We start from the raw sequence: 57671 nt of genomic DNA, 5'->3' as shown, positions 1-57671 counted from the left end.
GGTAATGGCAACGGATCTCCACTAACTTCTATTTTTCTGACAAATGTTAAATCATTTTCATTTATTTGTGGAACAAATGTATTTGCATTTGAAAGAAGTGCCATTATATATTCTGATAATTGGTAATCACCTGATTTATCAAATTCATTCGCAATTTGATATGCTTCATTTCTGAATCCCGAGTCATTACTTTCGGCATAATATTTTATTAAATTAATGATATTTGCTTTTTTCATTTTCATCGCCTTCCATGCAAAGTTTTTTCATTTATAGTTTATCACATCGGGGACAAATTTTCAAGTTTTGGGACAATATTTATATAATTGTTTCTTCTAAAATTTTAAAGTTTACATTTTTACCAAACTTCCCAGCAGGACTTACTGTTATTTGAGTAGTAACCAGACCATATTCACCTTTATATTCATATCCCTGCCCGTAAACAATAAATACAAGCTTGTCATCATCAAGAAAAACATCTATACCATTTTTAAAATCCATTCCCTCTAAAACTTCTTTAACGTTATGAAGTTCGCTATAATCATATCTTGGCTCAATTTTCTTACTGTGATATTTATCTATATATTTAATGCCGTAAATGCAAACTGAATTTGGAAAGCCGTAAATTTTAGCAAATATATTTTCAACTTCCTTATGATGAATTTTTCCCTTTTCTTCATCTATTTCCATAATGCTATATGTTGTTAATCTTCTCATTTTTAATCTCCTCTAAAATTTCTTTTAATACTACTTTTAACACGTTCACGACAATGCTATTTCCAGCTTGTTTATATAGTATTGACGATAATTTACCTTTTCTTCCTGGATATATAGCTTTGAGTTTGTTAAAGTCTTCATCAGCAAAACCCATAAGTCTAATGCATTCTCGCTCAGTTAAATATCTATATTTGCCATTACATAAATCAATAATTCCTGAATTAGGAATACGCACTTGCTTGGCGGAAATTGTGTAGGCAAACTTATCTATCACTTTAAGTCTTCCTCTAAAATTATTATTCTTAAGTTCTCCTCTTATATGTCTAAGCATTGACTTTTGCCTTACTTCATAAAGATTTGAAGCGTCTTTCTCAAGAAATTCAGATATACTCCTTGTTTGTATTTTTTCGAGTTTGCCAAAATTAAAATGATTAGTTCCCAAGATGCTCACAACAAAGATACGCTCTCTTTTCTGTGGCATTCCAAATTCTATAGCATTTAGAATTTCATATTTGTTCTCATATCCCAGTCTCTCCATTTCTTTTAAGTAATGAAAAAAGGAAGCTCTCAAATTTCTATCGAGAACTCCCTTTACATTTTCCCAAAGCACAACCTTGGGCTTGATATTCATTTCTTCTATTATTCGTATAGTTTCAAAAAGAAGACTACTTCTTGTACCGCTACCTTTTGTGCCACCTTTCTTTAAGCCACTTCTACTAAAATCTTGACATGAACTACCATGCATTAATAAATCTATTCTTTCATCTGGTGGATGATAATCTACTATACTTTTAGGCTTAAATTCTTCACCATAAAGTGCATTATAGCTTTTAACACAGTTCTTATCTATTTCTACATAATCAACCGTCTTATGAGGGATTTTGTGCATTCATAAAGCCTAAACAAATACCACCTACACCGGCAAACAAACTTTCGACTTTATACTGTTTTTTCATAATAATATCCTTTCAATTCTTATTTATTTTCATCTTCACCAACCCTAAGAATAAGTTGAACATTAAGTTGGTCATAATAAACTTTGAATTTACTTTTCCCTTTTTCTAAATTTAGATTTTCCAAAATGCTCTTGGGCATTCGTATTCTCATATCTTTTTGTAGTACATAAGTGTCAAGATATATTAATTTTTCATCTTTCATATAGCTTCCTCCTCAACCTGATTTTAGACTAATTATAGCCTGTCTTTAGTCTAAAGTCAACTATGTGTGAGCTATAATGAACTATTTCAAAATTAATAAATCAAATAGATTATCATATTCTTATACCTATGTGTTACAAAAATACATTTTAAATTTAAAATTAATTCTTTATAAATATAGTAAACATATGGAATAAAAGATTTATAAAAGCTATCTTTCCATTTCCATACTCATATATTTTTCATATTTTTTTCTGATTTGATACAGTTCTTTCATATCGGATTTTGAAGAAGAATACTCTTGCATTAGTGTATTCTTTTTTTCGTTTAAGTTCTCATAGTTATGCCTTTCAAAAATTGTACAGCCCTAAAATAAAAATCTAATGAATTATTGGAAGGTGAATGTTATAGTTTACTCAAATATTGTACAGCCCTAAAATCGGCGACAATATCAGGTTTTTGACGCATATGTTATAGTTTACTCAAATATTGTACAGCCCTAAAATAGCTCCGATAATTGATTCCGCTTTAAACCTGTTATAGTTTACTCAAATATTGTACAGCCCTAAAATGACTATTATATATTAGTTGACACCTTTTTAGTTATAGTTTACTCAAATATTGTACAGCCCTAAAATATCTTTGAATGAGTTAACCGAGTAATCCTTGTTATAGTTTACTCAAATATTGTACAGCCCTAAAATAAATATAACCCTCGCCTATTTTTTCATATTCGTTATAGTTTACTCAAATATTGTACAGCCCTAAAATCTTAGTTTTTAATTGCTCAATTTCTTTTTTGTTATAGTTTACTCAAATATTGTACAGCCCTAAAATAACCCAAAAGCTTAACATTAGTACGGTCATGTTATAGTTTACTCAAATATTGTACAGCCCTAAAATGCAATTATAACGCTTATAACGGTTATATTTGTTATAGTTTACTCAAATATTGTACAGCCCTAAAATGTCAAATTAAGTAAAAATCTTATTTTTAATTATAATTTGCAATTTTTTTAATTCTTTTTTAGATTTTCTTTGATAATTTTTGAATAAATTTTTTTTACAATCAAAATTAATTTGGTCTTCCAAAATTTCAAAATCTATTATGTTTTTGAAATTATATTCTTCTTGAAAAAAACAAATTTCTAATTGTTTACATTCATCACACACAAAAAGAGGATTATTGCTTAATACAATGAAATTGTAAAAATCAACATATTTAACCAATTCACTTATTTTAATTCAATCTATATTTTTGATAATTATAGTTTTTTTATTTGAACTTAAATCTTTACTTTTTTTAAGTCAATTAAAAAATATCTCATTATCAATAAACGATAATTCGTTTACATCAAATAGGTCTTTGATTAATTTGGTAAAATCAAGATTTACATTCAAAAAATTTTCGAGACCAATAGACAAATTCACTTGTTGTGCAACATTTTCCAACACACTATTATTAATAAAGGCTCGTTCATTTATTTTTTCGTTTTCTAATATTGATTTGTATAATCAATTTTTTACTGTTAGGTTAAATAAATCACACACCCTAGTTAAATTACTAATTTGAATAATATCTTTGATGGATAAATCATTATTATTTACGATAATAGATTTTTCATCATTCTTTCATTCTCATTCATATATTTTTCTAATGAATTCATCTTCATTATTTGTTTCAATACAAATAATTCCATCAAATTCATCTATTTCTAATTCTTCAAACCCTTTTATTTTAAACATTATAATCTTATGAATCTCCCTTGATTTTGTAGATATTCATCTTCGCTTATTTTTCCTGATAATAATTCAATGTCTTGATATTGATTTTCAGTTATTAACATCACCCTTACATTCGAATCTACTGGAACATGTTGTAAAAGTTTTATTTTTTCTGATTTATACATTGTATGAGCATTAATGCACTTACAATATACTGAATATTGAATTCTGAAATAACCACTCTTGTTTAAGAAATTTAAAAATTTATTATATTTTTTAATATTGTCTTCATTGCTCATATTAATGTCATACATAACAATTAATCGCATATATCTATTGTAATTCCCATTCAATTTTTAATTCCTTTATTTTCGAGTCAGATTTTAATAAAAAATTAATATAATTTTCGATATATTCATCTAGTGTCATGAATCTACCGTTTACTTTATATTGTTTAAAAAAAGCATTAAATACTATTTCTTTAAATTCATTTAATTGTACAATTTCGTTTGAGTGCATATATTTATAAACTTCTAACTCAATAAAGCATCTAAACGGTTCCATAATATCGCAAGATAAGCCAAAATTATTGTTATAACTTTTGTGAAAAAAAGATAATCTGGGGTCATACCCTTTGGCGCATAAGCTTCGTGTAACATAACTTAATAAAATTGTGTATCCATAATTTAGTAATGAATTAATTAAGTCATCTGAATTTCTTTCTCTAACAAAGCTGTTACCAAATAAAATTTTGAAATTTAGCTTTGCTGCGTGACCTTCGCGATTTGTAATATCACCCTCTAAAGTCTCGCTTTCATATAATGTAAATTTATCAATTTGATCTAATGATATGATACCTAAACTTATAAGCATATTCCGTGTATTGACAATTTTAGATTTTATAATATTTTGTCATACAATGTTTTTAAATTTATTATTTCATTTGATTTGTTCTTGCAACGCTTTAGTAGAATAATAAGCATGATATGGGATAAGTAAAGCCGCAGGTAGATGATAATAATTGCAGATAATCACGCCAACATTTTTGTCCATTAATTCATTTAATAATTGCACCGAAATAGTTGTTTTCACATTATCAAATATAATATATTCTATTTCAGATATTGGATATCTAATTTTTAATTCATCTCTTTTAACAATTAAATTATGCAAAAATAAATGTGCATAAGAACTGCTGGAAATTTCTATTATTCTTTTCATTAATTCCTTTCTTTTGTTATAATAATTATGTACAGTACATAAATATTATAGTTTACTCAAATATTGTACGTCCTAAAACAAGGGGCATTATGCTCCCGAAATAGCCTGATAGTTTATCTATCGGGTTTTTTATTTATCTATAGGAGAGTATAATATAAAGTGATATATTATATCTATTAATTAGGAGCGACATGACAAAGGAAGAAATTACAATTGGCTTTGACCTTGGGGTTGGTTCTGTAGGTTGGGCTATTATAAATAATGATAATAAGATTATAAATTGAGGTTCTAGGTTATTTAGTGAACCACAACTAGCTGAAGATCGTAGAATTCAACGTTCAATTAGACGAATGCACCGAAGAAAACAATATAAAAATGAAAAATTTTATAATATTGTTTTAAGGTATAAAGAAGAATTTGGATTTTCTAGCAAGGAAGAAATAAAGAATGCTTTTATAAAACTTACAAAAAAATATCCAAATATTATTTTTTTAAAAAAGAAAATTTTTGAGAATGAATCATTAATTACAAAAAATGAACTTTTATGGCTACTTCATGACTATTTTCAAAATCGAGGATATTTTTATGAAATCATTGAAACCGCTGAAAAGGAAAAACCTAAAAAATCAGAAAAATCTATTGATGCAAAATATAAAAATGACTATTCAGGAGAATTGCCAACTCAAAAACAAATAGATTTTTTCAGTAAAAACGGTTTTTTCAAAAATTCGCAAGCATATGGTACCGACGACTATTCTAGTGCGTTTTCAAATAAAAAATTCGCCGAAGAATTAAAACTACTTTTTAAGAAAACAAATGTTTCTAGTGAATTTCAAGACTCAATAATTACTTTATTTACATTTTGTAGAAGTTATGCCGATGGACCTGGAAGTAAAAATAGTGTTAGTCCTTATGGAAGATTTTATTATGATGAAAACAATAATTTATGTTCATATGAAAATATATGATCCAAACTGATAGGAAAATGTTCATATTTTCCAGATCAACTAAGAGCGCCAAAATCGTCATGTTATGGCGAATTGTTTAATTTACTTGAAGATTTGGTAAACTTTAGATTTTTTGAAAATTTATACTCAAAAAATAAATTAAAAATTACAGAAGTTATCTCGAAAGCTAATTTTTATGATCTCTTAGATAAAATGTTTAACAATAATAAAATTCAAAATCTTACGATCTCGAAATTGTTAGGGAAAATTAACAAAAAAACTGAAATTAATTATGAAGTTTACAAGAAAAATTCAGATGGAACAAAATTCACTGAATTAAATTCAATCTCAAAATTATTCAAAATTATTTCTAAATATTATGCCGATGTTATAAATAAACATTTAAATTTCAAAAATATAATTGAATTATTAAACGAAGATAAAGATACTATATTAGACGAATTTGATCAAATTATTGAAATATTATCTAATTGCAAAACCAAAGAAGATAGGTATGAAAAAATTAGCTTAATTTTCGAAAATTTTAAAATTTTAAGAAAAAAATTAACTAACGATGATATTTTTCACAATTTATTGATAGAACTTAGTGAGATACCTGGAATAAGTTCGAAAAGAGCATCATTGTCAATAAAAGCTTATAAAAAATTTATTCCCAAAATTTATTATTCACTTGAAAATTACGAATCATTAAAATGAAATGAAATTAAAGAAAGAAACATTACTACCGAAAACAGAGTTTTACAGAATGCAAAATATATGAGCGACAAATTTTTAGATAATGCGATTTTGCCGCCATCAGTTAGAACCACGATATGTGAATCTGTAAGAGTTTTGAATAAAATAATAAAACTTTATTCTAAAAAATACACAATTAAAAATGTTGTTATTGAACTAGCAAGGGAAAAAAATAGCGAAGATGAAAGGAAATATATAAAGAAAATTCAAAAATTGCAAGAAAATAGAAAAAATAAAATTATTGAACAAATGAAATCTTTAGATATACCTGGTTTTTCAATTGATGATATAACAACCACCAAATTGCTTAAACTAATTTTATTTTTTCAACAAGACCAAATTGATATATATAGTGGTGAAAAATTAGATATTGAAAAAGTCTGAAGAGATTCTTCTTATTGCGAAATCGATCATATAATTCCTTATTCTTTATCCGCTGATGATTCGTTTTCTAATAAAGTTTTGGTAAAAAGAACTTCAAATCAACGAAAGGGCCAACAATTACCTATTCAATATATTAGAAAACATGAAACAGAAAATTGAAATATTGCAAAATTTAAAAAATATGTGAATGAACAGTTCGGGAAGCAAATGTGTGAGTTATTATCTTTTGAAGAAAAATTTTCGAAAAAACAATTAGATAAAAAGAAACACATTTTGTTATTAGAAGAATATGAACCCAGCGAATTTTTATCTCGACACATAAACGATACTCGATACGCTACTAAATTGTTTAAAAATAATTTGCTCGAATTTGCAAACAAAAGGTTTGGCGTACAAAATCTCAATGGAAATGTAACATCTTTTTTTAGAAAAAAGGCAAGAGAATACTGAGAAATTGAATTGGCTAAAAATAGTGTAAAAAATTTGGATTATGAAAAAAAATATGAATTATTAAACGACGAAAAATATCAAGTATTCAAAAAAGATCGAAATAAATTTTTACATCATGCAGTTGATGCCGCAATAATTGCATTAATATCGAAGAATAACCCTTCATTAAAATCGCTAACAATAGAAGAAGAACAATATGCTATTTACAATGAAAAAACTCTAATAAATGTTGAAACAGGCGAGTTAAAAAATATATCTAGTTCAAAAATAGAATCCAAATACTGAAATATTGAAAAAACAGCTGAAATAATTTTTAAGAGTATTTTTGACAGTATTTGGTCGGAAAATATGCCCAAATTTTCGCGAAAAGTTTTAATGGATTCAAACACATCCCTATTTAATTCAACAATTTATGCTTTAAAAGAGATTAACAATAATGAATTTTATAAAATAGAAAAATTAAATTTATTTGATGAAACAACGGAAACTTTAGATAAATTTTTTGCTAGCGCCGGAAATGAAAATGACAAAGTTCCAAATTTATTAATTTGTAGATCACATAATTCGGAATATGTCAATTTAAAAGAAATTTATGATGAATGAAAAACGAAAATAGATAAGAAGCAAAATCCTTTTATAGCTTATATGAAAAACCTTTGTGAAAATTGTGAAGATATAGATCCTGCTTATATTAAAACTCTTTATGCTGCAAAAAAAGTTTTTGTAACTAAAAATGCTTCTATATTTAGGAGTCTGAAATATATTTCAAATAAAATAGATAAAAATAATTTAATTTTAAACAAAAAACAGCAAGAAAAATCCTTCAATGACACTCTTAACTCACTTGGATGTTTAATATACAAAAATAAAGAAGATAAATATTCTAAGATTCCATTAAATGCAAAACTAATGCATTTTAATTCCAATATTCCAAAAAATTTATTAGATGAAAATATCTATTTTGCAAACGAGTTGGAACTACAAAAAAGATTAAATAACATCCCAATAAGTAACAAACCAATAAAATATATAAACAAAACAATGTGTATAAAAAATAATCTTGATGATTCTTTATGGTATATTTCTGGAATTCCGACAGCCGGAGATAAACTTGAAATAAAGCGAATTGATCGCAGAGTTTTGGACCTGAAAGAAGATGCCACAGATTTATTAGAAAAACAAAAAGACAAAAGATTTATAAAATCAATCAAAATAATAATGACAGAATTTTCATTTGTAGATATTGACGAATTAGGAAATTTCTAATATCATGCAAGCGAAATTAATTTGTTTTGCCGAAAAAATAGAAGCTAGTTTTTTTCTAAAATATATTCAGATATTAAAAACAAAGAAAATTTTTGCAAATGATTATCAAACATTTATGCATTGCAAATATAAAAATCAATTATTTTATTTACTTTTTACAGGCGTTGGAAAAGTAAATGCGGCCAGTTCCTTGTCACATACTTTACTAAAAAACAATAATATAGATTTAGTTATAAATTGTGGGCCCGCGGGATCTGTTTTTGATTCCAAAATTGGTGAACAATATTTGATTGAAAAATGCAATTATTATGATATTGATTTAACCGGTTTACCTAATTATAAATTAGGCCAACTCCCAGATAAAAATGTATATTTTGATGTATATAATTTACATAAAAAATTAGAAAAATTAAATCTTAAAAAAGCTAATTGTGCGACAGCTGATAGATTTGCGAAAAAGTGTGATGCAAAAATAATTGAAAATAATTTTGAAAATAAGCCATATCTAGTCGATATGGAATGTGCTGCACTTGCACATGTTGCTTCATTATTTTCTAAACCCTTTTTAGCAATTAAAATAATTTCAGATGTTATCACTAATGAAAATCACCTTGAATATATTGAATCAAAAAAAATATGGGAAAAATCGTGTGCGGATGCCTTGCTAAAAATTTTGGAGGTTTTATAAATGAAATATATCGATATTCATACTCATCCATTTAAAGAATATTATGAAAATCCTTTTAAAGTTGTAGAAGATTGACATACAAACGGAAATATGGAAAAGTTATTTATTTGTGGGACTAGCCGCGAAGATTCAATCGAATTAATGCAATTATGTCAAAAGGGAAAATATATGCATCCAATAATCGGCATTCACCCAACACTAGCAATAGGCAAAGAAGATGGCAACTTTCTTGAAAAAATAATTGACGAAACTGTTATCGGCATTGGTGAAATAGGTCTTGATTATCATTATGATGATTCGCCATCAAAGGAAATTCAAAAAGAAAGTTTTATCGCTCAATTAGATATAGCTAAAAAACACAATATTGTAGCGGTTTTACACATTCGCGATGCACTTGATGATGCATTTGAAATTGTTACACAACCGCAATGAAAAAATCTTAAAATTGTATTTCATTCATTTAGTGGAGATGCTGATTTTGTAAAAAAATGCTTGCCTTTTAAAAATTTGTATTTTTCAATAAGCGGAGTTGTTACTTTTAAAAATGCTAGAGCAACTCAAGAAGCAGTTAAAGAAATTCCACTTGATAGAATTTTTTGTGAAACTGATACACCATATCTTGCACCAACACCAATGCGAGGTAAACCTAACATAAGCCCATATGTTATGTACACTTATAAATATATAGCTACATTAAAAAACATTTCAGAAAATGAATTTGTTAATCAGGTTAGAAATAATATAAAGAAAGTATTTGGTGTCTAAAATGATTAAAGCACTAAAATCTTTTGGGCAAAATTTTTTAATAAATAAAAATATTAGATTTCAAATCGTTGAAAGTGCCAATATTGCTAATAAAAATGTAATTGAAATAGGACCAGGCTTAGGTGCAATTACCGAAATTTTAGCGGGCAAGGTTAAAAGCTTGGTTGCTTATGAAATTGATGAAAGACTTTATTCATATTTAAGAGAAAAAAACTTTGATTCAAATGTAACTATAATTAATGGAGATTTTTTAGAATCTTCAATTGATTTTATTGAAGGCAAAAAAGTAAATATCATCGGTAATATCCCATACAATATTACATCGCCAATTATTTTTAAATTGTTAGACAATATAGAAAAAATCGAGAGTGCTACACTTATGGTACAAAAAGAAGTTGCTGATCGTATTGTAGCAAGCCCTAACAACAAAGCATTTAGCAAATTGTCAGTGATCATGCAACTTTTTAGCAATGTTAAAAAACTTTTTAACGTAAAAGCCAAAGAATTTAGTCCTGCTCCAAAAGTGGATTCCGCAGTTATAAAAATTGATTTTATTGAAAATAAGTTTTTAATTGAAAATAAAAGGGAAATTTTAGAATTTGTAAAATTTTGTTTTCAATTTAAAAGAAAAATGTTATTCAATAACCTATTAACAAAATACGCAAAGGAAACAATTCTTAATATTTTTGCTAAATTAAATATTAGCAAAAATGCACGCGCAGAAAGTATTGAAGCCCAAACATTTTTAAAACTTTTTTTAGAATTTAATAAGCAAAAAGATCACTTGTAATACGAAAGTGATCTTTTATTAATTTGTGAATAAATATTTAAGCAACTAATCCGTATTTTTTCAAAGTTCTTGCATTTTTAGCGGTTACACGAACTGTTTTTTTGCTACCATTGTCAGTTAAAACGGTAACTTTTTGCAAGTTTAAATCAAATGTTCTTTTAGTTGTATTTAAAGCATGTGATCTTTTGTTTCCACTTAATGCTTTTTGGTTTGTTAATTGATCTCTTCCTGGCATAATTTTCTCCTTTACGATTTATTGTGAGCATTTATCAAATTAGTATGATTAATATTTTATATTATTTTTATTTTTTGGCAACGATTTTGTAAATATTATCGTCCACTCATACGATATCGCCAACTTTAATTTTTGCGTTTCTACCGCCAACTTCGCGTTCGTTAATAATTATTTTATGCGCTTTAACAAAATATTTTGCCATACCACCGGTGGGACAAACATCAATCAATTTTAAGAATTGGCTTAATTTAATGGATTCTTCTTTTATTTCTATATTCATGTTAAAAACCTTTTTGTGGTGTAATTAATTGCAAAATATTTGGTTTTTCATCAGATTTAACAACAATTCTTAATTTATCTCTGGTTAGCAAAATTCTGAGATTTTCATCAAAAACAGAAATTGCATCTTTTAAAAATTTGCTGTTAAGAGCTAATTTTAATTCGCCACCATCATAACTAAAGTTTTGTGTTTTTACTTCGGCGTTAGCTATTTCATCACGTGTAGATCAAATTGTTAAAACACCATCATTGATATGTAACTTAATTTTATTATAATTTTCGGTAATAATAACAGATGCCTTATTTAAAATATTATTTAGTTCACGTTTAGAAATCTTTAATTCAGTTTCAAATTCTGTTGGAACAATTCTTGATACATCTTGGTAAACTTGGTCAACAATTTTTGATTGAATAATTGTGCCTTCAATTTCAAAAATGATTTTTTGATCAGATACATATAATAAAACTTCTTCGTTGCATTCAAAGTTAAGCATATCGCGAATATTTTTAGCTAAAATTGAAACATTAAATTCTACATCTTCGTTTATTTCTTTAACTTCTTCGGCATAACGATATCTATCGGTTGTTATAAATTTTAATTTATGATTTTGTGCAGAAATATTTACACAACATAAAATTAAATTTAATTCGTTGCTTGATGCTGCAAAAATAACATCTTTTGCAAGAGATTTTAAATCTTCTCATTTTATTTTTATTTGGTCCCCGTAAACACTAAAATCGATTTCCGGATAATCAGAAATTGAATATAAATTCAAACGATAATTATCATTTTCAGTTTTAATTTCAAGTGATTTATCATCAGATTTTAAAATCAAATCGCCTTCCAATTTTTTAATAATATTTCTAAATAAACTTAATTCAACTAAAATACGACCTGGAGTAATAATTTCAGCATCCATGCTAGCTTTAATTTCATGTTTAATACTAATTTCACCGTTTGAACCTATTAAGGTAATTAAATTATCTTGAGCTTCAATTATCATCCCCTTCATTGCTGGTATAAATGGATTGGGATCGACTGCTTTTGCAACTCTATCGGTTATATAATCTAGTAGTAATTTATTAATTTTTAATTCCATATTTTTCTCCTCACTTTAAATAATCATCCGTAAATTTTCTTTAATTTTTTCAATTGCCAATTTTAGTGTTGGGTTAGATTTAATGTTCTTGTCAATTCAATTGATTGAGACAATAACTGTTGAGTGTGATTGATTTCCAACCATTTTGCCTATATCTTGAAGTGTATAATCAAAATTATTTTTTATTAGATAAATCGAAATACGACGAGCAATAACAATTTCTTCGGTTCGCGAATTACTGGTAATTTTTTTTCTATCAATTTTATAATATTTGCTTACTGCGTCAATTATTCTTTCTGGCGTAATGTTTTCTTTGATTTGAGTTGCATTTTTAAATATTCGATGCATAGTTCGCAAATCATAAGTAAAGTAATCATCATTTTCAGAAAATAGTTTAATGCGATTAATTGCACCTTCAATGCTACGAATTGAATTTGAGAAATTTCTAGCAATAAATCTTAAACTTTCGTCTTCTCATAATTTGGGATTAATATCATTTTCAATTAACTTAAATTTTAAAATTTCAATAATATCCTCAATGCCTGGTTGATTTATTTCAAGTGTGAGCCCGCCATTAAAACGCGTAATAAATCTTTGCTCAAAACCGCCCAAATCATTTGGTTTTTTATCACCACAAATAATGATCTGCTTTTCGTTATTAATCATTGTGTTAATAATAGTAAATAAAACACTTAAGGTACCTTCACGATTGCCATATTGTTGAACGTCATCAAACATTAAACAATCATACGTGGTTAATTCATCAATTATCTTATTTATTTTTTCTTGGTTTTTTGCTTTTAGTTGTTCTACTAATTTACGTGTTAGCGAGTCAGGATTAATATATAAACAGGTTTTATTTTGCTTTGTTAATTCATTTCCAATGGCATGCAATAAGTGGGTTTTTCCCAATCCACTATTTGAGTGGATAAATAAAGGCGAATAAATCATCTTATCTTCCGCGCAAATAATTTTTGCTGCCTTAATTACAACTTCATTAAATTTACCAGATGCGTAATTTTCAAAAGTTAAGTTTTGTTTAATGTTATTTGATTTAGTTTCAATTGGCTTGACTGTGTTTAAAGATTCTAGTTCATTCACATTAGTTATAAAAATAACATTAACATCGCGCTCGTATACATTTTTAATTGTTCGATTAATGTTTTCACCTTGAGTTGATTTAATAAATGAAATAATTGCTTCTGGACAAAAAACATAAATATCATCATTTTGTTCGTGTACAATGTATAAATTTTTTAAAAATTGGTCATATGTAAAATTGTCACTAGCGTTATTTTTAAGTTCATTTTGTAGCGCTATATTATGCACTTTTAAATCAGCTTGTAGCTCTTTTATATCCTTCATAGTAATAAAATTATATTTTAAATATTCTGTGAAATAAATTTTCACCAAATAAATCACATTATTTAAATTTTATTGACAAAGTTATTAACATTGTGAATTTTTGTTTTTCTCTTATTGTAAGAATATTTTTTTAGAAAAAACGGTAATTAACATTAAAAAAATAATGCTTATAATTTTGTTTATAAGTTTTTAGATTTTCCAAGAAAAGACAAATTAATTTAGAAAATAATGTAGCGTCACATTAGATTAAAAAATGCCTTTATTTATTAATATAAATATCCTAAAACCGCCACAATTAATTTTTAGAAAAAATTTAAAGATAAAAACGATACATTTTTTCTATAATATATTTGCCTAATTTTGGTTATTTTGGTAAAATAAATAAAGTTATTTTGTATTTATAAGATTAATTTTAATTTTTTAAAGGAGCGATATTATGAAGAGAACATATCAACCTAAAAAACGCAAACACATTAAAGTGCATGGTTTTATGGCTAGAATGCAAACTAAAAACGGTCGAAAAGTTTTAGCAGCAAGAAGAGCAAAAGGAAGACATAAATTAACAGTATCAGACGAAAAATAGTTTGATATTATTTTTATTTTTTAATAACTATGAATAAAGATAACGTTGTTAAAAAAAATTGAGAATTTCAGAAAATTCTTGACACAAAAAATCAAGTTGTTTCTAAAAATTTAATTATTTATTTTAGCAAATCAAAATTTTTTAGAGCAGGAATTTCAATACCTAAGCAATTTGCAAATGCAGTTGAAAGAAACCACTATAGAAATCAAATTAGAGCAATATTAAGAAAAATGGACATTAGCAATATTAACTTTGACACAGTTATCATTGCCCGTAAAACTTTTTTTAATTTGAGTTGAGATCAAAAAATAAAAGAAGTTAATAAATTATATGAAAGGATAACAAATGGCAAATAATGATTTTAGTAAACATTATAGTGATTTTAGAGCTAATCGCCCTGAAGATAAATCACCTAAAATGATTTGAAAAAAAGTTTGAAAATGAGTAAAAATTGTTTTAGTTATTGTGTTTATGACGATTGGTCTTGTTGGTTGTATTCAATCCACAGCGATCAAATCTAGTCCAAAGGTTGGCTCGGGGCAAGAACTTTACACTAAAAAAGAGAAAATTTCGCCTAATATTGTTTCACTAAGATACAACGAAATTAGTAAAAGTTTTGTCTTAGCTAATCAAGGCAAAACCGTTGTTGCCAATACTTATTTGAGCTTAAAAGAACCCGAAATTATTAAAAAATTGCAAGCACAAGATAAAAACTATGGCAAATATAATGGTCGCTCTTTTGCATTGCAATTGCAAAAGGAATTAAGTCAAAAAGTAAATAATGACAAAAATGACGAAAAAAATTGAGGCAATATTAATGGCGACAACGGCAAAGTGGTAGCCGATAAAAATTTTGTGTACAGTCGAGGCGATAACTATGCCTATTTAAATTTAGGTGATGCAAATGGTAATGGTGCCACCACAAATTACAAACCATTGACAGTCTTTAGCGAAATTTTAATTCCTGATTCAATCAAATTTAAAAATAACGCTCAAAAGAAGCATGATTATACTGCACTTTTAAATGTAGGATATGAAAAAATTCTTGGCCGTATATCAGCAAGCAAAACTCCATATGAAGCGATGCTTAGAGATTTACTACAAATTTTAATTGAAGAAACTCTTTTGATTTGAAATAAAGAATTAAGATTTGGCAACAAAGCTTTTCATGAAATTATTGGTGCTTCTGCAAATTCTAGTGCTCAAGAATTAATCGAAAAATGAAATGCCTATTTAAAAAGCTTCCTAACCAAAGTTGGAACGCCAATCAACGAAAAAGACGGACAACTATTTTTAACAATCACAACAATTTTTACAACAACTATTAAACAATATCTTTTAATTACTAATTACGAAAAAACAGGATATAAAATTACTGAAAATGGCGGCGAAAGATCAGTTTATTTTTTCAGCAGTATTACCCCTGGCGGAAATTATGACCGTAATAGTTGAATTGGAAAAATATTTAGTGAAAATGAACTAGTTCCGCAAAAACCAATTACAACCTATAAAGAATTTTGACAACAAGGCCCATTTTATGGCATGTTTGTGTTCCCTATTCACAGATTTATGACTGCGATAATGAGTGGATTAGGTGCAACTGGTTGAGCTGTAATATTAGCATTAATTGTCACAGTTATTATTGTTAGATTAATCACATTTGCTATTTCATTTAAATCGCTATTTAGTCAAGCGAAAATGGATGAATTTAATCAAAAGAAAGCCAAAATTGAAGCTAAGTATGCCGCATATAAAGGCGACAAGCAAATGATGCAACGTAAGCAAATGGAGATTCAAGAACTTTACAAAAAAGAGAAAATTTCGCCGTGAGGCCAGATGGTGAGCTTATTTATTACGTTACCAATTTTGATTGTTGTGTTTAGGATCATTTCGACTTCGCCGGAAATTAAACAAGCTACTTGATATGGAATTCAACTTTCAGCAACTTCTATGACAAGAGTCTTCTCTAATAAAGAATACATATACTTACCAATAATAATTTTCTCATTGGGCATGCAAGCGCTCGCGCAATACATGCCTAAAATATTGAAATATAAGCGTAAAAAATCATTGCGCGCTGATGCATATCAACAAGAAGCAATGAAAAAGGAGCGTCGCAAATTTAACATTATTTCACTAGTATTTATTGGCTTTGGCGTTCTATTTAGTGCTGGTCTTCAAATTTATTGAATTTTTGGTGCAATATGAACGATACTACAACATGTATTTGTTCATTACTTCCAAAAAACAAAATTCTTCAAAACTAAAGTTGAGCCAAAACTAGCATAATAAAATTAATACTTAAACGAGGATTAGTTTCCTCGTTTTTTTTTTTTTTTTTTTAATAAAAAAAGCGCAACCTTAGTTACGCATTTAAAATTATTTTTTAAAGATTTTTTTACCTAATTGAATGTAATAAGAAACTTTCTCATTTAAGATTTTAAAAGCCTTATTATAAATATCTTTTGAATATATATCAACACCAGCTTCCTTTAGAATTTCAGTAGGCCAATTTTTATCACCAGCGCTTAAAAATTTGTTCAAATAATTTTCTAAGGCAACTTTTCCTTCGGTTTTGTATTTTTGAAAAAAAACGTTTGCCACTATATATCCAAGCGCATATTTATATACATAGAAATAATAATAAAAGTGTGGAACCATAACAGAATATACGTTTAGCGGGTTTCCAATCTTTTCTGAGGCAGATTTAAATGAATATTTTTTAGCATTATTGACATATATTTCTTCAATCGCTTCATATGTATTAACAGGTAAGTTTTTATCAATCGCTTCATATAGTTCAAATTCGAAATTTGATCATTGTGTTTGACGTAAAACTGTGCCAATAAAATCATTGATACTTTCATTAATTAAATAAAATTTTTCTTTATCAGATTTAGCATTAGTTATTAAATAATCATTTAATAATAGTTCATTAAATATTGACGCAATTTCAGCAAGAAAAATTGGATATTGGCTTCTCTCAATCGGTTGGGTTTTATTTGAAAAATATGAATGCATTGAATGTCCCATTTCATGACATAATGTGTTAACAGAATTTAATGTTCCGTCAAAATTCATTAATATATATATTTTATTTAACCCGTATGACTCTCCAATTGAATATGCACCACTTCGTTTTGAAGGAACGTTAATATAATCAACTCAACGCTCTTTTATTGCTTGGGTAACTATATCATGATATTCGCCTGGCATAACTTTTGTTATTTCAGATAAAATTTTTTGTGCGTCTTCAATAGAATAATTAGATTTAATTTTTACTAAATCAACCGCCGCATCTCATTTTTGCATTTTTTTATTAAATTTTGCTTTATAGAAGCGAGATTTTGCTTGAAAATATCTACGAAAAATAGGCATATTTTCTTGTACAGAATTGTAAATTACTTCAAGCAATTTTTTATCAACGTGATCAGCTGATAGTATTGAATCTAATGAAGAAGGATATTTTCGATATAGAGCTTGAACAGAAATTTCCTTAATGTGTTGATATAACAATTTTGCAAGCGATTGCTTATGTACCACAAAGGCATTTGGATAATTAAAATAAGTTGATTTTCTGATAGATTCGTCAGCGCTTTTAAGCAACGAAATTCTAGTTGCTTCTGTTATTTTATGTTTTGTACCTTTTTTAGAAATTGCATAACCAAAATCGATTTCACTATCTGTTAAAATTGAGAAAATCTCTTCAGGATTTGGATCTCCATTAGCGGTAGCATTTATAAAAGTTTCGACCGAATCATCTAATTTATGATCTAGGTTTTCTAAAATTGCAATTAAATCTTTTCGCACATTTTTTAAAGCGGGTTCGTCTAATCATTTTTCAATTAATTTACGATTTTTAGCGATACGATTGCTTTCGGAACCGTTTCGTTTGGTATATTCGGCCGCTCTAGATTCAAAAACAGCAATTTTTTTATTTATTTCAGTATCTACAATGTTGGTATTCAAAGTGTTTGATAAATAATTACTAATTTTATTGCTTAAAATTTGCATTTGATTGGCTAACTTTAGGTAGTTTTGATAATTTTGCAAGGATTCGTATTTACTATCCTTTATTTCAATTATTTTGTCAAATAACTTAAAATATTCATCTTCAAGTTTTTCATAACTTTTACCATTTAAAATATCTTCTAAATCGAAGCGATATTTTTCTTCTATTTCTTGATATGAGTTATATTTTTTCAATTTTGTCATAGTTATTCGCTTTCATTTTCATTAACGTAAATTAAACTTTTAATATCAAATGGTAAACGTTTACGAGCATCAAAACCATCTAATTCCATTAATACAATAATTCGCAAAATTTCTACGCCTTGATCTTTTAGCAATTCGGTTATAGCTTCAAGAGTTCCACCGGTTGCCAAAACATCATCAATAATTACTGCCTTTTGCCCCGGTTTAACTAAACCCTTTTGAATTTCTAAAATATTTCTACCATATTCAAGTCCATAATCACAGCTAATAACTTCCCCGGGTAATTTGCCCTTTTTTCTTACCATAATAAATGGTTTAGATAATTTGGCTGCAACGGGCGTGCCAAATAAAAATCCGCGAGCATCGGGGCCTACAATAATATCCGCGTTTTGGGCTAATTTAGCCATTTGTTCAATGGCTTCATGCAGGGCCTCACCATTTGCCAAGAGCAACGAAATGTCTTTAAACTTAACGCCTTCAATTGGAAAATTTTCAATCGTTCTAATATATTTTTTTAGTTCCATAACATTAAAATTATATAGTTTTTAATTTTTTAAATATATTAGTAGAAGTTTTTTGCTAAATTACCTTTTTTTGTAACTTTATTGATAAAATAAAACATATTTAAAACTTTAATTTTCAAGAAAATAATGGAGGATTATGAATAAAATCAACTTTTTTGCATTGGGCGGATTGGATGAAAACGGTAAAAATGCCTATGTTCTAGAAATAAAAAATAAGATTTTTATAATAAACTCAGGAACAAAAGTTCCTATTAATTCACATAATGGAATTGATACTTTAATTTGCAACTATGAATATCTTGAAAAGAGACAAAAAGATATTGTTGGTCTTTTTGTTACTGATGTGCATAACGCAACCTTTTCGGCAATTCCTTGATTACTAATGAAAATCAAAAACCTTAAAATTTACACTAGCGCATTTAATAAAATTGTTTTACTAGATAGAATTTCAAAATATAATATTGAAAATAGTCATTACGAAATTAAAACCATTAATTCAACAATTGACTTTGAATTTGCTAAGGTTACACCTTTTGATTTAGCCGGGGGTTTACCCGGGCAATTAGGTTTTAATTTTGAATACGAAAAAGGCAATATTTTGTTTATGGTTAACTTTGTTGATGGGGATTTGGGCCCATATGGTAAAACAGATTTTGAAAATATCAAAAAAATAATCAATAATGGAAAACCTTTAGAGACATTAATAATGGATTCAGGACTTAGCGCATATAGCGGCAAAAGTATTGAAAAACTTTGAATTTCAAAGAAAATTGAATATAAATTTAAGGAAACAACTGAAGATAGTCGAATTATTGTTGGTTTATATGATGAAGACATGATAACTGCACATGAAATTTTAATTTTGGCAAAACGTTATCATCGGCCAGTTATTACCTATGGCCGCACTTATTCGCAATTAATAAATCTAGTTGCCAAAATTAATCCGGAACTGCAATGACCAGAATTTATTGATTATCGTTTAGCTAATGATGTTAAAAACGCGGTTATATTAGTAACAGGCGCTATTGAGCGTTTATATTTAAGATTTATTAGAATAGCATCAAATAATGATGTTTATTTGAAGTTAAAAAATAATGATGCAGTGATTGTCGTAGCCCCTCCAGTGAATGGGTTAGAAGTAAATTATGCTTTAACACTGGATGAAATTGCCAGAAACACTTCGAATTTAATTGAATTAGGATCGGATCAATACTATCCATGTAATCCTGCAAAGGAAGATATTCGCAATATTATTAAAATGTTAAAGCCTAAATATTACATTCCAATTCAAGGTCTATATCGCTATTTAGTTGTCGCAACACACGTAGCTAGAGAAGCAGGCATGAATTTAAATAATTGTTTAGTTTTGCAAAACGGAAAAATTGCCGAATTTGAAAATGGTGAATTAATTAGCCAAAAACATAGTATTAGAACGGTTGGCGATGTTGTTATTGACGGGCTTGGCATCGGCGATATCTCGCATGAAGTAATAAATGAACGTGAAAGTCTTGCAAGAGATGGTATTATTACGATTAGCTCTTTAGTGGATTATAAGAAAAAAACTCCAATTAATGAATTACAAATTTCATCTTATGGGATAATTACAAAAGAAAATAAAGAAACAATATATAAAATTATTAACGATTTGTTTTACAAAGAATTTGACGATAAGAAACCAAACGAAATTGATTTAAAAGAAATTAAAGAAAAATTAAGAAAATCAATTAAACGGAAAATTGCAAAAGCAATTGATAAAGAACCAATGACTGTTATTACCCTATATGAAATTTAATTGGAGGGAGACAAAATGAATGAAACTAGCCAAACAATTTTGTTAAAAGAAAAAAGAATAAAAAAGCAAAAAAATTATTTTTTTACTAGAGATTATGTAACTTTATGAACTATTATTCTTTTAGTAACAATATTTTTTGCCACAATTTCTTTTATTAACGTACGTGGAATAACAACAATTCACGCTTATACAACAAACATATTGTTTGGGCTTTTTTCAATTTTATTTTATGGGTTTGTTTTTACGCTATCGCTTTTTAAATTATTTAAATTAGAAAGTGGATTTTCAGTCGGAATTTTTCACTTTCACTTAATCAAACTAGCACTATGATATATCGCTTGAATTATTTTGGGGAGTATGATATTTTATACTATTTCGCTTTATGGCACTTCTTTTAATTCGAAAAATTCATTTTCAGTAATTTATAAAAATTGATTTGATCATTTTAGTAGTAATGGAATTCAAAACAAAAATTATTTACTCCCTAATCTAAACACACCAGGAATAATTGGCACTTTCTTTTTTGGAATATTTTCATTTATTGGTGGCAAGGCAGGCCTAGCAATTGGTTTTATTATTTCAATAATTATTTTTGCTTTGATAAGTTCACTATTTTTTGTAAAAAATAAAGCATTTTTAAAATTAGTCTTTTGAAAAAAACAATTTTCTAACCCAAAAATAGAAAATTCAACTAATAAATCAAATAACGTAATGTTCGAACAAACGTCATTTAAAAAGCCAAATAAAACCGCAAATTTAAGTGGCCAAATAATTAACAAAATAAACGAATTAAATTCAAAAAAGACTTCGATTAATAATGAATCAATTTACGCGAAACCTTTAGTAAATGATTTAGATGATTTTAATGAATTAACTATTAATAAAACACAAAATATATCAGTCACAAATAAGGAAGAAAATTTAGAAAATATAAAAAATATTGAAATTGATACCAATCCTTTTGGCGACACCGGTACATTTGATTTAAAACAACCCTTAGAAAATAATAATACCCAAAAGATAGAAGCTAACGACGAAAGCTTTGATCCTTTTGGCGAAAATGAATTTGAAGAAAATAGCAAAAAAGAAGACAAAAACTCAAAATTTTCAATCGCAGAAAACGAAAATGATTTCTTTTAGAATACTGGTAACAGTATTTTTTATTTATTGAACTATAATTAAAACATGAACAATAAAAAACAACCCGTAAAAAAAGATGTTAAAAATGATAGCGCCGCTAAGTTGAATATGAACAATATTTTTCGTGACCCCATCAAATACTTTTATGAATCAATTACGCAACAATTGCCAAGTAAATTTAAAAAAATAATTGATGAAAAATTTTTTACTGAAAAAGAAAAGAAAAAACTTAAAACCATAGAGGTTAACAAAGATACAATTAATGATCTTAATTTTGCAATTAGAGAAAGAAAAAAACAAGATAAAATTTCTAGAAAAAAAGCAGCAAACGGATTAATTATTTTTGGCTGTTTTTTTATCATAGGGTTATTTTTGCTAGGTCGATACAAAAAGAACCGAAAAGTAATAAAGGAATTTAATTCTTTTCACAATCACAATAAAAACTTAATTGCCGAAAAAATAAGAGAAAACAATAAAATTCTTTTATCAATTTATTCAAAATATTCACTAAGTGAAATAATTAATTTTTTGCTTTCAGATTTCGAGTTAAATTCTGTTAATAATTTTGATTTTAATGAATTGTCCCTATTTTGAAATGCCGAAAATTTTGCATGTTTTAATTCAATAAACAAATATGATATTCGTAATTCTTATTTTTACATTGTTTTATATTCAACTTTAACAATTAAAAATATTATTACATACGGAAGTATTTCAATTGATCATAAAGTTGGTGATTCATATGTAACTGAAACAATCACCGCCGAACACTCGGAGCCCACGCCTTTTATTGATGAAAAAAATGCAATGTTAATATTAACGAATTATCTAGCAAATTTTTCTTTTAAAGAAGACGGCAAAACCATGTCTGAAAAAGCTTATCAAAAAGCACTTAAAACTGGAGCAATTGTTTTAGAAAACCCAGAATTTCATAAATATTATGGAATAAGCTATACCGATAAATATAAATTCTTTGTTTACTTTCAACCGTTAGTTCAAGAAAACTACATTAAATATGCAAAATATGCGCAAGAAAATAAATTGCAAAATAATCGATTGCATAAAATTTGCCATCAAATGTACAGTTATTGGAATTTAGACTATAGTGATTTAATTTTTTCAACAATACATAACTGACTTTCTTCATTTATTGATTTTGACAAAACTAATGAAATTAATGATATAAATAATGCGATATTTGCACAGATCAAATGTGCAATTGAACCAACAATTTTTAGTATTACTAAAGCATATTTAAATAAATATATTGCTTCGGAAAAATATGAAGAATATGGTACAGGTTATATTTCAGAATATAAGGATTTAAAAATTGTTTCAAAAAAATATAATAATAACATTTTGTATTGATGAAATAAAGTAACCGCTAATCAATACTTTTCTTTGATAACTAGAATCCCAGACAAACCACCAGTATTAACATATGATAAGGAAATAAAGGGCCAATATATTAATCAAATCAATTTTACATTATCTTCATATTATGGCGTTAATGAAGTTGATGAAGTATTTACTCAAGGTCATTTTGTGCCGGTTTCGTATGTCCGCTACTATCCTTTCAAAGAAGCAAAAATGACTATTTATACAACTGACATAAAATTGAATAGTGACAAGTCTGAGATTTATGCACACGATTACAAAAACTTGTGCTACTCTAGTGAAACCATTAAAGATGAGGCATTAGTTAAATTGATGCAAGAAAATATGATTTCAGTTAATATTTATGCAACAGAAAATTTAAATGAAGCCAAAAAAATAATTCTCAAAATTGTCAAATTATACGAATTATTACCAATTTTAAAAACGCGGGCATCAATTTTAGTAAATAACTTGGGTTTTTCAATCCATTTTAATACTCCGGATTCACCAGAATTATTTGATATTTTTGACAAGCTTAATCAAGCATTACAAACTTTAATTTAGCAAGAAATAGTATAATTTAATAAATAAGGAGGAATAAAAATGTTATTTGACACAAGAACACAACAAGAAAAAGAAGGCTTTAAACCAAATGTTGATAATTCCATAAAACATCCTGAACCAACTAAAGGTGAGAAATTTCTATATATTTTGCTTTACATAATCACATTAGGGATTTTCTATTTTGCATATTTATCAAGGAAAAATATGCTAATGCGCAAAATGAATGAAATTCAACAAGCGTCATCTGTCATTCAAGCTGCCGAAAAGAAAAGACGCGCAACCCTATTAAAACAACTTGATACAGTTAAGGGTTATGCAAATTTTGAAAATAAAACCTTAACCGAGGTTGCTAAATTGCGTTCGCAATTAGTTAAATTAGAAAACGAAGAAGATACCGCAACTTTACGCAATAAATTAGATGTAATACAAAGAGGTATTAATGTTCAATTTGAACAATATCCAGATTTAAAAGCAAGTAGCTTGTTTTTACAATTTAATACTGAAATCGCAATGCAAGAAGATGAAATTTATGCAACTATTAGAATTTACAACATGAAAGTTAACTCATTCAACAGTGAAATTTATAGTTTTTGAACTAACTGTGTGGCAAAAAAAATCGGTGCATACAACCAACCATTATTTATTGCTAGCGAAAAAGAACGCGAAGATGTTGACACCTCTTCATTAAGTAATATGAACTTCTAATAATATTAACCGATAGAGCCAAAAGCTCTTGGTTTTTATTTTAGTAAGAAAAACAAATCAAGAAAATCGTTTTTGTTATTAATATTGATTTATTAAATATGCAAATTTCTAGGCTTTTATTGTAACAAGATCTATATAAAAAAGCAATTAGACGATTTACTAAAAACAAGTAATATCATATAAGGAAAGGTCTATAAATGAAGAAAAAAGTTTAAACTATGGAATTTTTGTGGGTGTCCCTGTTGTTGCAATTGGTTTTACATTAGCTATTGCAGGTTCCATCGCGGCGATTGTGGCTACACAATTCCCAAGAAAACCAAAAAGGAAAATATTTGAAACAGAAGACTTTATTTTTAATAGCATAATAACAAAATTAAGTAACTACGCAAAAAAATATTTTAATTTAGGGGGGGATGTATTTAAATCTGTAAATAATAGACAAATATCAGATGATGATGAACTACTAATTTTCAACTCTTTTTGACCGGATAAAACTCGAAAATTTAGATACTTATTTGTGATTAAAAGAAAATACTCGATGATTTTAATTCATATTTAAGCAAGTTTATTCAAGTAAAATCTTGTTTTTTGTTTTCTCATTCTGAAATGAAAACAAATAATAGTCTTTATAATGAATTAACAAAAGAGTTTAGAGTGAAAAAAGAAATTTTTTCTGAAAATAAGCCAAATACAAAAAATTATATTTTCCTTTCATTAAATTATGTTTTCAAAAAAGGTTATTTTATTTTGGATGAGTATGAAGAAGAAAATAAAATTAATAATATAGAAGTGAATTTTGAAATGACTAACATTATTATTTAATTTACTTTTGGAAAATTAACAACTTTACAAAATATATAACATTTTAGTATAATTATTAATATATTTATATATTAATACATTGAATAGAGGTAACTATGGATAAAGTAGATGAAACCAAAAAATACGAAGCAAGTAATATCCAAGTCTTAGAAGGGCTGGAAGCAGTTAGAAAAAGACCAGGAATGTACATTGGTTCTATTGGATTTAGAGGGCTTCACCATTTAATATGAGAAATAGTTGATAATTCCGTTGATGAGGCAATGGCGGGCTATGCTTCTAAAATCGATATTATTTTACATTCTGATAACGTAATTGAGATTGTCGATAATGGAAGAGGAATGCCAGTGGATATACACCCCAAAACACATAAATCTGCTGTTGAAACAATTTTAACTGTTTTACATGCCGGCGGTAAATTTGATGGTAGTAACTATAAAGTCTCTGGTGGGCTTCATGGCGTTGGCGCATCGGTTGTGAATGCTTTAAGCGATAAATTTGAAGTTTGAGTAAAACGTGATGGCAAACTATATTATCAAAAATTTTTAAATGGTGGTCATAGCGAAAAACCTTTAGAAGTGATTGGCGAAGTTAAAAATGGCGAAACCGGAACAAAAATTAAATTCCATCCTGATTTCACAATTATGGATAAGCTAGATTTCGATTATGGAACAATTCTTGATCACTCAAAACAAATTGCCTATTTAAATAAGGGTTTAATTTTAAATATTAAAAATAACATAAATAACACAAGCAAAACTTTCCATTTTGATGGTGGATTAATTGATTATGTTAATGAACTTAATAAGGGCAAAAAATTAATTAATCCTGAAGTTATATATGCTGAAGGCGATTTTAAAGATAAAATAGAAGGCGCAAATGATGTTATTGTGGAAATTGCAATGCAATACAATGAAACATTTACCTCTAACGTTGTATCATATGCAAACAATATTCAAACTGGTGACGGTGGAACACATGAACAAGGTTTTTATGATGCGCTAACAAGAATTTATCATAAATATGCAGAAGAAAATAAACTATACAAAAATAACACTGAAAAAATTTCTCGTGAGGATGTTAAAGACGGACTTGTTGCGATTATTTCAATAAAGCATACTGACCCAATTTTTGAAGGACAAACAAAAGGAAAACTTGAAAATAAGGATGCGCGAATTGCAACCAATAAAGTTATTTCAATTCAATTAGAAAAATACATGGGCGAAAACCCCGAAGTTGCTAAAGCAATTATCGAAAAATGTTTATTAACACAACGTTCAAGATTAGCTGCTAATGCAGCTCGAGAAGCTTCTAGAAAAAAAGATGGCCTTGATATAGGTAATTTACCTGGAAAACTTGCTGATTGTTCTTCTAAAAACGCTGAGGTAAGAGAACTATTCATTGTCGAAGGTAATTCAGCCGGTGGCTCAGCAAAGATGGGTCGTAATCGTGCTATTCAAGCAATTTTGCCATTACGTGGTAAAGTAATTAATGCTGAAAAAAATGCGTTTACTACAGTCTTAGCAAATAAAGAAATTGCAACAATGATTCATGCTTTAGGAACAGGTATTAGCGAAGAATTTAATATTAATAAATTAAAATATCACAAGATAATTATTATGACTGATGCCGACGTTGATGGCGCGCACATTACAACGCTTTTATTAACATTCTTCTATCGTTACATGAGGCCTTTAATCGAATATGGTTTTGTATACATTGCACAACCTCCACTTTATAAAATTACTAGCGGCAAAACGGTAAATTATGCTTATAATGACGCACAAAAAGAAGAAATTTTATCTAGATTAGATGACAAAAAAAACGTTGGTATCCAACGTTATAAAGGTCTTGGAGAAATGGATCCAGAACAATTATGAGAAACAACTATGGACCCAGAAACACGAAAAATGCTTCAAGTTCAAATTGATGATATAGCTATTTGCGATACTGTATTTTCAACATTAATGGGTGAAGAAATCGAACCTCGCCATGATTTTATTCAGGAAAACGCAAAATATGCTTCTAATATTGATTTTTAGTTAAAAAAATGAAAAAATTAGAAAATCAAGGTTTTACAAACGAGACTTTTTTTGATGATAATGATAATTCATTTGTCAAAGTAAAACATTTTGATTCGTTTAATCATAAAACGCCATATGAAATTGTAAATAAGCTAAATTTTGTGCCCAAATTAATATATGAAGATAATAACACATTAAAAACAGATTGAATTTCCGGCAAAGCCATTTTGCCTAATTTGATTACTGAAAATCAACTGAAAGAAATTGGCAGGATGCTAATTACTTTGCATAATTCAAAATTAAAATTTGCAAAAGAAAATCAAATTGCGCGAAGATTTAAAATTTACCGCGAAAAAATGTCGTCACTAAATAGAAAAATTCCAGTTTTAGATAAATACTATAAAAAGTTAAATCTATTTATTAAAAATATTGATACTTCTGCCCCTGTACACAATGATTTATGATTGTTTAATTTTATTCAAACTGACAAGAAAATTATTTTGACAGATTGAGAATACGCAACAATGGGTGATGTGCACTTTGACTTAGCTTACTTTATTGAATCAAGCAATTTAAACGCTAACCAAGAAAAAATTTTTCTTGAAGCCTATGGCGACGACTTTGAAGAAAAATATTTACTAGTGCATAAAATAATAGTTAATGCTTTATTTATTTTATGAAATGAGGCACATGAAATAATGCCAATTGATGACAAAATGTATGTGGGGAGGGTGGATAAATACATGAAATTATATTTAGACAAATATAAAATATAGTCATTTATTTATTGAAATTAATATGCCAAATAAAAAAAATTTCTCTGTACAACAAAGTAACCAGCGTAAAAAAAACACCGAAATTTTTGAAGTTTATGAATTAATAAAAAATAATTTTGGTATGAATGTGTTTGAAAAATTTTCGCACATTCGCTTTTATTATGAAGATTTTCACAATAAAAGTTATATTGGTAAATTAGAAAGTACTTGAGTGCAAATTAGAGTCCCTAAAAACATTATCAAAATTGACCATAGTAATGAAACTAAAGTAGTTAGCACCTTTAAAGACTATTTATATGTTAAAGATGGCATAATTGTTAAAAAGTGATTCCCAGGAGTAGATTTATTTAAAATTAAAATAGACGCGAAAATTTCAAACGCTATATTAAACTGTATTCGAAATTTTCAAAATATTTTAGTTAATGTAACAAAGTTTAATTGGCTTAAATATGATATAAAAGACAAAAAATATTTACATCTAGTAAAAAAATATGAAAACGACGAATTGGTTTTAAGTCACAATAATTTAAAACGACAAAATATACTAGTTAATAAATACGGCTTTATTAAACTAGTCGATTTTGAATTTGCGGCGTTAAACTCTCGATATGTTGATCCTGTTTCATTATATTTGTTTTTAGGTGTTGAAAAAAAACTTATTATTGATTTTTTTAATTTAGATGAAGAGAAATTTGATGACTTTGCTTATATGCTTCGTATTTTTAATGAAACCTCATATAAACAAACTTATGCAAATATAAAAGCACCAAATAATATGTTAAGCGAATCGCTTAGCCAATATAATAATAAAGATTTTTCAATTCCTAATCGTTTTATTGTTCAAAAATTTCATAATCAATTCGATAATCGTTTAGATACAAAGATTGTGCAAGATTTCTACTTTGTCCCTATTTGCGTATATGAAGACAATGATCGAATTATTTGACGTTGATTAAATTGCAAACCTACAACCGAAATAAATGCACGCCAAATTAAAGTTTTGGCTAAAGCTATGCGTACTTATCACGATTCAGATAAAAAATTTCCAAGTTATATTTTGCGAACTAAAATTGATTGATATTTGCAAACTATTGATAAAAAAATTTTATATGAAGATATTCAAGATAAAAAAATGATTGATGAAATATATCAATGAATTAAAGAAATTAAACCTGATGCTAATTGCCATAATAATTTAAATCTTGATAATATTTTCTTTACAGACAAATTAAATCTTTATATCATTGACTGAGCTATCGCATATCGTAATTGTCGCTTTTTAGATATTGCATTTATGTTTGAAAATACTCATATAGCTAAAAATATTGAAAATGTTTTTTGAAAGGCGTATGATATTCCTCAACCTAAAGATTTTTATAAGTATCGCATTATTATTCATTTTACGAGTTATTTATACAATCGCATATTAAATGGTGATTATGTTGAAGCAGGTATAAATATTACACGTATTATGGAATTATGGAAAGAATATAAGGAGTAAAAATGAGCGAAAAATCACAAAAAATCAAAAAGATTCTTAAGACTATTGGTATGTTTCTCGGTGTCGGCATTCCTTTGGTTTGTGCAGTTGCTATTCCATTAGCTTTAAATAAAAAGGCAAACATCAAACGAAAAAAATATTTCACTGACGAAAAGTCTAACTTCGAAATTAAAGAAGAAACTGATTCTATAACTAAAAATAAGAAGCTAATAATTAAACAAACAAATGCCTCAGGCAAAGAAATAATGGCTGAAAACCCACGGGAAATTCGCGAAAAGAACGAGAATGTTGCCAATAATGGAATTAAAAGCACAATCGACCTTAAGTTTTTTGACGATGGTCACGATTTTCAAAAATTTGTTGAAAACACCTTAAAATTAAAGGAACAAAAAACAAAAAGTATTGCACAAAATCTTAACGAAGAAGTCTATCGCTTAGATTTGCTTTCTGTTTTTGATAAATTTAACGAAGGAAAAACTAGAAAAGATAAAAAAACTATTGACTCATTTATTAAATCTATTGACAAATTAAATATTTCGTTAACTTATTTTTACAAAAAAGATTCAAACATATACTACTACGATATAAAGGAAAATTATTTTGGTTATTCAACTTTATATTTTTTTAAGAAGATAAATGAACAAATTAAAGCAAAAAATATTAGTAATTATGAAATTAAAAAAGCGCAGATGAATGCCTTTATAAAAATAAATCAAGAAAATCAAATTGAATCACTTACTTTTGATAATATTATCGAAATTGAATATAAATAAAAGGAGCTATAAACATATAGTTCCTTTTATTATTTGACTTAAAATAATTTATTATTTTAAATTAAAAGCTTTTTCAACAACTTTTTCTAAAGCTCCCATTGGTAATCCACCGTTCTTTAGAAGAATGTCAAAGAATTCTTTGATGTAGCCGTGTTGAGCATTTTCGGTTGTAGTACCATCAATTCTCTTAATATTTTTTGTGGCTTCAACAAATTCTTTACGTGATAAACCAAAGTGATTACGTACTCTGTCATATAGTCTTAGCATAATTTCTTTACCAGCGTTATATGATGTTGCTTGTCCTACACAATTTAAGTAACGTCTTGATTCAGATTCGATATCGCCAATACCTAAAGCTGAATTTGCTTTCATGAATTGTCTTACTTGGTTAATTGATGCACCTGATTTAAGATCATCATTTCCTTCAACACCTGAACCGTGGTAGGCGGTATCTACTGCTCTACGCATGTTACGTAATTGTGCTTCGTTTAATGCACCAAAGTATTGTAGCATGTTTGCCAATTTGGTTGCTCTTAATGTATGTTCTTTATCATCTTTTGAAGCAATTTTTGAATCTACTAATTTTCAATATACTCCGCCGTGTAATTCTTTCATTTTTGCAACCATTTCATCTGTTACTTTGTCCGCTTCTTTAACATTTACAAAACTGGTAATACCTTTTGAATTTGAGAAATCGGTTGGTGCAGCGTAGTAATCATCATTTTCATAATCTGGATTTCCGTATCATCCTGATTCGATTCCAAATCATTCCATAAATAGAGCTCATCCTTCAGCGTATGAAGTATAGTCAAAAATATTGCCTAATGTTCTACCGTCTTGTTTTGCTAAGAATTGTTTTGCATAGTAAATTTGGTTATGGTGTCCCATAATTCCTTCATGGTTAGCAAATGATGTTACTGATCATTTTGGCAATGAGAAGTAAGGATCACAGTTAAAGATAAATGCTGCTGCACTGCCACTGTATGCTCCAACTCCCTCATCATATCTGTCAGCATATTCATATGTTTGTGGACCGTAAGGTAATACTTTTTCAGCAAAGAAAGAAAGTCCATGGTCTCTTGTTTGGTCCATAAATTGTTGATAATTTTTAAATGCTTCTAAAGCACCATAGTAAAATTGATTGTCAGTTATTGAACCATATTTTGCATTCGAGCCTTTTAAACTTGAATATCCTTTTTCATTTAAATGTTTAACTACAGTAGTTAATTTGTCAAGTTCAGCAGTTTTTTCACTTGTGTAATATGATTTATCTTCACGACCGAAGAAAAATTCTTCTTGATTTAATCATTTGAAGAAGTTTTTTAAATTAATATCGCCTTTTTCATCACGAATAACCACTTCAATTTCTGTTGCTTCTTTCGAACCAATTCCATCTTCATCATATTTAAATTTAGGTTTTCATTCGCCTTCTGGTCCAGCAATTAATTCTGCTGTCATTTCAGCAACAATTTTCATATTTTTTGCTGCTGTTTTAGAAGTTTCATATCCTGATTTATATACTTCGTTAGGAGTATCGTTGCTTGTAGTTGCCATTTTTAAAATAGCATCATAAATTTTTGAACCAGGGTTTTCTTCATCACCTTTAATTCCAACAAGACCAACATTTTCAGCGTCTAAATCTTTTTGGGTAAAACCTAATCCATAAATTGTTTTAGTTCCAACGGTAATAGTATTTTCCACTTCTTTTAATTTATTGCTTTTAAATAATTTTAACTCATCTAGATTTTCACCAAATCCGTGATCAGATGCTTTATAGTATTCATTTGCATAGTATAAGTGGAATTCTCTCATAGCGCTTTCAGGTGCTTTATTGATTAAATCAACAACAGATATTTCTTGATCAGTGCCATTAGCAAATTCATTTAAGTATTTTGAATAATGATTTTGTAAAATATTCTTAACATTATTTTTAATAACAACTTTAGAAAGAGTAATTTTGTGTTCAACTGCTTCTTTTAAATTTTTTAATGCATTTACAGAATCACTTGCAGCAAGTTTTAAAGTGTTATAGAATGAGTTAGCTGGATAAGCATATCCTGTTCCTCAAGCATATGAACTTAATAAGAAACGTCCTCCTGAAGTATAGTTACTTTTAATAATTTGTCAATCGTATGCTAATCCTTCTGCTCATGCAAGAGTCACATCTGTTAAGTTTTCTCTTTTGATTGAGTTTAAAGCTGTGATATATTTGTCATAGTAAGCGGAAATTTTCTTTGTATCTTCTGCACTAGGGTAATTTTCATTAACACCTGCAAGTTCTTCAGCTTTATTGTCTTCAGATTCTTTTTTAATACGAGCAATATAATCAGCTACTATAGCAAAAATTTTTGAATTCTTTTTTCCATTGCCGTGTGTTGCAGCAAATTCTTGTGATTCATTAATTTTTTCAGTTAATTCAGCTGTTTTCTTTTTGGTTTCTTCGTATTTTTTTGTATATTCTGCTTCTTTTGCTCTAGCATCTTTTAAATTTTCGTTAGCATCTTCGAAAGCTTTCTTTGCTTTTTCTTTATCTTCAGCTGTTGCTGCAGGATCAGCTTCAACTCTTTTTTGTTCAGCTTTAGCTTGGTCTCATAATTTTTTAGCACCGTCAACAGTTTTTGAATATGCAACATCTTCAGCTTTTTGTGCTTCATTTAATTTTGCTAGTTCATCATTATAATTTTTAGCAATTTGAGAAACACGACCTTGGTAAGCACCTTGTTGAATTCCATATGCAACAAGTGGAATTCCGGCAGCAAGAAGCGCTCCACCACCAAATGCACCTAAAATAATTTTTGATTTTTTAGTCACTTTATTTTCCTTTCAATAAAAATAATAAATATTGATAAATATGTCTAAATTTGATTAGATAAGTAAAAATTATCTAAACTAGACAATATAATTTTAATATTTTCTAAACTAATATTTTTTAAATAGTTGTTAATGTTAGCGATTTTTTATAAATTATTGCTCTTAGTTATAAAAATTTACGTTTAAAGTAATTATTTAATAAGCTTGTGCGAAAGATTTTAATTTACCAAAGTTACCTGTTGAAAATTTAGCGATTTGTAAACCTTAAATTCTATATAATTATAAATATGAATTTAAATAGTGTTTATATTGATTTTGAAGCAATAACTAACCCTTTTGCTCGTTTAATAAACATTCCTAGTGGAACACCCTATGCTTATACGCTAGGACTTTTAAACACTAAAAATCAATTTGAATCAGCAACTTTTATAATGGATTTTAAAAAGCATAATAATTTGGGATCAATGTGAAATACAATCAAAAAATGTATTTTAAGAGACATTAGTAGAATCAATCCTAAACTCAGTTTAAAAGATATTGTTTTTGTGGGTCATAATCCCGTTTTGGAACACAAATGTATTAAAAAATTATTCCCTAATAATGACGTAAAAGCTTTAATAACCAATGAAACTGTTTCACTTTCAAAATTAACGGGAAAATTTTTCGAAAAGCCTTATTTTTCTAAAATTAAGCGTATGTTAGATAAAAGTAATGATGAGTATTTGAAAAATGCGCTTCAAGACCGTAATGGTGCAATTGCATCATTTGCCGGTTATTGGCTTTATACAAATTCCCTCAAAGATTTACGAGCAAATGATAAGCGTAAAAAATTTTTAATCGAACTTGATGCTAAAACGCTTTTACGAGAATTACAAAAATATTCGCGAGATGATGTTCACAAAATGCTATATATAGTAAATCATCCCGATGAAACTAATACTTTGCTAAAAGAACTTTCATATAAACGTGAATTAATAAAGCAAATAAAAAATTTAAAATTAGATGATAAATTAACAATAAAAGAAATTAAAGAAAAAATTTGGTCTTTATAAAATAGAAAGATGAGGTGTTTGCTTATGATTAAACAGGCACATTCAAATATATTTAGACGCATCTTTCCTCAAAATAAAGTTGATTGAAAACTATATTTTGCTAAAACTATTCCGATTATAATCGGCGAAATTCTTTTTTGCCTTAATGGATTTTTAGACAATTTTATGGTTACCAACATAACTGGTGGTATTGATGCATTAACTTATGCTAATACTTACACCGGAATAATGTATACGGTGTTTTTTGCCATTCAAGGAATAACAGCAATGTTTGTGGGTCAGTACTATGGCAAAAAAGATTATGATAAAGTTAAGCAAATAATGAATTTAAGAATAATTATGTATTTAATTATTTCACTTTGTTTTGCTATTCCGTGTTGAGTAGCCGGCGAGCAAATGATTCAATTAGTGGGAAATAAAAACATAAATGCAAATACGATGTTTCAAGCAAAAAATTATCTATGATTAATTATAATATCATGATTAATTACTTCTTTTAATTTTAATACCAATATGCTTTTAAATGAAACAGGGCACTCAAAACTTGCCTTTATCTCAGCTTTTAGTACTTTAATTGTAAACGCTTCTATAAATGCAATTTGTTTGCTAGGTTTTAAAAAAGATGCATATTATGCAGCAATTGGATCAATAATCAGTGCAATAGTTTGCTTGTTATCTGATTCACTATTAACTTATTTTAAGGATCGAAATATTTTTATTAACTTTTTTAAACTATTTCACATATCCAAAAAAATTGCAAAACAGATTTTAAAGCGTAGTTTTGCTATGATAATTACCATTGTTGGAATGATAACAATTCCCTTAAGAATGATTGTTTGAAGTAAGGCTTTTCCCGAAAATATTGAAGTAGGCTCTGGCATCGGACAAAAATGAATGGGAATAAGTGGGGTAACTATTTTAGGATTAGTTGAAAGCCTTTCCTCTATTGCTTCTGCCGTTACTAGCGTTTGTTCAAGTAATGTTTCTTATTTTGTTGCTTCTAAATTGGGTGAAAACAATTTTGAAGAAGCAGAGAAACATTCACATGCATTAAAAGGATTTCATGCGCTCGCAGGAATAATAATGTCAACTATTATGCTAGGAATAGTGTTTTTAATTGCATATTCACCAAACACTTCAAAAGGAACGGTTAACGGTGTAAAAGATTTACTTTATAGTCAAGATAAAAAAGATTACATTTTAGGCATTTTAGATCCAGCTAATTTGTCAGACAAAAAGATAGTAGATACAATTAATTTAACCGGTAAAATTCCGCAAATTGGCGAAAGTAGCGTATATGATCTTTGAGTTAAAAACGCTCAAGAATTTACTAAATTTACTTTTAGAAAAACCTTTTTGCTATCATGTCTAACATTTTTAGTATTCAATCCTGTTTGGTGTTGGTTTTATACATCTGCTGCCTTACCACGTGCAGGCGGTAGAAACAATGTTGCATCCTTTACTATGCTGTCAGCACAATGAATTTCATTCATTTGATTAATTGTTATCGCGTTTGCTATCGTAATTCCATTACACAATAGCAGCCATGCTTTATCTTTAGAATTAGCTTATTTCGCTTTTTATTCAATTGATATATTGCGTTGATTATTATTTGAAATAGTGGCATGAAAAACTAATTGAAAACACAATGTAACAACTGAAATAGAAACACAATAATTTCAATTAAGATTATTGTTTTATTTTATTTGTATAATAATTGATTATGAATAAAAAAACGTTTAATTTTCTTTCAATCGGCGATTCCATTGCCCAAGGTTTTAATAGTAAATTAGGGTGTGGAAGTTGTGGATTTAAAATTGGCAATGAACTAGCTTCGGGCTATAGTTATGGCGATTATTTTACTTTGCTTTTAAAAGATTACTGCGAACATAATAATTACAGTAATTTTTGGCAAAATTTTAATTATGAAAATTATGCATCATCAGTAATGCGTATTAATGATGTAATTAATTTACTTGATAAAAAGGAAGATTTTGCACAAGAATTTATTAATCTTATTCAAATAAATAAGGACATAGAAAAATTTGCTGATATTCAAATTCAAGAAAATGTTTGAAGTTTAGAAGGTCATTTAAGCGTAAAGGAAAATTTTGAAATTAATTCAAATAGGTTAAGTGCTGCAATTAAGAAAAGTGATTTAATTTCTATTTCGATTGGTGGTAATGAATTTCAAAGTTCTTTTTCGTTTGCTTTGTTTAATAAGATATTAAACGAACACAATATTTATAAACAATTAAAATTAAAACAGAAGCTTTACGAAAAATTACGAGACTTGGGCCAAAAAATTGGCACGCAATATAAAAATATGATGCTTAAAATAAGGCAAATTAACTCGGAAGCAAATATTATTTTGCTTTCATATATTCCACCGTTTATGCCTTTTTTAACTTCATATGAGAAGTCATTAAAGAAAATAAACCCGGTAGTTTACGAAGATTTATTTAAACAAATAAATATTTACTTAAATGAAACAATACGTGATGCTTGCATTGATAGAAAATGCCATTTTTTGAAGGTTTTTTCGTTTTCATATTGAAAAAAACATGTTGATATTTTATGTGAAAACCTTTTTGATGTTCATCCAACTGAAAATGGATATAAACAAATTGCAAGAACATTATTTGCATATGTCAATGAAAACAATTTAATTTTTGATTCATTTAATCAAGGTTATTTGAAACGTATTAAAAATTGTTCAATAAAGAAATTGAATTATAAATTTAACCGCATTGAACAAAAAATTACTAAAATATTTTCATTGCCCAATAATGTTAATCATATTGTTTATATTCTTCGCGCTTGACTTGATAAAAAAAATACCGTTCAAAATCCATATTTTGCCTTATTTAAGCGTGAAACCAAAGAACTGCTGGAAAATTATGATGCAACAAATAATATCGCTAAACGCGAGGATTATGTTTCATTATCATCATTGACGCTTGAAAAATTAATTTTTATTTTGAAACTATTTCCAAAAGATGCTAAATTAAGCACATTTATCCGCAATGAAGTAATAACTGATGAAAATGTATTAAAGCTTTTTAATTATTCGCTACGTTCTGAAACAATGATCAAAATTTTATATAATTGCGAATTTATTTACATCAAAAATAAAAAGCAAAAACTTGCTACATTTTTAAACGCTATTTTTAAAGAAAACGCTAAAAATGTTTACTTATTATTTAAAGAATGATACGAACAAATAACTTTTGAGTCTAAGCAAAATATCAAACAAATGATTAATTTGCTAAATGATGATTTTAAGAACCATAATTCAATCATTTTTAATAATTATAGTGTTACTAAGTTAATTAATAAAATGAGTTATGACACAAACGTTGTTGAAAAATTTAAGATCTTAAGTGAATCTTTAGGCAATTCTTTTGAGTTAAATAATTTAAAAAAATATATTGATTTTGATGAGTTTTTTACCTCGTTTATTGTTGAAAATGAAAAAACAATCAAAGAAATTTTTGTTTTAACAATTAAATTTATTGACGAATATTCGCATACCAATTTAGAAGATTTTTCAGAAATTATTACTAACATCATCCGCATTAATCATAATGAACTGAGCTTTAAAGAATGAAAACATTTAAATAAAATTATCACTAAAATTCAAAATACCTTAAACAATGAAAAATCAGTTGAATATATGGCGAATGTACTTTATAAAATAATGAGAAGTATAAGTTTATATAAAAGTATTGATTTTAGAAAACTTTCGAAAATTAGATATATTAGCATTTTGGCTAAAAAATTTCTTATTGGTGTCACAACAAACATTTTTAACAAAACAAATTTAAAACTTATTGGCATTCTATTACAAATTTTTGGTCTTAAATTAAGACATAAAATTCGTAAATTCTAACTTAATAAAAGAGGAAAAATGAAACTATATGAAATTAACAAACCATATAATACAGGCAGATTAAAAGTTAGCGGTTTGCATTCAATTTATTTTGAAGAAGTAGGAAACCCAAACGGCAAACCAATTTTATTTGTTCATGGAGGCCCGGGCGGAGGATTTTCAGAAAGTGCGTCACAGTATTTTGACCCAAAATTTTATCGAATTATATTATTTGATCAACGTGGATGCGGCAAGAGCACTCCAACAGCTTGTATTGAAGAAAACACTACCCTAGATTTGGTTAGTGATATTGAAAAAATACGCGAATTTTTAAAAATAGAAAAATGAACATTATTTGGCGGATCATGAGGTTCAACGCTTAGTTTAATTTATTCTATTTATCATCCAAAAAGAGTAAACGGTTTAATTTTAAGAGGTATTTTTTTAGGAAGAAAGGAAGATGATAATTGATTGTATCAAAGTGGTGCTTCATTTTATTTTCCTAAAGAATATAAAGAATATAGTGAAGTGATTGAACCCTCTAAGCGAAATAATTTAATTTCAGCTTATCATGAATTGCTTAATTCAAAAGATGAAAAAATTGCAGAAAATGCGGCATATCATTGAGCAAAGTGAGAGTTAGGGTTAATTACATTAAATCCAATTAAGGAGATTGAAGAAATTTTACAAGATAAAAAAGCAAATTTGGAATTAGCACGTCTTGAAAATAATTATTTTTACAATCATATTTTTTTAGAAGATGATAATTTTATTTTAGCAAATTGCGAAAAAATCACACACATTAAAACCATTATTATTCACGGAAGATATGATATGGATTGCCGCCCCATAGGAGCTTATTTATTGCATAAAAAAATGCAAAATTCAGATTTGAGAATTATTGATGGTGCAGGTCATTCAACACGCGAAGAAGCCATTGCAATAGCATTAGTGACAGCAACCGAGGAATTCAAAAATTTTCTTAAAAATTAATAAATTATTTAACTAATTTAAAAAAATAAGTAAAATTATTTTGAAAGGAAAACAACATGTCAAACAAAAGTAGAACAGTTTTATCAATCTTATCATTCTTTTTTGGAGGATGAGGTGTTGATAGATTTTATGCTGGAAGAATTGGTTTAGGTGTTGCAAAATTACTAACCTTAGGTGGCCTTGGTATTTGAGCATTAATCGACTTTATACTAGCACTTTGTGGAGTACAAAAGGACTCAGAAGGCAACGCTATTAGTAAATGATAGTGTTTACATTAGAAAAAAGAGGCAATTGTCTCTTTTTATTTTGCATTTTCACAATTGTTTCCCTAGTTTAATTAGCTTTAAATTTTCTTTTATATAATTTCTAAAATAATGATTAAGGAGAAAATATGTCTACATCAATTGCAAATGTTGCTAAAAAATTATCTTTAAATGAAGGTCAAGTATCAGCTACTTTAAAATTACTAGAAGAAGGTTCTACAATACCTTTTATTTCCCGTTACCGTAAAAATGTTACTGGCGGGTTAGATGAAGATACGATTGCAAAAATTAATGATTTTTATATTTATGATGTTGAATTAGAAAAAAGAAAAGAATATGTTATTGGTATTTTAAAAGAAAACGGTTTGCTTACTAATGAATTAGAAAACAAAATTAAATTAGCTGAGACCAAACAAACAGTTGAAAACATTTACGAACCATTTAAAATTGGTAAAAAAACTAAAGCATCTGAAGCCATTGCATTAGGTCTTTTGCCACTTGCTGTTGAAATACTGAATAATAGCGACGAAAAATTTAATATGTATGCCGAAGCGAAGAAATATATTTGCGATAAATTAAAAACCGAAGAGGAAGTTTTAAGCCAGACAAAATTTATTATTGCTCAAAATATTTCGCAAGATATTAAAGCGCGAGAATTTATTAAGCATCAACTTTGAAACTTTGGGACAATTAAAACAAAATTAAAGAAAAATGCAGTAGATGAAGAGAAGACTTTTGAGCAATACTACGACTATAGCGAAAAAACAAACAAGATTCCAAATCATAGAATTCTAGCGATTACAAGAGCCGAAGATAAAAAAATAATTTCTTACGATATTTCATACAATGAAAAATACATTATTTATAACTTGAATGAAATGTTTTTTAAAAATAAAAGAACTGCAAAATTAGTTCAAGAATGTATTTTAGATGCGTTAGATAGGCTTTTGATGCCATCACTAATTCGTGAGGTGAAAAATGAATTATTTGCTAGAGCAGAAGAAGATGCCATAAAAGTATTTGCTTCAAATCTAGAAAAAATGTTACTTTGGCCAGCAACTAAAAATAAACGTATTTTAGCAATTGACCCAGCTTATATTAACGGATGTAAATTGGCAGCTTTAGATGGGAACGGTAATTTTTTAGAAAAAGGTATTATCTTTCCACATACGCATAATAAAGAAGAATGATTTGAATCGATAAATGTAGTTAATTCATTTATTGATAAACATAAAATTGATTTGATTGTAATTGGCAATGGAACAGCAAGTCGTGAAACAGAGGAATTTATTTCTAAATTACTGTCACATCGCAAAGAAAAACATCAAGGCGAAAATGTAAAATATGCGATTGTTAGTGAAGTCGGTGCTTCGGTATATTCTGCCTCAAAAATTGCACAAGAGGAATTTCCAGATTTACAAGTTGAATATCGTTCAGCAATTAATATTGGAAGAAAATTTCAAGATCCACTTAACGAGCTAATAAAAATTGACCCTAAATCAATTGGCGTGGGTCAATATCAACATGATGTAGATCAAAAGAAATTGGGCGAAGAACTTTTATTTAAAATAAATAAAGTTGTTAACTTAATAGGCGTTGACTTAAATAGTGCAACAAAAGTCATTCTTTCTTATATCTCAGGATTATCAAAAACAATAGCTGAAAATATTGTTCAATATCGTATGGAAAACGGTAATTTTAAATCTCGTGCTGAACTTAAAAAAGTTAAAGGTTTAGGGCCAAAAGCATATGAACAATCGGTTGGATTTTTAAGAATACATGATTCTAAAAATTTCTATGATAAAACAAATATTCACCCCGAAAGTTATTCTATTGCAGATGAAATTGTTGAATATTTAAATATAAACATTAATAATTTTGATAAATCAATTTTAGAGAAAACCAATCGTGAAGAATTAGCTAAAAAATTAGATATTAATATTTATGATGTTAATTTAATTTTAGATTCTTTGATTGCTCCTGAAAAGGACATTAGAGATGAAAAAGACGGGTTCATTATTTCTGACAAAATTATATCTATTGATGATATTCAAGTCGGCCAAGAAGTTATGGGTCAAATTCAAAATATTACTGATTTTGGTGCTTTTGTTTTCATCGGTTTGAAGCAAAATGTTTTAATTCACATTAGCAATATGAAAAAAGATGAAAATATAAGAATTAATCATCCACTTGATGTTGTATCGGTTGGTGATAATGTAAAAATAAAAATACTTGACATAGACAAAGAAAAAAACCGTATACAGGGGAAATTAATTTGAGAATAATTTCTTTTTAATTATTTATAAAATTACAAAATTATTTATATAATATAAATACTATTTTTACATCACATGATTAAAAAGGGTTGGCTTATGGCCAGCCCTTTTGCAATAAAAATAGTAATATTTCCTCTCAACAAATAAGGAGAAACATGAACAAACCAAACAATGTACCAAATCAAAGATCAAAAGAATTTCTTAGAGAAATTTATAATCTTGCCAATATTAAAGGAATTGATGAATCATTTGTTTTTGAATTAATTAAAAACGCGATAACAAAAGTTATTGTTGAAGAATATGATAACGATGCTGAATTAGAATTTATTTTGGACCGTGATAATGAAATTTTTAAGGTTTTTAATCACAATAAAGTTGTAGTTAAAGATCCTGAAAACGACAAAGAAAAAGATGATTTAAAACGTTGCATTGAAATTCCTTTGAAAATTGCTAAACAAATTAATGCAAAATCAAAAATTGATGACACCATGTCAGAAGAAATTAATTTTGAAGAATTTGGGAAAAGAGATTATATTCGTATACTAAGTCACTTTTCACAATCATTGCGCGAAAAAGAAAGATCTAACATTTTCAATAAATATAGCTCTCGCATCGGCCAAATTCTTAGTGCTAGAATTAATTCTAAAGACCGCTCTGGAATGCATTTAGAACTTTTAGAAGATGCAACACCTGCGTTTATGCCTTCGTCAAACTCTAATCCACGCATTGTGGCTAGATTAGAACCAGGTGCGATTATTGATGTTTATATTGAAGAGGTTAAAGAAACCGGAAACACACAAGTTGTTGTATCTTCAGCTGAAGCTAAATTATTAGAAAAATTATTCGAAAGAGAAATTCCAGAAATTGCTGCAGGCTATGTGGAAATAGTTAAGATAGCAAGAATAGTTGGTGAAAGAGCAAAGGTTGCAATTAGAAAAACAGAAAAAGCGCCTGAAGGAATAAAAGAATTGGGTGCAATTTTCGGTAATAATTCTACAAGAATAGAAGCAATATCAGCACAATTGCATGGCGAAAAAATAGATGCTATTTTATATTCAGATGACACAAAAGAATATATTATCAACGCAATTAGTCCAGCAAAAGTAATTGATGTTATTGAGGTTTCAGAAAGCAATTTTCCTACATATAAAGTTATCGTGCCAACAATTCACCACACATTAGCAATCGGGAAAAAAGGACAAAACGTTAGCCTGGCATCAGATTTAGTTAAAGCAAAATTGGATATTATTAGTCAAAAAGAAGCTATTGAAAATAATATTGATTTCAATATAAATAACGGCAATATAACACTTGAAGAAATTCAACAACTAGAACAAGGTAAGAGACTTGAATCAAATTTCAAAAGAAAACCAGCAGTGTCACGTCAAAATTTTGAAAATACTACTTTTAATATTAGCGATTTTGATGATGAACTTGCAGAAATGAAACAGAAAGCGCAACAAAATGATGATATTTTTGAAAAACAAATGTTTTCAGAATCACTTGACGATCAATTAGAAGAAACATTAAACAAAATTGAAGAAGAATTTGCAAATACATCAATTTTTGAAAAGGCAAGCGAAGATATTGATCCTTACTCTGACTCTATCGAAGATATGTTAAAAAAAGAAGAAGTCAAAAAGCAAGATTATGAAAAAATTACAGCTACTAAAATGAAAGACTTCAAAAAAGATGATGATTTAAGCGCTGGTTTAGAAAATATTGATTTAAGTGATTTAGACGATGAAAATTGATAGAAGAATTTATCTACGAAAATCAATTGTTGATTCACAATTATATGAAATAAATAATTTACTACGTTTTGTTAAAAATAAAGACGGTGTAATAAGTTTTGATTCTACTAAAACAAAACCAGGTCGGGGTGCTTATTGTTTAAATAGTCAAGATCAAATTGAAATATTATTTAAAAAAAGACTTCTTAATCGTGCATTTAAGCAAAATATTAGTATAGAAATTTATAATTCAATGAAAGCGGAGGTAGAAAAATGAATAAAGGAAATAAACGAACATCAAATGTAGCCTCATTAAAAGGCCATTTGAATACTGTTGAAACTAAATTAGAAGATGGTATTTTCACATTTAGCGGGCCACTCACTATTTCAGAATTTGCAACAAAGATAAAAAAAAGCCCTGCTGAAATTTTGACTCATTACTTTAAACAAGGTATTATGAAAACTATTAATACAACATTAAATGAGGAAGAAATTGCAGAACTATGTTTGAAATATAACTACGATTTCAAAAAAGAAGAAACAGTGGATGCCCAAAACATTTTAGAAAAATTCGAAATTGTTGTTGATGATCCAAATGATTTAGTTACTAGAGCTCCAATTGTTACAATCATGGGACACGTTGATCATGGTAAAACAACTCTAATTGATCAAATTAGAAAAAGTAACATTTTAGGAAGCGAATTTGGAGGTATTACTCAGCATACTGGAGCATATCAAGTAACACATAAAAGCAGAAAAATTACATTTTTAGATACTCCTGGCCATGAGGCATTTACTGAAATGCGTTCACGTGGCGCTAAAATAACTGATATTGTTGTTATTGTTGTTGCCGCAGATGATGGGGTTAAACCACAAACTATTGAAGCAATAGATCACGCAAAAGCTGCTAATGTTCCAATTATTATATTTGTTAACAAAATGGATAAGCCAGAAGTTGACGTTGAAAGAATAAAAAGTCAATTAAGTGAACATGACATTGTTTGCGAAGAATGAGGCGGAGATATTCAATTTATTTACGGGTCAGCATTTAAAAATGAAAATATTGATAAACTCCTAGAATCTATCTTTTTACAAGCTGATTTATTAGATTTAAAAGCTAATTTAAATCGCGATCCGATTGGAACAATTATTGAATCTAAAATCGATAAAGGACGCGGTGTTGTTTCGACTGTTATAGTTCAAAATGGTACATTATTGCCGCGTGACTTTATCGTAGCCGGCGGTCAATACGGAAATATCCGTAGCTTAGCAACCATTGAAGGCAAACCACTTGCCAAGGCTTTGCCGGGGACCCCATGTGTGATAACTGGTTTAAATAAAAATCCTCAATCAGGAGATAAATTTATTGTTATAAGTGATGAAAAATTTGCTAAAAAGTTAGCTGAAGAAAAAGCATATCTTGACAAACAAAAAGAATTAAATGAAAAAAATGCGTTTTCATTTAAAGATGGAATAAAAACCGTAAATATAATTATAAAAACAGATGTTCAAGGAACAGCAGAAGCCATAAAACAAACATTGCAAAAAATTAAAAATGATGAAATTGCAATTAATGTTATCAGAGCTACTGCTGGAGAGGTTACTAAGGCTGATATTTTGTTAGCAGAGACATCCAATGCAAGAATTTATATTTTTAATAATAACGTTAATGCCGAAATAAAAAAATTAGCTGAATCAAAAGGCATTAAATTAACTAAACATAATATTATTTACAAAATTGTTGAAGAGTTACAAGCTTTAATCACAACTTTAAAAGAGCCAGTGTATGAAGAGAAATTAATTGGCACGGCTCAAGTTATACAATTATTCTTTTATTCAAAGGTAGGAACAATTGCTGGATGTATGGTAACTTCTGGCGTTGTAAAAGAGTTTTCAAAAGTAGAAGTAATAAGAAAAAACAAAGTTATTTTTAGCGGACAAATTAATTCGCTAAAAAGAGAAAAAAATGATGTAAAAAGTGTAGAAAAAGGTTTTGATTTCGGGACCCACATTAAAGATTTTGATAAAATAGAAGTAGATGACGAATTAAAATTTTATGAGGATGTATTAGTATAATATGAACACAATTAATCACCAAAGAAAAACCCAACTATTATTAGAATTAATCGGTAATAGTTTTTATGAACTTAAGGATTTTGATGTAACTAATATTGCGTTGAATGATGTGATATTGACTACTGACGGATCACATGCAAAGGTTTATGTAACCTTGTTTAAGGATCAAAATCGTTATTTAGAAAAATTGGAAACAATGACACCATTTATTAGATCAGTGGTTTCAAAAAGTTGAAGATACAAGAAATTACCAGAACTTGAATTTTTAATTGATCAAGTTGAACCACACGCAAAAAGAATTGAAAAAATTCTTGAAAATATCAAAAAATAGGTAAATTATGAAATCCAATTATGATGCCATAGTCATCGGTGGCGGTCATGCAGGAATCGAAGCAACTTATGCATTAGCAAATCGTAACTTTAATGTTGCACTTATTACTTTAAACATTAAACGCCTAGGTATGTTGCCATGTAACCCATCAATCGGCGGATCAGCAAAAGGAATAATTACACGTGAAATTGATGCTCTTGGCGGAGTCCAAGGGCTTTTTGCTGATCGTGCAATGATACAAATTAAAATGTTAAACACATCAAAGGGGCCAGCGGTGTGATCGTTGCGTGCTCAAATCGATAAAGACAAATATTCGCAAATAATTCTTGAGGATATTCAAAATCAAAAAAATATAACATTGATTGAAGATGAGGTTAGTGATTTAATTGTTGATAGCCAAAACTGCCTAGGTGTAAAAACTTTAGCTCATGGTGATATTTTTTCAAAAGTTACTATTATGACGACAGGTGTATATATGAACTCGCGAATTTTGCGAGGTAAAGATATTAAACACAACGGCCCTGACGGCGAAAAAACAAGTTCAACTCTTTCGAAAAATTTAGCCAAGTACGGATTTGAAATAATTCGGTTAAAAACAGGAACTCCTTGTCGAATTTATACTGACAGCATTGATTTTTCTAAAGTTGAAAAAGAAATATTAGATAAAAATGAACTTTGTTTTTCGACTAAAAGTAATATTAAATTAGACGAACAAACTTGTTGTTATTTAACACATACAACAGCTAGAACAAAAGATATTATTTTAAAAAATATTAATCGCAGTTCACTATATTCCGGAATTATAAAAGGAATAGGCCCAAGATATTGTCCTAGTGTTGAAGATAAAATTGTTAGATTTCCAGAAAAGGAAACCCATCATATTTTTTTTGAACCGGAAACCTCGCGTTGTGACATTATGTATATAAATGGGCTTTCAACATCTATGCCAGAAGATGTTCAAGATCAAATGATTGCTTCCGTGCCTGGGCTTGAAAACGCGAAGGTTCAAAAGTATGGTTACGCAATTGAATATGATGCAATTAACCCGCTTAATTTATATAAATCATTAGAGTCTAAAATTTTAAATAATTTTTTCTCGGCAGGGCAACCTAACGGAACAAGCGGATATGAAGAAGCAGCAGCTCAAGGAATTGTTGCCGGCATAAATGCTGCAAACAAATTAGATAATATGCCAAATATGGAAATTAAGCGCAATGACGCTTATATTGGAGTATTAGTTGATGATATTGTCACAAAAGGGACAAATGAACCATATCGAATGTTAACAAGTAGAGCTGAATATCGTTTGCTACTAAGAAATGACAATGTTGACCAACGTTTAGCTAAATATGCATTTGATAATAAAATGATTGGTGCCGATGCATATAGCAAAATAATTAAAAAGTACGATTTTATTCAAGAAACTATTGAAAAATTAAAAAATCAGTATGTTTCTTCTAAAAGTAAAATTGGTCAAAAATATAATGTTGATAACGGAATTTCATATTTGAAGTTATTAGCTAATCCTGAAGTTAATCCAAAAGATATACTCGGAGAAGATTATCCATATATTGATGAGTTGACTATTCAAGTAAGACTTTTTGGTTATTTGAAAAAGCAAGAATCAGCTGCAGAAAAAATGTTGCGTTTAGAACTTTTAAAATTACCCGAAGATATAGATTATTATAAAGTTGATAATTTAGCGACTGAAGCTAGACAAAAACTTTCGCAAATTAGGCCCACAACAATAGGCCAAGCATCAAGAATTAGTGGCATTAATCCAGCAGATATTCAAATGTTAATGTTTTATTTAAACAATCGAAGGAAATAATGAAAATAAATATTATAGCTGTCGGTTCACTTACTAAGGAATATAAAACACTTTATGATTCTTATATAAAAAAGATTACCTTTTTTGCAAAAATAAATTTAATTGAAATTAAAGAAATTGTTAACGAAAATATTGGTATCAAGGTTTCAAAGGAAACAAAATTAATTATTGAAAAAATTCCTAAAAATTCTACTGTTTATTATTTATCATTACGTGGTCAAAAAATCGATAGTAAAGAATTTTCCTCATTATTAGTTGAAGACAATATTACTTTTATTATTGGCGGAAGCAATGGGGTTGATGAACAGTTTTTTCAAAACAAAATTTCCTTTTCAGATTTGACATTTCCACATCAACTTTTTCGTGTTATGCTAACCGAACAAATTTATCGTGGCTTTGCCATTTTAAATAATATTAAATATCATAAATAAACTATTGTATTAATAATTAGCCCTTATTAGGGCTTTTTTAAATTAAAAACCCAAGCATATTGGCTTAGGTTTTATGATATTATAGGTTGTTATTTAATTTCGATTCAGTCGCTAGTAAATTCTTTTGCGCTAATTTTGTGTCCGTTCGGATCAAATTTTGCAACTTTAAAAGTTAATTGAATTTTAGTTTTACTTTCATCAAGTTTGTAGTCAACAAATGAACTTAGAGCAGTTTGTCCTTTTTTGTTTTGATATGTAGGATTTTTCGCATTAACGATTTGATATTTAGCCCTACCAGGGAATTCAGTTAATTTAAAAATAACTTTGTCTCAGCTTTTTTCACCTTTTGGTTTTCAAACAATATGACCGCTTTTGTATGAATATGTTAATCCGCTTCCATTAGCTTTTTTTAATTCTTCAACATCTGCAGAATTAGTGGCTTCGAATTTAATATTTTTTAGATAGTTTTTAGCTCATTCTTCAAATATTTGATCTTGAGTTAATTCTACTTTTTTGAAATCATTTATAACATAAATAACTTTATAAACTTTCTTTTTTGAGTTTTCAATTGTTAAAGTTACAACTGCTTTGTTTTCCAATTTAATTTTTTCAATATCTATTTTAGTTACTTTGTGATCTTTAGGAACAGTGTATTTAATATCTTTTTCTGTAAAGTTTTCTAATTCAATTGCTTTGCTATTTGCTTCAATTTTAGTCTGGTTTTCAACTTGTTCTTGAGTTAATTCTTTTTGACATGAAGCTGCCACAAATGCAATAGGTGTAATAGCTGTTGCAATTAAAGAAGCACTCAATAAAATTTTCTTTTTCATATCTCTCCTATAAATTTTTACTTATTAAATTATATTACTGATAAATGAACATTATATTAAAAGCATTTAAAACTAGGTAAAAATTAAAAAATCTCGCCGTTTTGGCAAGAAATTATAAAATTACATTTTCATTTGTTCGGCGACTTCTGTTGCAAAATCTACTGTTTTCTTTTCAATTCCCTCACCGACTTCAAAACGTTTTGCACACAACAATTTTAATTTGCTATCTTCTAAAAACTTAGAAACTATCTTAGAATCATCCATAACAAAAGGTTGATACATTAAAACGCCTTTGTCGACAAATTCTTTTCTTAACATGCCGGCTTTCATAGATTGTTGGATTTTTTCTGGTTTACCGTTTAATTTTGGATCCGCATCAATTTTTTCGTGAATTCCTTTTAACTCAACTTCGCAAATATCTTTTTCAAAAATATACGCAGGATTTAACGCTGCAATATGCATTGTCAAATGTCTTAAGCTTTCTTGGTCTTGTCCTTTAGCGATGGCGATAACTGCAACTCTATTGTTAGCGTGAGTATATCCAGCTACAACTTCATCTGCTTGAGCTTCATATTTGATAGCTCTTCTAAATGTTATTTTTTCACCAATTTTAGCGGTTAATGAATTGCAATTTTCTTCAATTGTCATTCCATCAATGATTATTGATTTTAGATCTTCTTCAGTTTCAAACTTTGTTTCAATTAATTTTTGAGCAATTTTGTTTGATAAATCAATAAACAATTGATTTTTTGCAACGAAATCTGTTTCTGAGTTTAATTCAAATAAGATTGCTGAATTGCCTTCAATATGGGTTCTTACAATACCTTCAGCAGCTATTCTACCAGATTTTTTAGCAGCCTTTACGATGCCTTTTTCTTGCAATCATTGAATTGCTTCTTCAATATTGTTATTTGTTTCTTCTAAAGCATTTTTGCAATCTAGAAAACCTGAGTTTGTTCTTTCTCTTAATTCTTTTAATTTAGTTAAATCTACTGACATACTTGCTCTCCTTATTTTGCATTATTCTTTATCTTCTGAAGTTGATTCTTTTTGTTCTTTACGAACATAAGTTCTTTTAGGTGCTGAAGTATTAGCAGCGTTTTCTTGTTTAGGATCTTCTGGCAAAATGATTTGTTCATTTGTTTTGAAGGCAAACAATTGTTCGTTACCTTTAGCTGCTGCAATGGCATCTGCCAAAATTGTAGTAATTAAAGTGATTGATTTTACTGAGTCATCATTTGCTGGAATTACAAAATCAACTAAGTCTGGATTTGAGTTTGTATCTTGAATTGCAAAAATTTTTAATCCTTTTTTCTTAGCTTCTCTAATTGCAATTTCATCATCAACTGGCGATGCACAAATCATAACTTGTGGTGTGTAATTTTTGTTTGCTAATTTTCTAATACCACCAAGGTTTTTTTGCAATTTATCAATCTTTTTATTCATTAAAAGACCTTCTTTTTTAGTGTAACCTTTATAGTTATTTTTTTGAAGTTCTTCCAATCTTTCTAATTCTTTAACACTTCTAAAAATTGTTTGTGAGTTAGTTAATGTTCCACCTAATCAACGTTCTGAAACATATACAGAGTTTGTTCTTTCTGCAGCCGCTTCAATTGCTCTTTTGGCTTGCTTTTTAGTTCCTACTCAAATAAATGAAATAGGTTTTTGGGCCATTTTATTTAATAACTTGTAAGCATATTCAAGTGTTTTTTGAGTTTTGGCAATATCAATAATATGAATACCCATTCTTTTTCCTCAAATATATTGTTTCATTTTTGGGTTTCATTGACTTACTCTGTGGCCAAAATATGTTCCTGCTTCTAGCAATTTTTCACGAGAAACAATTACGGGTTCATTTGGTTGAGGTGTTTGTTGAATTTTTTGTTCTTTAATTTCTTCTGACATAATTTTCCTTATATTTATAAATTTGTTAAACTTCCCATTATTTCTAACAATTGCATTAATTTTTACATTAACACGAGCAATTGAATTCATAATAGTGTTTGATTAATTAAGATTATTTTAAATATGTACGATAAAAAGTACAATGTAATTGTACCATAACGGTATAAAATTTTATAGTTTTTTTGTCGCTAAAAAATAAAAACACAAATCGTTAAAAATTTGTGTTTGCAGTTATTGGTTTTGCATGCAGTAGAGCGAAAATGAAAGACGTTTTCCACCGTGACGTTCTTCAAAAACATTACGCTTGATTGATGTGTTTTCAAGATCCTGAAAATCACTAAATACACTAGAGTATCTACGAATGTCGAAATCACGCAAAATGTTTTTTGATTTTCTTATTTTTGTAAAAGTATACATTATTGGCAAAATGTCTTTATGCAAAATTTTTCCTTCAACTCTTTTACCGTTTATTTCAAGCATTTCTTTTTTGATTTCAAAATGCAAAATGAAACCTTCAGCAGTAAGATAATCAAAAGTATAAGTGATGGTATTATCATTTTTGTCATCAATAATGGTTTGATGCGAATAATCAATTAAAATATTTGATTTTGGATTATAAAAGGCACCAATATCTTTGCTTATTTTAACAATATTTTCTAAATTTTGGTCTGACAAATCCGCCTTATTTGGTGTAAAAGCAAATCTAAAGTAAGTTATATTATATAAGAATCAAAGTCAATCTTCTGTTAGCATTTTTCCAAATTCGGTTTCAAAATATTTGGAATCATTACGCTTAAAATAAGGCTTTTTTTCCTCTGTTAATCACAATAAATTATCTTGTTGACTTAGCGAATTAGTTATCCCGTTAATAAAAAATAATTTATTTCTAATTAAATTGTGCTTATTTGAAAAAATTAGTTTGTATTGGTTCTCTATATATTCAGTCATAGCTTTTTTAGAATCTTTTTCATGTCTAAACAAAATTTCCAATGTTTTTTTAATTGGTTGACTATTAACAAATAAATTAAAATCCTTTCTAATTTCTGTTTCTTTTTCGATTTTTTCGGTAAATTGAGCAACAATTTTTTGATGATTATTTTGTTTTCTAACGATAAAGGGAGTAGCGACTGAAAATGCAAATGCAATAGCAGTAGTAGCACTTAATCCCAAAACTAATTTTTTTTGCTTTGTCATTAGTTATCTCCTTTAGGTATTAATAGCATTGAAGCGGGATGACCGTATTTTTTTACTAATTTCCCTTCAAAACCGTTTACAAATTCATGTTCGCTATGATGCAATCAACACGAATGATATATTGTGTCAATAGTTCCCAATGAAATATTTTCTTTTGTATTTTGAAAATATCAAACAAATGGGTTAAAAACGATTTCATTTTTATTTAAGTCAATGTAAAATTCGAAAACAATATTTTTATGACCAACATAATAATTACTCTTTTTATATGTATGTTGACTTCATTCGGCAACACGGCTCGAGTCAATAGTGTTACCTTCTATTTTTGTTTCACTATATTTTTCTAACTTAGAAACCTTATTTGAATATTGTGCGATTATTTTGTTAAATTCGTCTTTACCTTCCTTTGGGTTTGGCGAAATTCATTTATCGAAAATTAAGTTAAATTTATCCATGTTCTCAAAAAATAATAGTCAATTTTTCGAAAGCCATTCCTGAAGCATGATAACTTTTTTATCTTCATGTTTTTTCATTTCTCTTGCTAGTGAATTAATTGAATGATTAATTTGTTCTTTTGTTTTAGGTAGCGAATTAATGTATTGTTCCATTTTAAGCAAATTGCTATCATATAAAGAATTTAATATTGTCTGAATAAATTGTTTTTTTGTTTCAATATCTTTATCAACATTATCAATAATGTCACCTTTTTTGTCAATTAGATTTTGCAAATTAGCATTTGTATTAGCACACGAAATTGAAACAGGAGGAAGTAAGGGTAATATTAATGACGGTAAAATAATAATTTTTTTATTAGCCTTCATCAATGAACCTCCATGTAAATTTAAAAATGCTTCATTTATTTTCCTCAGCTAAATAAATTTTATTAATAGTGTTTGTTAAAGCGTCTAGATATTCTGATGAAAAAGGTCTCAAAAAGTCAATATCTTTCAAACCGTTTCATGCATTTTTTTCGTTTTCTAACAAACGTCTTTTATATTCTTCTTCCGACATTTTTTCGTCTGGGTCATCTTGTCCTAAAATTTGTGATTCTTCATATTCATCTTTTAATTGTCTATCAAGATAAGCTTTATTGTATTTAGCTTTAGCGGTACGTTTTTCTCAAATACTTAATTCAAGCGACTTAATGTATTCATTTTTAGATTGAAAAATTTTACTTCAATCAATGTAAAGCAAATCATATGATAAAACAACCGATCTTAAATTATCTTCGCTAGTCATTTCATATAATTTAGTCACAATATTTTCTGTTAAAAATAAATATTTAACAGTAATTTTTTTATATTTATCAACTTGAATATTTTTTTTATCTAAAGGGATTTCAAATGCGAAGTTTAAGTTATTATTTTTGATTTTATTGTTTTGCAATTTAATTGTTGAATCGGAAAATAATTTAGTAATGTAATTGAATAATTTCGCATCATCAATCGGTGATGTTTTATATTTATGAATATTTTCCTCAACCAAAAATTCATCATAAGAAGGTCTAGCGTATTTCGAACCGTAAGGGTTAAACGTGTATGACATTTTATGAATATTTTTCAACATCCAAAGTCAATCATTTTGCAATGTTTTGATTAAAATTTTTTGCGATTTTTCAGATATTGGCAAATATTCTGTAGGATAAGATTTTATGTCATTTAGAAAGGGAGTAAATCATGTAAGTGCAACACTTAATTCACCAAATTTTTTAGGTGTCATTGTTGTTTGATAATCAACGTATGCATTTAATTCAGATTGGTTTTGTTTATAAAAACTCAATGTTGAAGCAATATTTTTATTTTCCAAAAAATGGTCATATTCTTTTAATTTGAAGTCTTTTTTGTTATCTTTGTAGCGATGAATTCTTTGACAAGTTGCCGAAAGAAGAGGCGTAATAATCAAAGGCGAAAGCGAGGAAACAGCAATAATTTTTTTAGTTGTTTTTAATAACTTTATCATAAAAGATATTCTCCAAATTAGAGTATTTTTTACCGTTATATAAAATTTCACCATTATGTATTAAAGTTAATGAATCGGTATAACGATCAATTTCAGTTAAAATATGTGATGAAATAAAAATGGTTACTCCCTCTTTTTTTAATTCATTTAATAAAGTAAATAATTCAAAGCGAGCTGTGGGATCTAAGTTTGCTGATGGTTCATCTAGAATTAATAATTTAGGTTTATGGATCAAAGCTTGAATTAATAATACTTTTTTCTTTTGTCCCGAACTAAACGAATAAGGGCATTTATTTTTAAGGTCATAAATACCAAATTTTTTTAGCATTTCATCAATTCGGTTTTGTGCAATTTTGGAATCAATATTGGATAAAAGTGCTAAATATTTTAAGTAAGCATTAGTGGTTAATTCTTTGGGAAAATTAGCAACTTCGGGTACATAACCGATTATTGATTTGCTTGATTCTTCTTTGCTACTAATTCCATCAATTAAAATTTCGCCTGTGTATTTAGTGTATAAGCCAATAATAGTCTTTATTGTTGTAGTCTTACCAGCACCGTTTTCGCCAATAAATGAATGAAAGTCGCCAGTTGGGACTTCAAACGAAATTTCTTTAATTCCTTTGTCGCTTTTTGGATATATTTTAGTTAAATTATTAATTTTAAGAATTGCTAAATTCATTATTTATAATCCTTTCTATAATATATAAAACCGTTAAGAAAAGCAAATAAAGTTGCGATTGAAATTCAAATTAAAATGTATAAATTTTTATTATTAACTTTTTTATTTCTTTCAATAGTCATAACTTCATTTGTGGTGGCAAAAAGACCTGTTGTTATATTATCTTCTGTGTCATATTCAATTGTGTATCTAGTAACAATTTTTTCAGGATCTTGTGGTGTTTTTTTAATTGCTACTTGTCTTGGCGTAACGGATTTAACGCCACCAATTATGAAATCTTTTCCATCAATTGAAATATTGTAAGATGAAGGTGTATATTTTTTTGCTTCATTATCATTTATTAATAAAGCATTTAAAATAAATGAATTTTGATATTTAAAGTAAGCATAATATATTAATGCAGTTGTTAAATAAATTTTTCTTTCGATATCGCTTTTAATAATTCTATTAACAACTGCATATTGATCAAAAATAGTAGTTGAAGGATCAATAATTTTATTCAAAATATTTTCCTTATTATTCAAAGCAAATTGTAGTGAGTCCACGATGTCAATTTTAGCAGCAACAAGATTTGCATGTGTTTCAATCCTTCCGACAAACTTCTTTTCAAAGTTTCCAAAGAAATCTTCAGCAAATTTATTAAATTCTTGGTGATTTAAAAGTTCAAAAATGTATTTTCATTTTAATTCACCTTCAAATGTTTCGGGCCTTGCTAATTCAAGTTCATCTTCAGGGAATCTCGCATCTATAGAATCAATATTTTTGCGAATATAAATCAGACCAGTATTATCTTGATTATTAAAGTGAGAATTTAATTTTAAAATATTAGGAAAAATATATTGATATTGCCCATTAACATTTTTATAAATTAAATCATTTGATTTATTTGTTAATTTATATGAATAACTTAGTTCATCATTATTTTTGTAGTATAGGTATTTGTCCATATTTGTTTTACGTTCATTTGAAGCTAATTCAAATATATTTTCACTTTTAGTATTAAATATGTCTAACATTTGGTAAGGAAAAGCTATTCACGAATATGTTTGTCATTCTAGTGCAGAATTTTTCGAAGCGTTAAAAGCCTTTTCTAAATATTCTTTTTGTCAATTTTCGATTTTTTTGCCTTGCCCATTAGGTATTAAATAAAGCGAGTCATTTTTCTTCTTATTCAAAAAGAATTTTTCAAAATCGGCTTCGGTTTTTGAATGATGATATTTATATTCTTTATTTAAATAATGTGCAACATTATTCATCGTTGATGTCGAATTTGACTGAATAAATGTTCCGCCGATAGCGATTGGCGCAAACATTAACAAGGCGAGCGCAACTGACATATCTTTATTTAATTTAATTGATATCATTGAAACGATATTGCCAAAAATAACATAAACTGAAAACATTGCTAAAAATGTATATATAAACATTAAATATCATGGCAATAAATCTAATTTGATCAATAAAAACATATTAGAAATTGCTAGAACTAAGGTTCAAAAACTACCAACTATCAACGAGACAAAAATTTTTGATAAAATAATTTTTTTTCTCGAAATAGGTTTAGAAAATAAAATTATTTCAACCCCCTCTTTTTCTAAATCGTGATAAAGATTCAAATGCTTTAGACTTGAATAAACGACAGTAAGCATTAATTCAATAAATGCAATTGCATATGTAATTATTGGTAAAAATCTGCCTTCAATTTTTATAAATGCAAACGAAATTGCCGCAATTAAATTTAATAAGAAAAATACAATTGGGATAATGTATGTATTTTTTTTAGCAAACAAAATTTGTGATAAAAATTTAACATTAGCAAAAAAGTTGTTATTTTTTTTAGCTTCTATGTCGCTAATTGTTTTAGTCATAATTTAACCTTCCTGAATCAAAATAATATAAATTTATTAACTAGTTGTTAATTTTATTTTGTATTTTTTAATTAAATAATAGCATAATTGACATTGAATTTACAAAAAAAATATAAAATCGCTTAAATTTTTATTGCTTAATTAAAATAGCAAAAAATAAATCGCAATTAGTTTTTTTGGTTGCTATTGCGAAATATTTTCTTATTTTCCTTTTATTGCATTAATTAATTTATCGTCATCGTAAAAGTCATCATAATTTAATATCTTGTCGACTTTTACTCCTGATTCAATTTCATTTAAGTCTAAATTGATAGAACAATTATTTGAACTTATTTCAACTGTTGTTCCATCAGCTAAAACTATCGGCAAAACAGAGCACATTCCGCCACCAGTTTTTTGTCCAATTATTTTTCCTAATTTTAAATCATTAAAAATACTTGTAAATAAATTAGCTGCACTAAATGTATTGATGCCAACTAATAAATTTCAGTTGTACTGTGTATACGCATCACGATCATATCTTCTATCACCGTCTGTATCAATTTTGTAATTTTCTCTAACAATTTGATTGGTTAATAGTTCATGGCCAATTAATGGAATTTGCCTATCAGTTATAAAACCTAGTACACGTAGCATTGCACCAATATTTCCACCGCCATTCAAAGATAAATCAATCACAATATTTTTAATATTTTTTTGTTTTATTTCTTTCATTGCTATTTTGAAAAATTGATATGAATCGTTGTTAGCGGTTTCCTGTTTATTTGGTGCAGTTTTAAATTGATTGAATGTTATTATGGCAGTATCGCCCTTGTATCTTATTCCTTCATTTTGATATGACTTTGCTTTTCTTTGTTGTTCTAGTTTTTGATAAGTTTCTATATAACGTTCCCTAAATAAACCCATATTATTTTTGTAAGCATCCATTTT

52 protein-coding genes and 1 CRISPR repeat array (2 of these 53 cut by a window edge) are annotated in these 57671 nt (G+C 27.8%); of the genes, 29 read left to right on the top strand and 23 right to left on the bottom strand.

The features are described from left to right. The 7 genes from FJM08_RS00495 to cas1 form a co-directional block, all read right to left on the bottom strand. Nucleotides 1–236, bottom strand: the 5' end (the start) of a protein-coding gene (locus tag FJM08_RS00495; RefSeq protein ID WP_140031285.1) for an ATP-binding protein. 799 nt of this gene lie to the left of the window's left edge; only the first 236 of its 1035 coding nucleotides appear in the window; the start codon lies at nt 234–236; its stop codon lies off the left edge, out of view. A gap of 79 nt (nt 237–315) precedes the next feature. Continuing rightward, the gene (locus FJM08_RS00490; protein WP_140031261.1) at nt 316–714 is read right to left on the bottom strand and encodes a hypothetical protein; all 399 of its coding nucleotides are present in this window, start codon (nt 712–714) and stop codon (nt 316–318) included. Further along, nucleotides 692–1603 (bottom strand): DNA cytosine methyltransferase, encoded by a 912-nt coding sequence (locus FJM08_RS00485; RefSeq protein ID WP_241863580.1) that lies wholly within the window; start codon nt 1601–1603, stop codon nt 692–694. The genes FJM08_RS00490 and FJM08_RS00485 overlap by 23 nt, the downstream gene beginning before the upstream one ends. 86 nt (nt 1604–1689) lie before the next feature. Continuing rightward, entirely contained in the window at nt 1690–1872 is a 183-nt protein-coding gene (locus tag FJM08_RS00480) for a sucrose-6-phosphate hydrolase (protein WP_140031260.1), read from the bottom strand. A 403-nt stretch (nt 1873–2275) separates the two neighbouring features. Beyond that, nucleotides 2276–2840: direct repeats of the CRISPR family, unit length 36 nt; unit sequence GTTATAGTTTACTCAAATATTGTACAGCCCTAAAAT. Between the two features lie 6 nt (nt 2841–2846). Continuing rightward, nucleotides 2847–3617 (bottom strand): hypothetical protein, encoded by a 771-nt coding sequence (locus tag FJM08_RS07190; protein WP_140031259.1) that lies wholly within the window; start codon nt 3615–3617, stop codon nt 2847–2849. Beyond that, nucleotides 3617–3925 (bottom strand): CRISPR-associated endonuclease Cas2, encoded by a 309-nt coding sequence (gene cas2 / locus FJM08_RS00465; RefSeq protein ID WP_306769753.1) that lies wholly within the window; start codon nt 3923–3925, stop codon nt 3617–3619. Before cas2 ends, FJM08_RS07190 begins: the two co-directional genes overlap by 1 nt. A 4-nt stretch (nt 3926–3929) precedes the next feature. Beyond that, a complete protein-coding gene (gene cas1, locus FJM08_RS07185) occupies nt 3930–4817 on the bottom strand; it encodes a type II CRISPR-associated endonuclease Cas1 (RefSeq protein ID WP_140031258.1) in 888 nt (295 codons plus the stop codon). Between the two features lie 191 nt (nt 4818–5008). Here cas1 and cas9 point away from each other — a divergent pair, with 191 nt between their 5' ends. From cas9 to rsmA, 4 genes are read left to right on the top strand one after another with little or no spacing between them, the layout of a single operon-like run. Then, nucleotides 5009–8620: a type II CRISPR RNA-guided endonuclease Cas9 gene (gene cas9 / locus FJM08_RS07180; RefSeq protein ID WP_140031257.1), complete on the top strand. Its 3612-nt coding sequence runs from the start codon at nt 5009–5011 to the stop codon at nt 8618–8620. Between the two features lie 4 nt (nt 8621–8624). Further along, entirely contained in the window at nt 8625–9308 is a 684-nt protein-coding gene (locus FJM08_RS00450) for a 5'-methylthioadenosine/S-adenosylhomocysteine nucleosidase (protein WP_140031256.1), read from the top strand. Then, nucleotides 9309–10073, top strand: coding sequence for a TatD family hydrolase (locus FJM08_RS00445; protein WP_140031255.1), 765 nt, complete (start codon nt 9309–9311; stop codon nt 10071–10073). It begins immediately after the preceding gene. Nucleotide 10074: 1 nt separating this feature from the next. After that, on the top strand, nt 10075–10863 hold the full coding sequence (gene rsmA, locus FJM08_RS00440; RefSeq protein ID WP_140031254.1) for a 16S rRNA (adenine(1518)-N(6)/adenine(1519)-N(6))-dimethyltransferase RsmA: 789 nt from the start codon (nt 10075–10077) through the stop codon (nt 10861–10863). A 37-nt stretch (nt 10864–10900) separates the two neighbouring features. On the opposite strand, the gene rpmB is transcribed toward rsmA, so the two are convergent. From rpmB to dnaA, 4 genes are all read right to left on the bottom strand, one after another. Next, nucleotides 10901–11098: a 50S ribosomal protein L28 gene (rpmB, locus tag FJM08_RS00435; RefSeq protein WP_140031253.1), complete on the bottom strand. Its 198-nt coding sequence runs from the start codon at nt 11096–11098 to the stop codon at nt 10901–10903. Between the two features lie 67 nt (nt 11099–11165). Beyond that, complete coding sequence (locus tag FJM08_RS00430; protein ID WP_140031252.1) at nt 11166–11378, bottom strand: RNA-binding S4 domain-containing protein; 213 nt, start codon at nt 11376–11378, stop codon at nt 11166–11168. Nucleotide 11379: 1 nt separating this feature from the next. Beyond that, entirely contained in the window at nt 11380–12477 is a 1098-nt protein-coding gene (gene dnaN / locus FJM08_RS07175; protein ID WP_140031251.1) for a DNA polymerase III subunit beta, read from the bottom strand. Nucleotides 12478–12492: 15 nt separating this feature from the next. After that, the gene (gene dnaA / locus FJM08_RS00420; RefSeq protein ID WP_140031250.1) at nt 12493–13842 is read right to left on the bottom strand and encodes a chromosomal replication initiator protein DnaA; all 1350 of its coding nucleotides are present in this window, start codon (nt 13840–13842) and stop codon (nt 12493–12495) included. 433 nt (nt 13843–14275) lie between these two features. On the opposite strand from dnaA, the gene rpmH reads away from it, so the two are divergent. The 3 genes from rpmH to yidC are packed head-to-tail and all read left to right on the top strand — an operon-like array spanning nt 14276 to nt 16714. Then, entirely contained in the window at nt 14276–14425 is a 150-nt protein-coding gene (gene rpmH, locus FJM08_RS00415; protein ID WP_371690277.1) for a 50S ribosomal protein L34, read from the top strand. Between the two features lie 29 nt (nt 14426–14454). Beyond that, on the top strand, nt 14455–14781 hold the full coding sequence (gene rnpA, locus FJM08_RS07170; protein ID WP_140031249.1) for a ribonuclease P protein component: 327 nt from the start codon (nt 14455–14457) through the stop codon (nt 14779–14781). Then, complete coding sequence (yidC, locus tag FJM08_RS07165) at nt 14771–16714, top strand: membrane protein insertase YidC (RefSeq protein WP_140031248.1); 1944 nt, start codon at nt 14771–14773, stop codon at nt 16712–16714. The genes rnpA and yidC overlap by 11 nt, the downstream gene beginning before the upstream one ends. Before the next feature lie 90 nt (nt 16715–16804). Here yidC and pepF read toward each other — a convergent pair whose 3' ends face one another. Next, nucleotides 16805–18640: an oligoendopeptidase F gene (pepF, locus tag FJM08_RS07160; protein WP_140031247.1), complete on the bottom strand. Its 1836-nt coding sequence runs from the start codon at nt 18638–18640 to the stop codon at nt 16805–16807. A 2-nt stretch (nt 18641–18642) separates the two neighbouring features. Next, nucleotides 18643–19164: an adenine phosphoribosyltransferase gene (locus FJM08_RS00395; RefSeq protein ID WP_140031246.1), complete on the bottom strand. Its 522-nt coding sequence runs from the start codon at nt 19162–19164 to the stop codon at nt 18643–18645. A 136-nt stretch (nt 19165–19300) separates the two neighbouring features. On the opposite strand from FJM08_RS00395, the gene FJM08_RS07155 reads away from it, so the two are divergent. The 10 genes from FJM08_RS07155 (at nt 19301) to FJM08_RS00350 (ending at nt 30635) form a co-directional block, all read left to right on the top strand. Beyond that, complete coding sequence (locus tag FJM08_RS07155) at nt 19301–20956, top strand: ribonuclease J (protein ID WP_140031245.1); 1656 nt, start codon at nt 19301–19303, stop codon at nt 20954–20956. A gap of 15 nt (nt 20957–20971) precedes the next feature. Beyond that, a complete protein-coding gene (locus tag FJM08_RS07150; protein ID WP_140031244.1) occupies nt 20972–22096 on the top strand; it encodes a hypothetical protein in 1125 nt (374 codons plus the stop codon). 45 nt (nt 22097–22141) lie between these two features. Next, the gene (locus FJM08_RS07145) at nt 22142–24037 is read left to right on the top strand and encodes a hypothetical protein (protein ID WP_140031243.1); all 1896 of its coding nucleotides are present in this window, start codon (nt 22142–22144) and stop codon (nt 24035–24037) included. 39 nt (nt 24038–24076) lie between these two features. Continuing rightward, on the top strand, nt 24077–24742 hold the full coding sequence (locus FJM08_RS00375) for a LemA family protein (RefSeq protein ID WP_140031242.1): 666 nt from the start codon (nt 24077–24079) through the stop codon (nt 24740–24742). Between the two features lie 229 nt (nt 24743–24971). Further along, on the top strand, nt 24972–25301 hold the full coding sequence (locus FJM08_RS00370) for a hypothetical protein (RefSeq protein WP_140031241.1): 330 nt from the start codon (nt 24972–24974) through the stop codon (nt 25299–25301). Nucleotides 25302–25396: 95 nt separating this feature from the next. Further along, the gene (locus FJM08_RS03430) at nt 25397–25564 is read left to right on the top strand and encodes a hypothetical protein (protein ID WP_170177175.1); all 168 of its coding nucleotides are present in this window, start codon (nt 25397–25399) and stop codon (nt 25562–25564) included. Between the two features lie 95 nt (nt 25565–25659). After that, nucleotides 25660–27603: a DNA topoisomerase (ATP-hydrolyzing) subunit B gene (gene gyrB / locus FJM08_RS00365; RefSeq protein WP_140031240.1), complete on the top strand. Its 1944-nt coding sequence runs from the start codon at nt 25660–25662 to the stop codon at nt 27601–27603. An 8-nt stretch (nt 27604–27611) separates the two neighbouring features. Beyond that, nucleotides 27612–28361 (top strand): phosphotransferase, encoded by a 750-nt coding sequence (locus FJM08_RS07140; RefSeq protein ID WP_140031239.1) that lies wholly within the window; start codon nt 27612–27614, stop codon nt 28359–28361. Nucleotides 28362–28383: 22 nt separating this feature from the next. Then, nucleotides 28384–29862, top strand: a complete 1479-nt coding sequence (locus FJM08_RS07135; RefSeq protein ID WP_140031238.1) for a protein kinase family protein — start codon at nt 28384–28386, stop codon at nt 29860–29862. 2 nt (nt 29863–29864) lie between these two features. Continuing rightward, nucleotides 29865–30635: a hypothetical protein gene (locus tag FJM08_RS00350; RefSeq protein WP_140031237.1), complete on the top strand. Its 771-nt coding sequence runs from the start codon at nt 29865–29867 to the stop codon at nt 30633–30635. A gap of 51 nt (nt 30636–30686) precedes the next feature. Here FJM08_RS00350 and FJM08_RS07130 read toward each other — a convergent pair whose 3' ends face one another. Next, nucleotides 30687–33446 (bottom strand): DUF885 family protein, encoded by a 2760-nt coding sequence (locus FJM08_RS07130; RefSeq protein WP_140031236.1) that lies wholly within the window; start codon nt 33444–33446, stop codon nt 30687–30689. A 287-nt stretch (nt 33447–33733) separates the two neighbouring features. Between FJM08_RS07130 and FJM08_RS00340 the strand changes: the two genes are divergently transcribed. The 12 genes from FJM08_RS00340 (at nt 33734) to FJM08_RS00285 (ending at nt 48303) form a co-directional block, all read left to right on the top strand. Next, nucleotides 33734–34498, top strand: coding sequence for a DUF2779 domain-containing protein (locus FJM08_RS00340; protein WP_140031235.1), 765 nt, complete (start codon nt 33734–33736; stop codon nt 34496–34498). A gap of 24 nt (nt 34499–34522) precedes the next feature. Next, nucleotides 34523–36175: an MATE family efflux transporter gene (locus FJM08_RS07125; RefSeq protein WP_306769752.1), complete on the top strand. Its 1653-nt coding sequence runs from the start codon at nt 34523–34525 to the stop codon at nt 36173–36175. A gap of 46 nt (nt 36176–36221) precedes the next feature. Further along, a complete protein-coding gene (locus tag FJM08_RS07120; protein WP_140031233.1) occupies nt 36222–38390 on the top strand; it encodes an SGNH/GDSL hydrolase family protein in 2169 nt (722 codons plus the stop codon). 18 nt (nt 38391–38408) lie between these two features. After that, complete coding sequence (gene pip / locus FJM08_RS07115) at nt 38409–39362, top strand: prolyl aminopeptidase (RefSeq protein WP_140031232.1); 954 nt, start codon at nt 38409–38411, stop codon at nt 39360–39362. Between the two features lie 56 nt (nt 39363–39418). Further along, nucleotides 39419–39628: a TM2 domain-containing protein gene (locus FJM08_RS07110; protein ID WP_140031231.1), complete on the top strand. Its 210-nt coding sequence runs from the start codon at nt 39419–39421 to the stop codon at nt 39626–39628. Nucleotides 39629–39753: 125 nt separating this feature from the next. Beyond that, nucleotides 39754–41910 (top strand): helix-hairpin-helix domain-containing protein, encoded by a 2157-nt coding sequence (locus FJM08_RS07105; protein WP_140031230.1) that lies wholly within the window; start codon nt 39754–39756, stop codon nt 41908–41910. Between the two features lie 146 nt (nt 41911–42056). Further along, on the top strand, nt 42057–43658 hold the full coding sequence (nusA, locus tag FJM08_RS00310) for a transcription termination factor NusA (protein ID WP_140031229.1): 1602 nt from the start codon (nt 42057–42059) through the stop codon (nt 43656–43658). Continuing rightward, nucleotides 43645–43941 carry a YlxR family protein gene (locus FJM08_RS00305; protein WP_140031228.1) on the top strand — a complete coding sequence of 99 codons (297 nt, stop codon included), beginning with the start codon at nt 43645–43647 and terminating at the stop codon, nt 43939–43941. The genes nusA and FJM08_RS00305 overlap by 14 nt, the downstream gene beginning before the upstream one ends. Beyond that, a complete protein-coding gene (gene infB / locus FJM08_RS07100; RefSeq protein ID WP_140031227.1) occupies nt 43908–45710 on the top strand; it encodes a translation initiation factor IF-2 in 1803 nt (600 codons plus the stop codon). The genes FJM08_RS00305 and infB overlap by 34 nt, the downstream gene beginning before the upstream one ends. Before the next feature lies 1 nt (nt 45711). After that, nucleotides 45712–46041, top strand: coding sequence for a 30S ribosome-binding factor RbfA (gene rbfA, locus FJM08_RS00295; RefSeq protein ID WP_140031226.1), 330 nt, complete (start codon nt 45712–45714; stop codon nt 46039–46041). Between the two features lie 7 nt (nt 46042–46048). Continuing rightward, the gene (gene mnmG, locus FJM08_RS00290) at nt 46049–47872 is read left to right on the top strand and encodes a tRNA uridine-5-carboxymethylaminomethyl(34) synthesis enzyme MnmG (protein WP_140031225.1); all 1824 of its coding nucleotides are present in this window, start codon (nt 46049–46051) and stop codon (nt 47870–47872) included. Beyond that, nucleotides 47872–48303, top strand: coding sequence for a 23S rRNA (pseudouridine(1915)-N(3))-methyltransferase RlmH (locus FJM08_RS00285; protein WP_140031224.1), 432 nt, complete (start codon nt 47872–47874; stop codon nt 48301–48303). Before mnmG ends, FJM08_RS00285 begins: the two co-directional genes overlap by 1 nt. 89 nt (nt 48304–48392) lie before the next feature. Here the strand turns inward: FJM08_RS00285 and FJM08_RS07095 are convergent, their stop codons facing one another. The 9 genes from FJM08_RS07095 to FJM08_RS07065 all read right to left on the bottom strand — a co-directional run. Next, nucleotides 48393–49133 carry a variable surface lipoprotein gene (locus tag FJM08_RS07095; protein ID WP_140031223.1) on the bottom strand — a complete coding sequence of 247 codons (741 nt, stop codon included), beginning with the start codon at nt 49131–49133 and terminating at the stop codon, nt 48393–48395. A gap of 120 nt (nt 49134–49253) precedes the next feature. Continuing rightward, nucleotides 49254–50132 carry a translation elongation factor Ts gene (gene tsf, locus FJM08_RS00275; RefSeq protein ID WP_140031222.1) on the bottom strand — a complete coding sequence of 293 codons (879 nt, stop codon included), beginning with the start codon at nt 50130–50132 and terminating at the stop codon, nt 49254–49256. A gap of 21 nt (nt 50133–50153) precedes the next feature. After that, nucleotides 50154–51038: a 30S ribosomal protein S2 gene (rpsB, locus tag FJM08_RS07090; protein WP_140031283.1), complete on the bottom strand. Its 885-nt coding sequence runs from the start codon at nt 51036–51038 to the stop codon at nt 50154–50156. 231 nt (nt 51039–51269) lie between these two features. Further along, a complete protein-coding gene (locus FJM08_RS07085) occupies nt 51270–52232 on the bottom strand; it encodes an aromatic motif membrane protein (protein ID WP_140031221.1) in 963 nt (320 codons plus the stop codon). Beyond that, nucleotides 52232–53053 (bottom strand): aromatic motif membrane protein, encoded by an 822-nt coding sequence (locus FJM08_RS07080; RefSeq protein WP_140031220.1) that lies wholly within the window; start codon nt 53051–53053, stop codon nt 52232–52234. The genes FJM08_RS07085 and FJM08_RS07080 overlap by 1 nt, the downstream gene beginning before the upstream one ends. Beyond that, nucleotides 53043–54191 (bottom strand): aromatic motif membrane protein, encoded by a 1149-nt coding sequence (locus FJM08_RS07075; protein WP_140031219.1) that lies wholly within the window; start codon nt 54189–54191, stop codon nt 53043–53045. Before FJM08_RS07075 ends, FJM08_RS07080 begins: the two co-directional genes overlap by 11 nt. Beyond that, nucleotides 54166–54873, bottom strand: a complete 708-nt coding sequence (locus FJM08_RS00250) for an ABC transporter ATP-binding protein (protein ID WP_140031218.1) — start codon at nt 54871–54873, stop codon at nt 54166–54168. The genes FJM08_RS07075 and FJM08_RS00250 overlap by 26 nt, the downstream gene beginning before the upstream one ends. Beyond that, nucleotides 54873–56741 (bottom strand): ABC transporter permease, encoded by a 1869-nt coding sequence (locus tag FJM08_RS07070; RefSeq protein WP_140031217.1) that lies wholly within the window; start codon nt 56739–56741, stop codon nt 54873–54875. The genes FJM08_RS00250 and FJM08_RS07070 overlap by 1 nt, the downstream gene beginning before the upstream one ends. A gap of 201 nt (nt 56742–56942) precedes the next feature. Next, a protein-coding gene (locus FJM08_RS07065; protein ID WP_140031216.1) for a S41 family peptidase crosses the window boundary here: on the bottom strand, nt 56943–57671 show its final stretch. It continues 948 nt past the right edge of the window; only the last 729 of its 1677 coding nucleotides appear in the window; the start codon falls outside the window, past its right edge; the stop codon is at nt 56943–56945.

The sequence above is a fragment of the Metamycoplasma equirhinis genome, assembly GCF_006385185.1.
GTDB lineage: Bacteria > Bacillota_I > Bacilli_A > Mycoplasmatales > Metamycoplasmataceae > Metamycoplasma > Metamycoplasma equirhinis.
The sequence above is the reverse complement of the archived record's forward strand: the minus strand, read 5'-3'. Positions and strand labels throughout refer to the sequence as shown.